The 57,126-nt window shown below is 33.1% G+C and carries 59 protein-coding genes, 1 tRNA gene and 1 pseudogene (2 of these 61 running past the window's edge); 15 read left to right on the top strand and 46 right to left on the bottom strand.

Going from position 1 to position 57,126, the window contains the following annotated elements; genetic code table 11:
* The 3 genes from ABXT06_RS11925 to tnpA all read left to right on the top strand — a co-directional run.
* On the top strand, positions 1-113 hold the end of the coding sequence (locus ABXT06_RS11925; RefSeq protein WP_354590963.1) for a YybH family protein. The gene continues 319 nt to the left of window position 1, outside the view; the window shows 113 of its 432 coding nt (coding positions 320-432); its start codon lies off the left edge, out of view; the stop codon is at positions 111-113.
* 118 nt (positions 114-231) lie between these two features.
* A complete protein-coding gene (locus ABXT06_RS11920; protein ID WP_354590962.1) occupies positions 232-615 on the top strand; it encodes a helix-turn-helix domain-containing protein in 384 nt (127 codons plus the stop codon).
* 118 nt (positions 616-733) lie between these two features.
* On the top strand, positions 734-1,276 hold the full coding sequence (tnpA, locus tag ABXT06_RS11915; protein WP_354590961.1) for an IS200/IS605 family transposase: 543 nt from the start codon (positions 734-736) through the stop codon (positions 1,274-1,276).
* 184 nt (positions 1,277-1,460) lie between these two features.
* On the opposite strand, the gene ABXT06_RS11910 is transcribed toward tnpA, so the two are convergent.
* Genes ABXT06_RS11910 through ABXT06_RS11900 form a run of 3 tightly spaced genes read right to left on the bottom strand, consistent with a single transcriptional unit; the run spans position 1,461 to position 4,310 of the window.
* A complete protein-coding gene (locus ABXT06_RS11910) occupies positions 1,461-2,432 on the bottom strand; it encodes a lipid A deacylase LpxR family protein (RefSeq protein WP_354590960.1) in 972 nt (323 codons plus the stop codon).
* Complete coding sequence (gene mtgA / locus ABXT06_RS11905; protein WP_354590959.1) at positions 2,407-3,198, bottom strand: monofunctional biosynthetic peptidoglycan transglycosylase; 792 nt, start codon at positions 3,196-3,198, stop codon at positions 2,407-2,409. The genes ABXT06_RS11910 and mtgA overlap by 26 nt, the downstream gene beginning before the upstream one ends.
* A complete protein-coding gene (locus ABXT06_RS11900) occupies positions 3,198-4,310 on the bottom strand; it encodes an NAD(P)/FAD-dependent oxidoreductase (RefSeq protein ID WP_354591058.1) in 1,113 nt (370 codons plus the stop codon). Before ABXT06_RS11900 ends, mtgA begins: the two co-directional genes overlap by 1 nt.
* Before the next feature lie 273 nt (positions 4,311-4,583).
* Here ABXT06_RS11900 and ABXT06_RS11895 point away from each other — a divergent pair, with 273 nt between their 5' ends.
* A complete protein-coding gene (locus ABXT06_RS11895) occupies positions 4,584-6,485 on the top strand; it encodes a S9 family peptidase (RefSeq protein WP_354590958.1) in 1,902 nt (633 codons plus the stop codon).
* A gap of 175 nt (positions 6,486-6,660) precedes the next feature.
* Entirely contained in the window at positions 6,661-9,102 is a 2,442-nt protein-coding gene (locus ABXT06_RS11890; protein WP_354590957.1) for a hybrid sensor histidine kinase/response regulator, read from the top strand.
* Positions 9,103-9,127: 25 nt separating this feature from the next.
* Here the strand turns inward: ABXT06_RS11890 and ABXT06_RS11885 are convergent, their stop codons facing one another.
* From ABXT06_RS11885 to pdxA, 13 genes and pseudogenes are all read right to left on the bottom strand, one after another.
* Positions 9,128-10,486 (bottom strand): sigma-54-dependent transcriptional regulator, encoded by a 1,359-nt coding sequence (locus ABXT06_RS11885; protein WP_354590956.1) that lies wholly within the window; start codon positions 10,484-10,486, stop codon positions 9,128-9,130.
* A 136-nt stretch (positions 10,487-10,622) separates the two neighbouring features.
* A complete protein-coding gene (locus tag ABXT06_RS11880; protein WP_354590955.1) occupies positions 10,623-10,919 on the bottom strand; it encodes a PepSY-like domain-containing protein in 297 nt (98 codons plus the stop codon).
* A gap of 16 nt (positions 10,920-10,935) precedes the next feature.
* Positions 10,936-11,229, bottom strand: a complete 294-nt coding sequence (locus ABXT06_RS11875) for a PepSY-like domain-containing protein (protein ID WP_354590954.1) — start codon at positions 11,227-11,229, stop codon at positions 10,936-10,938.
* Between the two features lie 17 nt (positions 11,230-11,246).
* On the bottom strand, positions 11,247-11,537 hold the full coding sequence (locus ABXT06_RS11870) for a hypothetical protein (RefSeq protein ID WP_354590953.1): 291 nt from the start codon (positions 11,535-11,537) through the stop codon (positions 11,247-11,249).
* Between the two features lie 28 nt (positions 11,538-11,565).
* Positions 11,566-11,862 carry a hypothetical protein gene (locus tag ABXT06_RS11865; protein WP_111365738.1) on the bottom strand — a complete coding sequence of 99 codons (297 nt, stop codon included), beginning with the start codon at positions 11,860-11,862 and terminating at the stop codon, positions 11,566-11,568.
* A 75-nt stretch (positions 11,863-11,937) separates the two neighbouring features.
* Complete coding sequence (locus tag ABXT06_RS11860) at positions 11,938-12,234, bottom strand: hypothetical protein (RefSeq protein WP_354590952.1); 297 nt, start codon at positions 12,232-12,234, stop codon at positions 11,938-11,940.
* Positions 12,235-12,718: 484 nt separating this feature from the next.
* Positions 12,719-13,896, bottom strand: a pseudogene (locus tag ABXT06_RS22755) (IS3 family transposase); the annotation flags it as partial.
* Positions 13,897-13,979: 83 nt separating this feature from the next.
* Positions 13,980-15,326 (bottom strand): acetyl-CoA carboxylase biotin carboxylase subunit, encoded by a 1,347-nt coding sequence (gene accC, locus ABXT06_RS11845; protein ID WP_274254562.1) that lies wholly within the window; start codon positions 15,324-15,326, stop codon positions 13,980-13,982.
* A 108-nt stretch (positions 15,327-15,434) separates the two neighbouring features.
* The gene (gene accB, locus ABXT06_RS11840; RefSeq protein WP_095928350.1) at positions 15,435-15,920 is read right to left on the bottom strand and encodes an acetyl-CoA carboxylase biotin carboxyl carrier protein; all 486 of its coding nucleotides are present in this window, start codon (positions 15,918-15,920) and stop codon (positions 15,435-15,437) included.
* 23 nt (positions 15,921-15,943) lie between these two features.
* Positions 15,944-16,942: a beta-ketoacyl-ACP synthase III gene (locus ABXT06_RS11835; protein ID WP_177211833.1), complete on the bottom strand. Its 999-nt coding sequence runs from the start codon at positions 16,940-16,942 to the stop codon at positions 15,944-15,946.
* 175 nt (positions 16,943-17,117) lie between these two features.
* Positions 17,118-17,312 (bottom strand): 50S ribosomal protein L32, encoded by a 195-nt coding sequence (gene rpmF, locus ABXT06_RS11830; RefSeq protein WP_008465217.1) that lies wholly within the window; start codon positions 17,310-17,312, stop codon positions 17,118-17,120.
* 9 nt (positions 17,313-17,321) lie between these two features.
* Positions 17,322-17,864 carry a YceD family protein gene (locus ABXT06_RS11825; protein ID WP_354590949.1) on the bottom strand — a complete coding sequence of 181 codons (543 nt, stop codon included), beginning with the start codon at positions 17,862-17,864 and terminating at the stop codon, positions 17,322-17,324.
* Between the two features lie 105 nt (positions 17,865-17,969).
* Positions 17,970-19,019, bottom strand: coding sequence for a 4-hydroxythreonine-4-phosphate dehydrogenase PdxA (pdxA, locus tag ABXT06_RS11820; protein WP_354590948.1), 1,050 nt, complete (start codon positions 19,017-19,019; stop codon positions 17,970-17,972).
* Between the two features lie 57 nt (positions 19,020-19,076).
* Here pdxA and ABXT06_RS11815 point away from each other — a divergent pair, with 57 nt between their 5' ends.
* Complete coding sequence (locus ABXT06_RS11815; RefSeq protein ID WP_354590947.1) at positions 19,077-19,667, top strand: riboflavin synthase; 591 nt, start codon at positions 19,077-19,079, stop codon at positions 19,665-19,667.
* A 32-nt stretch (positions 19,668-19,699) separates the two neighbouring features.
* Here the strand turns inward: ABXT06_RS11815 and ABXT06_RS11810 are convergent, their stop codons facing one another.
* Positions 19,700-19,960 (bottom strand): Fjoh_0651 family PID-CTERM protein, encoded by a 261-nt coding sequence (locus ABXT06_RS11810; RefSeq protein ID WP_354590946.1) that lies wholly within the window; start codon positions 19,958-19,960, stop codon positions 19,700-19,702.
* 416 nt (positions 19,961-20,376) lie between these two features.
* On the opposite strand from ABXT06_RS11810, the gene ABXT06_RS11805 reads away from it, so the two are divergent.
* Positions 20,377-21,369, top strand: coding sequence for a DNA cytosine methyltransferase (locus tag ABXT06_RS11805; RefSeq protein WP_354590945.1), 993 nt, complete (start codon positions 20,377-20,379; stop codon positions 21,367-21,369).
* Here ABXT06_RS11805 and ABXT06_RS11800 read toward each other — a convergent pair.
* The 6 genes from ABXT06_RS11800 to ABXT06_RS11775 form a co-directional block, all read right to left on the bottom strand.
* Complete coding sequence (locus ABXT06_RS11800) at positions 21,366-21,785, bottom strand: very short patch repair endonuclease (protein WP_354590944.1); 420 nt, start codon at positions 21,783-21,785, stop codon at positions 21,366-21,368. The genes ABXT06_RS11805 and ABXT06_RS11800 overlap by 4 nt on opposite strands.
* 167 nt (positions 21,786-21,952) lie before the next feature.
* Positions 21,953-22,357, bottom strand: a complete 405-nt coding sequence (locus ABXT06_RS11795) for a helix-turn-helix domain-containing protein (protein ID WP_354590943.1) — start codon at positions 22,355-22,357, stop codon at positions 21,953-21,955.
* 203 nt (positions 22,358-22,560) lie between these two features.
* Positions 22,561-22,634: transfer RNA gene (locus tag ABXT06_RS11790), tRNA-Ile, on the bottom strand.
* 147 nt (positions 22,635-22,781) lie between these two features.
* The gene (gene mce / locus ABXT06_RS11785) at positions 22,782-23,186 is read right to left on the bottom strand and encodes a methylmalonyl-CoA epimerase (protein WP_354590942.1); all 405 of its coding nucleotides are present in this window, start codon (positions 23,184-23,186) and stop codon (positions 22,782-22,784) included.
* Between the two features lie 10 nt (positions 23,187-23,196).
* Positions 23,197-25,557 carry a hypothetical protein gene (locus ABXT06_RS11780; RefSeq protein ID WP_354590941.1) on the bottom strand — a complete coding sequence of 787 codons (2,361 nt, stop codon included), beginning with the start codon at positions 25,555-25,557 and terminating at the stop codon, positions 23,197-23,199.
* A complete protein-coding gene (locus tag ABXT06_RS11775; RefSeq protein ID WP_354590940.1) occupies positions 25,517-26,392 on the bottom strand; it encodes a hypothetical protein in 876 nt (291 codons plus the stop codon). Before ABXT06_RS11775 ends, ABXT06_RS11780 begins: the two co-directional genes overlap by 41 nt.
* A 294-nt stretch (positions 26,393-26,686) precedes the next feature.
* Here ABXT06_RS11775 and ABXT06_RS11770 point away from each other — a divergent pair, with 294 nt between their 5' ends.
* A complete protein-coding gene (locus tag ABXT06_RS11770) occupies positions 26,687-28,375 on the top strand; it encodes an Ig-like domain-containing domain (protein ID WP_354590939.1) in 1,689 nt (562 codons plus the stop codon).
* Here the strand turns inward: ABXT06_RS11770 and ABXT06_RS11765 are convergent.
* From ABXT06_RS11765 to ABXT06_RS11740, 6 genes are all read right to left on the bottom strand, one after another.
* Positions 28,372-29,139, bottom strand: coding sequence for an amidohydrolase (locus ABXT06_RS11765; protein WP_354590938.1), 768 nt, complete (start codon positions 29,137-29,139; stop codon positions 28,372-28,374). The two genes, ABXT06_RS11770 and ABXT06_RS11765, sit on opposite strands and share 4 nt — an antisense overlap.
* Positions 29,140-29,172: 33 nt before the next feature.
* Positions 29,173-29,949 (bottom strand): DeoR/GlpR family DNA-binding transcription regulator, encoded by a 777-nt coding sequence (locus ABXT06_RS11760; RefSeq protein ID WP_354590937.1) that lies wholly within the window; start codon positions 29,947-29,949, stop codon positions 29,173-29,175.
* 261 nt (positions 29,950-30,210) lie between these two features.
* Positions 30,211-30,957 (bottom strand): succinate dehydrogenase/fumarate reductase iron-sulfur subunit, encoded by a 747-nt coding sequence (locus ABXT06_RS11755; RefSeq protein WP_111365707.1) that lies wholly within the window; start codon positions 30,955-30,957, stop codon positions 30,211-30,213.
* A gap of 46 nt (positions 30,958-31,003) precedes the next feature.
* Complete coding sequence (locus ABXT06_RS11750) at positions 31,004-31,378, bottom strand: four helix bundle protein (RefSeq protein WP_354590936.1); 375 nt, start codon at positions 31,376-31,378, stop codon at positions 31,004-31,006.
* Positions 31,379-31,401: 23 nt separating this feature from the next.
* Positions 31,402-33,402, bottom strand: a complete 2,001-nt coding sequence (locus tag ABXT06_RS11745) for a fumarate reductase/succinate dehydrogenase flavoprotein subunit (RefSeq protein WP_354590935.1) — start codon at positions 33,400-33,402, stop codon at positions 31,402-31,404.
* Between the two features lie 11 nt (positions 33,403-33,413).
* Positions 33,414-34,079: a succinate dehydrogenase cytochrome b subunit gene (locus ABXT06_RS11740; protein ID WP_354590934.1), complete on the bottom strand. Its 666-nt coding sequence runs from the start codon at positions 34,077-34,079 to the stop codon at positions 33,414-33,416.
* A 354-nt stretch (positions 34,080-34,433) separates the two neighbouring features.
* Between ABXT06_RS11740 and ABXT06_RS11735 the strand changes: the two genes are divergently transcribed.
* The gene (locus ABXT06_RS11735) at positions 34,434-35,795 is read left to right on the top strand and encodes a hydroxymethylglutaryl-CoA synthase family protein (RefSeq protein ID WP_354590933.1); all 1,362 of its coding nucleotides are present in this window, start codon (positions 34,434-34,436) and stop codon (positions 35,793-35,795) included.
* A 62-nt stretch (positions 35,796-35,857) separates the two neighbouring features.
* Here the strand turns inward: ABXT06_RS11735 and ABXT06_RS11730 are convergent, their stop codons facing one another.
* From ABXT06_RS11730 to ABXT06_RS11690, 9 genes are all read right to left on the bottom strand, one after another.
* Positions 35,858-37,216: a hypothetical protein gene (locus ABXT06_RS11730; protein ID WP_354590932.1), complete on the bottom strand. Its 1,359-nt coding sequence runs from the start codon at positions 37,214-37,216 to the stop codon at positions 35,858-35,860.
* A gap of 14 nt (positions 37,217-37,230) precedes the next feature.
* On the bottom strand, positions 37,231-38,544 hold the full coding sequence (locus ABXT06_RS11725; protein ID WP_354590931.1) for a hypothetical protein: 1,314 nt from the start codon (positions 38,542-38,544) through the stop codon (positions 37,231-37,233).
* A 431-nt stretch (positions 38,545-38,975) separates the two neighbouring features.
* Positions 38,976-39,347: a hypothetical protein gene (locus ABXT06_RS11720; RefSeq protein WP_354590930.1), complete on the bottom strand. Its 372-nt coding sequence runs from the start codon at positions 39,345-39,347 to the stop codon at positions 38,976-38,978.
* 38 nt (positions 39,348-39,385) lie between these two features.
* Positions 39,386-39,946 carry a hypothetical protein gene (locus tag ABXT06_RS11715; RefSeq protein ID WP_354590929.1) on the bottom strand — a complete coding sequence of 187 codons (561 nt, stop codon included), beginning with the start codon at positions 39,944-39,946 and terminating at the stop codon, positions 39,386-39,388.
* Between the two features lie 100 nt (positions 39,947-40,046).
* Positions 40,047-40,787: a LytTR family transcriptional regulator DNA-binding domain-containing protein gene (locus tag ABXT06_RS11710; protein ID WP_354590928.1), complete on the bottom strand. Its 741-nt coding sequence runs from the start codon at positions 40,785-40,787 to the stop codon at positions 40,047-40,049.
* A gap of 13 nt (positions 40,788-40,800) precedes the next feature.
* Positions 40,801-41,250, bottom strand: a complete 450-nt coding sequence (locus ABXT06_RS11705; RefSeq protein WP_354590927.1) for a GNAT family N-acetyltransferase — start codon at positions 41,248-41,250, stop codon at positions 40,801-40,803.
* A 47-nt stretch (positions 41,251-41,297) separates the two neighbouring features.
* On the bottom strand, positions 41,298-41,735 hold the full coding sequence (locus ABXT06_RS11700) for a GNAT family N-acetyltransferase (RefSeq protein ID WP_354590926.1): 438 nt from the start codon (positions 41,733-41,735) through the stop codon (positions 41,298-41,300).
* Positions 41,736-41,741: 6 nt separating this feature from the next.
* On the bottom strand, positions 41,742-42,350 hold the full coding sequence (locus ABXT06_RS11695) for a hypothetical protein (RefSeq protein WP_354590925.1): 609 nt from the start codon (positions 42,348-42,350) through the stop codon (positions 41,742-41,744).
* Positions 42,351-42,356: 6 nt separating this feature from the next.
* A complete protein-coding gene (locus ABXT06_RS11690) occupies positions 42,357-43,739 on the bottom strand; it encodes a bactofilin family protein (protein ID WP_354590924.1) in 1,383 nt (460 codons plus the stop codon).
* Positions 43,740-43,878: 139 nt separating this feature from the next.
* Here ABXT06_RS11690 and ABXT06_RS11685 point away from each other — a divergent pair, with 139 nt between their 5' ends.
* The 3 genes from ABXT06_RS11685 (at position 43,879) to ABXT06_RS11675 (ending at position 46,931) form a co-directional block, all read left to right on the top strand.
* The gene (locus tag ABXT06_RS11685) at positions 43,879-44,283 is read left to right on the top strand and encodes a helix-turn-helix domain-containing protein (protein WP_177211798.1); all 405 of its coding nucleotides are present in this window, start codon (positions 43,879-43,881) and stop codon (positions 44,281-44,283) included.
* A 448-nt stretch (positions 44,284-44,731) separates the two neighbouring features.
* Positions 44,732-46,024 carry an aminopeptidase P family protein gene (locus ABXT06_RS11680; protein ID WP_354590923.1) on the top strand — a complete coding sequence of 431 codons (1,293 nt, stop codon included), beginning with the start codon at positions 44,732-44,734 and terminating at the stop codon, positions 46,022-46,024.
* A 7-nt stretch (positions 46,025-46,031) separates the two neighbouring features.
* Complete coding sequence (locus tag ABXT06_RS11675) at positions 46,032-46,931, top strand: alpha/beta fold hydrolase (protein WP_354590922.1); 900 nt, start codon at positions 46,032-46,034, stop codon at positions 46,929-46,931.
* 55 nt (positions 46,932-46,986) lie between these two features.
* Here ABXT06_RS11675 and ABXT06_RS11670 read toward each other — a convergent pair whose 3' ends face one another.
* Positions 46,987-47,505, bottom strand: a complete 519-nt coding sequence (locus tag ABXT06_RS11670) for a ferritin (protein ID WP_177211794.1) — start codon at positions 47,503-47,505, stop codon at positions 46,987-46,989.
* Between the two features lie 89 nt (positions 47,506-47,594).
* Complete coding sequence (locus ABXT06_RS11665) at positions 47,595-47,951, bottom strand: hypothetical protein (protein WP_354590921.1); 357 nt, start codon at positions 47,949-47,951, stop codon at positions 47,595-47,597.
* Between the two features lie 181 nt (positions 47,952-48,132).
* Here ABXT06_RS11665 and ABXT06_RS11660 point away from each other — a divergent pair, with 181 nt between their 5' ends.
* Both ABXT06_RS11660 and ABXT06_RS11655 read left to right on the top strand, forming a co-directional pair.
* The gene (locus tag ABXT06_RS11660) at positions 48,133-48,936 is read left to right on the top strand and encodes a TIGR00266 family protein (protein WP_111365683.1); all 804 of its coding nucleotides are present in this window, start codon (positions 48,133-48,135) and stop codon (positions 48,934-48,936) included.
* Positions 48,937-49,101: 165 nt separating this feature from the next.
* Entirely contained in the window at positions 49,102-49,878 is a 777-nt protein-coding gene (locus ABXT06_RS11655) for an alpha/beta fold hydrolase (protein WP_354590920.1), read from the top strand.
* Between the two features lie 85 nt (positions 49,879-49,963).
* On the opposite strand, the gene ABXT06_RS11650 is transcribed toward ABXT06_RS11655, so the two are convergent.
* Positions 49,964-50,338 (bottom strand): hypothetical protein, encoded by a 375-nt coding sequence (locus ABXT06_RS11650; RefSeq protein WP_177211786.1) that lies wholly within the window; start codon positions 50,336-50,338, stop codon positions 49,964-49,966.
* A gap of 25 nt (positions 50,339-50,363) precedes the next feature.
* Positions 50,364-50,699: a roadblock/LC7 domain-containing protein gene (locus tag ABXT06_RS11645; protein ID WP_354590919.1), complete on the bottom strand. Its 336-nt coding sequence runs from the start codon at positions 50,697-50,699 to the stop codon at positions 50,364-50,366.
* 272 nt (positions 50,700-50,971) lie between these two features.
* Here ABXT06_RS11645 and ABXT06_RS11640 point away from each other — a divergent pair, with 272 nt between their 5' ends.
* Complete coding sequence (locus ABXT06_RS11640; protein ID WP_354590918.1) at positions 50,972-51,115, top strand: hypothetical protein; 144 nt, start codon at positions 50,972-50,974, stop codon at positions 51,113-51,115.
* Here ABXT06_RS11640 and ABXT06_RS11635 read toward each other — a convergent pair.
* The 4 genes from ABXT06_RS11635 to kbl all read right to left on the bottom strand — a co-directional run.
* Positions 51,112-51,795 (bottom strand): ATP-binding cassette domain-containing protein, encoded by a 684-nt coding sequence (locus ABXT06_RS11635; RefSeq protein ID WP_354590917.1) that lies wholly within the window; start codon positions 51,793-51,795, stop codon positions 51,112-51,114. The two genes, ABXT06_RS11640 and ABXT06_RS11635, sit on opposite strands and share 4 nt — an antisense overlap.
* A 297-nt stretch (positions 51,796-52,092) precedes the next feature.
* Positions 52,093-54,855 (bottom strand): PD-(D/E)XK nuclease family protein, encoded by a 2,763-nt coding sequence (locus ABXT06_RS11630; RefSeq protein WP_354590916.1) that lies wholly within the window; start codon positions 54,853-54,855, stop codon positions 52,093-52,095.
* A gap of 63 nt (positions 54,856-54,918) precedes the next feature.
* Positions 54,919-56,382 carry an OmpA family protein gene (locus ABXT06_RS11625; protein WP_354590915.1) on the bottom strand — a complete coding sequence of 488 codons (1,464 nt, stop codon included), beginning with the start codon at positions 56,380-56,382 and terminating at the stop codon, positions 54,919-54,921.
* Between the two features lie 113 nt (positions 56,383-56,495).
* Positions 56,496-57,126 carry the 3' portion of a glycine C-acetyltransferase gene (gene kbl / locus ABXT06_RS11620; RefSeq protein ID WP_286965179.1) on the bottom strand. It continues 563 nt past the right edge of the window, so the window shows 631 of its 1,194 coding nt (coding positions 564-1,194); the start codon falls outside the window, past its right edge — the gene reads right to left on this strand; its stop codon occupies positions 56,496-56,498.

The raw sequence follows: 57,126 nt of genomic DNA, 5'->3' as shown, positions 1-57,126 counted from the left end.
GCGCAAAATTTAGCGTCGAAGCTCCAAATGGCAAAAATAGTTCTGGTAACTTTTCTGGAATAATGCGAAAGATAAATGGTGTTTGGTATTTGTATGTTGATCATTCGGGATAATTAATAACCAATAAACTATTTATTTACCTCTTTAAACCTTAAAACATATTTTACAGAAACAAATCTGTTTTTTACTCAAAAACAATTTTGTAAATGATTTTTAAATACCTTTGATGTTATGAGCACAGCAACAAAACCAAATCATATAGGGCGAAAAATAAGCCGCATTCGTGAACTTCGTGATATGAAACAGGAAGCTTTGGCACAAGCTTTAGGAATAAGTCAGCAAACAATATCTAATATTGAAAACAGCGAAACTATAGACGAAGATAAACTTGCCGAAATAGCAAAAGCTCTTGGTGTAACTCCAGAAGCTATAAAAAGTTTTTCGGAAGAGAATGTGTTTAATTATTTTAATACTTTTAATGATAGTCAAGGAAACTTCAATAGTAATCATTGCAGTTTCAATCCTCTTGATAAAGTAGTTGAACTTTATGAGCGTTTGGTTCAAGCCGAAAAAGATAAAGTTGAATATTTGGAGAAATTATTGAAGGAGAAATAAGTCTTTCAATTTATTATAACAAAAAAGCCATTTCTGGAAATAGAAATGGCTTTTTTTATTTATATACTATGTCTTATTGTACCATAAATAAAACTTTTGGGGTGCAAATTCTGCATTTATGTATCCAATATTTGTATTTGAAATCATTATCATCTACTATAACTTTCAGCTTAAAAATTCATCAAATGCAACTAAAAAAGAGAAAAATATGCCCCAATCATTATACAAAGTATATGTGCATCTAGTGTTTAGCACAAAAAAACGTTATCCATTTATTGACGATAATATAAAAGAAAAATTATGGGCTTATCTCGGAGGAATTTGCAAAGGGTTAGAATGCAATCCTATTCAAGTAGGAGGACATGACGATCATGTTCACATTTTATGCCTTTTGTCAAAAAAAATAACGCAAATGAAATTGGTTGAAGAAGTAAAAAAGCAATCATCAAAATGGATAAAAACAGTAGATTCTCGCTATGCAAACTTTTACTGGCAGGACGGTTATGGTATTTTTTCTGTTAATCCCTCTCAATTGGATATCGTTATAAAGTACATTAAGAACCAAGAAGAGCATCATAGAAAAAAGACATTCAAAAAAGAACTTTTAGCTTTTCTAAACAAATATAATGTTGAATATGATGAACGTTATCTTTGGGATTAGGCTTTCGCCCTTTCAGGGCTGGGTTAACTGAATTCATTCATATTCATAGCGCGATCCGCTATTCTAGTGGTTGCGCTCTTTCAGAGCTTTTTTAGTATAGGCTGAAAGCCTAAAAGCATCAAGATAGTGCAACGCACTATATAGCACTATGTAGTACTAGATGCGGTATAGAATATAACTTAGCTTATCTTAGCAAAAACCCCACCCTTATCGATCCATAAAAATATCCAGAATTAGTATCAATTCCAGGATCATTCAATTCACGTCCTCGATAAAGAAAAGAATACGAAACATTAAAGTTGTTGTGTCGGTATTTCAAACCAGCTTCGGCGTTGAAGCGAAGCGGTTCCAAATTGAAAGTAACGGGACTTGTATCATTAAACATACTTCCTTCAATTGTAGCATCATAAAACTGATAATTGACACTTGGCGCCGCGTAGAAATAAAACTCTTTAATATTTGGCTGTGCCTGTGCATTTACTGAAGCATTATGCATATTAGAGTCATAAATTGGAAGCAGCTTTTTAAAACCAAATCTCGCCATAAATCCTGTAGAAATTCCTGAAAAAATAGTTCCAAGATTTCCTTCTGAATGCCAATGAAAATCTACAAAATCGTTGTGTTTTGGCGGAAACATTTTTTTTGAATACACAGCGTGAACCTGTACTCCTAAAGCATTATGAATTTGGTTTTCCCAACCATATACTTTTTTGTAGCCAATTATTTTATGAAAACCTTCCTGCAATTCTTCGCCTAAGGCATTTGGACCAAGAAAACCTATTTGGAAATCTGTCTTTAAAACCGATTCGCTTTCGTAAAAAAAACTTCTACCAACTTCTGCAAAAAGATAAGCTGTAAAAGGACGGTCATTTACTGTGACTGCTTCTTTGTTTATAAATCGCGGATTGTAAATATATTGCCCGACACGAAATTCGGTAATTTTTTTATTGATTTTTGGATTATTGTTTTTTGATAAAAACCTGTAAAAAAGCTCCAGACCATTAGTATAATACATATCGTATTTAGACGATGTGTATAAATCGTTATCCGATATAAAACCAATTTCTGTTGTTTTTCCTTGCCCAAAAGTTAACGTTACAGTCAAAATCAGAAAAGCAAAAAGCGTTTTTTTACTTCTTCTTCTCCTCTTTTCCATTATAATTAATTTTTCCGACGTAACGCATCTCGCGCACAATTCGTTCTTTTCTTCTATTAATGTAACTCGAAGAGCCTGTCGCTTTAAATTTTCTCGGATTTGGCAATATCGCCGCAATTCCTGCTGCTTGCATTGGAGTTAGGCTCGAAGCATCTCTGCGATACCAATGTTCGGTTGCGGCATAAGCGCCGTAAACTCCGTCACCCATTTCGATACTGTTTAAGTATACTTCCATGATACGCTCTTTACCCCAGATAATTTCAATTAAAACGGTAAAATACGCTTCAAGCCCTTTACGGAAATAACTTTTTCCCTGCCATAAAAAGACATTTTTGGCTGTTTGCTGCGAAATGGTGCTTCCACCACGGATTCTACGTCCTCGTTCGTTACTTTTATAAGCTTTTTGAAGTGCTTTAAAATCGAACCCATTATGTGTAAGGAAAGTTCCGTCTTCGCTGGCAATAACGGCTTTTTGCAAATTCATTGAGATTTTATCAATCGGTTCCCAATCGTGGTCAAAATAAACTTCTTTTCCAGCCATCTTATTTTCGATGGCACGAATGAGCATTAGTGGCGTAAATGGCACAGGAACATATTTAAAAAATATAACCGACCCGATAGAGATTCCAAAAAACCATAAAGCCGCTTTAATAAAAAACCATTTTACTTTTTCTCCAAAAGAACGATTCGATTTTTTTGAAGACGAAGTCTTCGGTTTTGGTTTGTTTGTAGTAGTTTTTGGTGCCGGTTTTTTGGTTGCTGCCATTATATTAAATCTGCTAATTCTGTTCCTATTAAACTTCCTATCGCGACTCCCATTCCGCCCAAACGCACTCCGCAGAACACATTTTCAGAAAGTCGGGTTACGACAGGATTCTTACTATTTCCTATTCCCATGATACCGCTCCATCGGTGCGCAATCTGAAAATCCTGATTTGGTAAAATTACATTTTTCAATAAATCTTCCAATCTATTTTGAATAATTTTCGTCTGTCCAAATTCGGTTGTTGTTTCTCCTTCAAAATCAAGGTTTCGGCCTCCGCCTAACAAAATACGGTCACCAATGTTTCTAAAATAATAATAACCACGATCTAAATGAAACGTTCCTTTGATATCTAAATTATGAATGGGTTCTGTAATAAGCACTTGCGCTCTTGCTGGTTTTACGGCACCTTTGGTCAATTCACTTGCAAAACCATTTGTTGCAAAAAGTATTTTTTGGGTTTTAAAGCTAAAATCGTTTACCTCAACTTCAACATGATTTCCTGTATCGAGGTACGATTTTACTGTTTGCTGATTTAAGATTAAAATATCTGCCGAAACTGCCTGCTTCAACAATTCCTGCATCATATTTCCAGTATCAATTTGCGCTTCAAATGGATTAAAAATTAAATAATCTTGAATATTCTGAAATCCAAAACGGTCTACTTCTTTCGAAAAAACATCGGCTTTAAAAAGCGGTTTCAGAATTTCATTGATAAACGGAATTTTAGAAATGCATTCATTAAACCCTAGTTCGTCTTCTTTCAAAAACAATTCATATCCACCATGAGGCTTAAAATCAATTGCTTGATCACCCAATCTTTTTCGAAGTAATTGAAGACCTTTCCATCGTTTTTCTATAAGTGCCACAACATCGTCTTCTGAATGTGTTTTTAAGTCGTCCATAATTTCAGAAAGACTTCCAAAACAAGCAAAACCAGCATTTTTTGTGCTTGCTCCTTGTGGTAACATGCCGCGTTCTAAAACCAGAATTTTAGTTGCAGGAAATCTTTCGCGCAAGCGTAATGCTGTATGCAGGCCAACAATCCCACTGCCTACAATCGTATAATCAACATTTGTAAACCAATTTTTGAGTTCCCAATAACTTAGTTCCATAACTTTATTAAATTCCAAAATTTTAAAAAATCCAAATTACAATCTTGGGTTAAATTACAATTTTTTTTAACCATATAAGAAATGTAAGTTGATTTAAATACTTTGTCTGGCTGAGCGGAGTCGAAGCCTCTCTACTGTACGCCCTTCGACTTCGCTCAGGGTGACAATCGTACAATATCATTCAAAACTTTAACAATAATTGAGATTCCGGATTTAACAATTTGGGATTTAAAAGTTGTATTTTTAGCGCACAAAAAATAGAATAATTTGATTATGAAAAAAGTAGTATTAACAACCTTAATAATGATGAGTTTAAATGCTATCGGACAGAATGTAATGTCACCAGAATTGTTATGGAAATTAGGAAGAGTGACACCTCTTGGCATTTCTAAAGATGCGAAAAATGTCGTTTTTAAAGTTTCAACGCCTTCTGTGGCCGACAACAAATCGACTTCTAAAATCTACACGATTCCTGTAAACGGAGGAAATGCAACCGAAATTAAAGACACTAAAGAAATCTTGGCTGATAAAAACATTTCGCCTGACGGAAAATTTGTCGTTTACAATGACGAAGTAAAAATTGATAAAGTTTTAGGTAAAGATTTCTACCCAAGCCTTGGCAAGTCTGATGCTCAAATTTATGATGGTTTAGATTACCGTCACTGGGATACTTGGAACGAAGGGAAATTTAATCATGTTTTTTATAAAGAAAACAAAGACGGAGCAAAAGGAATCGACATTATGAAAGGTGAAACTTTCGATTCTCCGCAAAAACCTTTTGGAGGTGACGAAGATTATATCTGGTCGCCAGACAGCAAAAGCATTTTTTATGTTTGCAAGAAAAAAGCAGGAACTGCTTATGCAATTTCTACCAACACAGATATTTATGAGTACAACTTAGAAACTCAAAAAACAACTAATAAAACCGAGGGCAATTTAGGTTACGATACGGCACCACAATTTTCTCCATCAGGAAATTTATCTTGGCTGCAAATGAAACGTGACGGTTATGAATCTGATAAAAATGATATTATTGTTGAGTTTAAAGGAATCAAAACCAACTTAACGGCAAACTGGGACGGAACTGTAGATAATTTTATCTGGAGCAAAGACGGAAGAACCATATTTTTTGTGGCTCCAATTGACGGAACAAAACAACTTTTTTCTGTTAATTTCCCTGGTTTAACTAAAATCGCAATCAGCGTTCGTCAATTGACAAATGGAGATTTTGATGTGAATGATTTAATTGGTTTCTCTGGAGATGATATTATCGTTACTAGAACAGACATGAATCACGCAGGTGAAATTTATTCTTTCAATTTGAAGAAAAACACTTGGAAGCAAATCTCAAATGTAAATACAGAAACGTACAAAACTTTGGCTTTAAGCAAAACAGAAAAGCGTTATGTTACTACAACTGATGGTAAAAAAATGTTGGTTTGGGTAATTCTTCCTCCAAATTTTGACGCTTCAAAAAAATATCCAACTTTATTGTTCTGCCAAGGCGGACCTCAAAGTGCATTGACACAATCGTATTCTTTCCGTTGGAATTTCTCTTTAATGGCTGCTAAAGGTTATGTAGTTGTAGCTCCAAACCGTCGTGGAATGCCTGGACATGGAGTTGAGTGGAACGAACAAATCAGTAAAGATTGGGGCGGACAAGTTATGGACGATTATCTTTCTGCGATTGATGATGTGGCAAAAGAAAGCTATGTTGACAAAAGCCGTTTAGGATGTGTTGGTGCTAGTTACGGTGGGTATTCTGTATTTTATTTAGCTGGAATCCACAAAAACCGTTTCAAAACTTTCATTGCTCACGATGGCGTTTTCAATACTGTTTCTATGCTAGGAACAACTGAAGAAGTTTTCTTTAACAATTGGGATTTCGGTGGACCTTATTGGGAAAAAGATAACGCAGTAGCGCAAAAAGCATATACAACTTTTAACCCTGCAACTTTGGTTCAGAACTGGAATAAGCCAATTTTGATTTTCCAAGGAGGAAAAGATTACCGTGTGCCAATCGGACAAGGACAAGAAGCTTTTCAAGCTGCTCAATTAAGAGGAATCAAAAGTAGATTTGTTTATTTCCCAGACGAAAATCACTGGGTTTTAAAACCACAAAATGCACAGGTTTGGCAAGGTGAATTCTTCAAATGGTTAGATGAGACTTTGTAACACATAAAAACACTATTTTACAGCCGTAGATTTATATAATCTACGGCTGTTTTTCTTTAAACATCTTACAATTATGTAACATATTCGGTAGATTTGCTCTTCGTAAAACAGATTTTTTTAAATAAATTGCAATGTTTTAATAATCCCGGATTCCCTCAAATCTTTCAAGCAAAATATGGAAACAAAAAGAAGCTACACCGCAATCAAAGTTTTATTCAGCTATGTTGCATTATTGGCTTTGGTTGTAACAGTTGGATGGTTTCTATATTCTGAAAATGTCGTTTACAACAAACTGGAAGATAAAATTGCATTAGAAAAAACCAAAATCCTTAGAGTCAGCCGACTTTATTCTAATGTTTATAAAACAGAAAGTTTAGCCAGGCAAACAATTCAAAATAATTCTGAAAAAGATTTTAAAAATTATCTGATTGAAACCGATTCTCTTCGTAAACGCATTGATACTTTAAAACAGATTGTAACTACAGAATATCAAAAAACACTTTTGGATAGTGTTACTTATTTCTTGGCTGAAAAGACAGAAAACATCAAACAATTAAGAGAAATAAAAAACAAAGCAGACGACGAAACTTCTGTAAATACGGCTATTGATGAAATCACGAAAATGGAGTTTAATCTTAGAAAACTCGAACTTCAGGATTTCACCAAAAACCCAAACCAATTGGGCAGTTATCAAAGAAGCGTTTTACAGCAATATGTCGATTATTTAAATTCGAATATTCCAGATGACAGCACCAATACTTTAAGTAAAAAAGCTTCTGATTCTATTTTGGCTAATTCTAAAAAGCTTTTGAGTTCTGTAAAACTAAAAGCAGAAAAGAAGAAAGAGTCTCTAAATTTTGAAGAAAACAAACTGCTTCAGAATGAAATCGCCATTTCGGATCAGCTTAGAAAAATACTTCGAATTATTGAGCGAGAAATTATCATCAATTCGATCAAAAACAATTCATTAAAAGAAAAATCATTAAAAAGAGTCAACGAGATTGTCACAGCTTCTGCGGTTATTGGTTTATTATTGACTGTATTCTTTTCGATTCTAATTGTAAGCGATTATTCAAAATCTCAATTGTATAAAAAACAATTGGAAATTGCGAATTTCAAAACAAAGAATCTACTGAAAAGCCGTGAACAATTAATTTCAACCGTAAGTCACGATTTAAAAACTCCTTTAAGTACGATAGTTGGTTATTCTGAACTTTTAGGCAATTCAGATGTCAATACTAAGCAATCGTATTTCATTAAAAACATTAAAAACTCTTCTGAATATATTACGCAGCTGGTTCAGGATCTATTAGATTTCTCACAGATTGAAGCTGGAAAAATTTCGATAGAAAAAGTTCCGTTCTCATTACCCGAGATTATTGAAGATGTTGCCAGAAACATTCAGACAGTTTATAAACAGAAAGATATTGACCTTATTATTAATGTAGACGAAAAGTTTCAGCAGCGCATTGTTGGAGATCCATTTCGTTTGAAACAGATTCTGACTAACATTATTGGAAATGCTTATAAGTTTACGGAAGAAGGCCATATTCGAATTGCCGCTTACGCGAATGACGATCAGTTTTTTACCATTTCGATTCAAGACACTGGAATCGGGATTGAAAAAGCCAATCAGAAATTAGTTTTTGAAGAATTTGCTCAAGCCAATGAAAACATTGAAAAGAAATATGGCGGAACTGGTTTAGGTTTGTCAATTTGCCAGAAGATTATTTCTATTTTGGGCGGAAGCTTAAGCTTAGACAGCATATTCGGAAAAGGAAGCACATTTACGATTCAATTGCCTTTAATATTTGATAGCAGTCAAGGAAATATTGCTTTAAACGAAATCAAAAGCAAACCGTCAAAAAACATCAAAAAACAAACTTTTATTGTTGTAGACGACGACATAAATCTGTTGAATTTAACGAGCGGTGTTTTAAAGCAAGAACAGCATCAGGTATTTTCTTTTACCAATCCAGCGAAAGCTTTAGAAACAATCAAAAGCACGCCTTTCGATTTTGTTATTACCGATATTCAAATGCCAGAAATCGATGGTTTTATGTTTTTAGAAAAACTTCGTGAACATTCAGAAAACATCTTCAAAAACCAGCCTGTAATTGCGCTTACTGGACGCACAGACCTTGATCTTTCAGTTTATAAAAATGCTGGTTTTACAGCCGTTGTAAAGAAACCTTATTCGCCAAAAATCTTATTGGAAACTATTCAGCATATTTTAGATCATGAGGAAGTTCCTATAGCTGAATCTACAGAAAGTGTAAACAAAAATAGTTCTCAACTGTATTCTTTAGATACTTTGAAAGATTTTTTAGGGCAAGATGAATCTGCCTTGAAAGAGGTATTAAAATCTTTCATAGAAACTACTTTAGAAAATATCGAGCTTTTGAAAATTGCTATTAAAGAGCAAAATCACGACGAAATAAAATCTATCGCGCATCGTATTGCTCCAATGTTCAAACAAATTCAGGCCAATAAAATTGGTGAACTTCTCAAAGATTTAGAAAAAGAAGACCTAAACACAATCGATGTGAATGCTACATATACAGATTTAGACGAAAAAATAAGAGTACTTTTTGAAGATTTAAAACAAGAAATTTAAACCCAACTCTTTCCAAAAGTAGTTTTTACTCAATATTGTATTGTTTCAATTTATTGTAAAGTGTTTTTCTGGTAATTTTCAGCAATTTGGCTGCTTCAGATTTATTATTCTGCGTTTTTGATAAAGCACTAATAATCGTTTCTTTTTCGTTCTCAGACAATGAGAAAACTTCATTTGCGCCCCACTGCTGTTTTTGAATCTGAAAAAATTCTGCAGGAAGCACATCGCTTTCTATAAAATCGCCTCGAGTTAAAAGAGTGGCGCGTTTTACGCAATTTTGCAATTCTCGTAAATTCCCTGGCCAATTGTAATTCTGAAAAATAGAAACCACTTCTGGAGAAAATCCGATAACATCTTTATCCAATTGCTCATTGGCTTTTTCTAAGAAATAATCAGCAAAAACCATTAAATCTTCTCCTCGGTCTTTTAAAGATGGCGACTGGATTGAAAACTCGTTGATTCTATGGTATAAATCTTCTCTAAAATCGCCGTTTTTTACTGCCTCGCGCAAATCTTCATTGGTAGCCGTAATAATGCGTATATCAACGTTTATTTCTTTATTGCTTCCAACAGGTTTTATTTTTCTTTCTTGAAGCGCTCTCAATAATTGAATTTGGTTTTCGTACGAAAGGTTTCCAATTTCATCTAAAAATAAAGTTCCGCCATTTGCAGCTTCAAAATATCCTTTTTTGTCGCTGATTGCTCCAGTAAAAGAGCCTTTCAAGTGACCGAAAAATTCGCTTGCCGCCAATTCTTTCGGAATCGCTCCGCAATCAACTGCAATAAAATTATTGTCTTTTCTTCTACTCTGCTGATGAATGCTCTTTGCAATGATTTCTTTTCCTGTTCCGCTTTCGCCAATAATAAGAACAGACATATCAGTTGGACTAACTAATTGAATATGATCTAGAAGCTTTTTCGAAGCAACAGAGATTCCTCTAACAAATTCATTTTCGGCCGTAACTGACTTTTTAGCTGTTTTTTTCTTTTTTTCCGGAATTTCAGATTGTTCTTCTTCAGCTTTTGGAGCCTGCAATGCATTGGTAATAACCAGAAGAACCTCATCTGGATTAAAAGGTTTCGAGATATAATCTGCAGCTCCATTTTTAATGGCTTTAACAGCAGTGTTTACATCTGAGTAGCCCGTCATTAAAATAACAGGAATATGAGGGTGCGAATTTTTAAATTCAGACATAAGTCCAATACCATCAGAATCAGGTAAGCGAAGATCTGTCAAAATCAAATCGAATGACTCATTTTTAACTGCTTCACGTGCTTCTGCTGCAGAGAAAGCTATCGTTACATCGTACGTTTTTTTGATTAGAAATTTTTCTAATAATTTACAAAACGCAATATCATCTTCTATTACTAATATCTTCGGCATCTGCTTTTAGGGACTTTTTGCTAAAATAATATTATTAAACTTGTTATTTCACAAAATTATGTAAAATATGTAAAAAAAAAGAGATTGCACAACGCAATCTCTTTTTCACCAAAAACATAAATCTAAATTCACCTAATTATATTTTCAACCAGTTTCCATTGACATCTGAATATACAGTAGCCTTTTGGTCTCCAACTGATATTTCGAGTTTATACTCTTTTTTTTCGTTTACAAATGCTTTGTCCAGTTTTGCTCCCGGATAAGCGGTCTGCAAGGCTGTTTTTACAGCTGCAGGTACAGCATCTGCAGTAACTTCTGTGTATTCTGATTGAATAGCCACAGTTACATTACTATTTTGAGAAACAGGCAATACATTTGCTTGAATTGACATGACTCCTAAAGCAACTACTGCCGATAAGATTAACTTTTTCATAATGCTGATTTTTTAATTATTTCTTGATGATGTTACCAGAAGCATCTGTGAAAATTGTATACTTCTTGTCTCCACTTGAAATTTCAAGCTTGTACTCGTTTTTATCGTTTTTATAAGCTTTTTCTAACTTAGTGTTTGGAAACGATTTTTCAACTGTAGATTTCACCGCTGCTGGTACTTGGTCTGCAGCTACTTCAGTAAATGCATCTTGAAAAATTGCTGATTGAGTAATTGAGATTGCTGGAAGAACTGCAGCATTTACTGAAAAACTTCCTAAAACAATCGCTGCTGATAAAACTAACTTTTTCATAATATTTGTGGTTTAAATTATTTTTTAAGAATATTACCAGAAGCATCTGTATAAACGATCGATTTTTCACCTCGAACGGTTATCTCAATTTTGTACTCCTTTTTATCATTTACCCATGCTTTTTCAAGCACTACACCAGGATAAGCTTCATCTAAGCCTTTCTTCACAGCTGCCGGAACTCCGTCTACTTCTTTATATCCATCCTGATCATTAACTGTCTGTACCATTGGGCTGGTCACAGCAGTGGTTTCTGCATGCATCGACAAACTGCCTAAGACAATTGCCACCGATAAGATTAACTTTTTCATAGTTATAGTTTTAAGGGTTAGACTTTAATTATTTTTTAATCCAAGTTCCGTCTGCGTTAGCAAAAAGATTACCTGTTTTATCTCCAACAGTTACTTCAAGCTTGTACTCAGATTTTGTGTTTTTAAATGCTTTAGAAAGCACAGCATCTGGATATGCTTTTTTCAAAGCGTCTGTTACAGCTGTCGGAAGTTCTTCCAATTTAATTTCTGTGTAATCATCTTGAATAGAGATTGTTTTTACGATTGTATTTGAAATTGGAGAAGTTGAAGCAAATGATGTTAAACCTCCCAAAACGATTGCGGCTGATAAAAATAAATTTTTCATGATAGTTGTTTTTTAATATAGTTAATTTGATCTTAGTATTCTTGATCCGGATTTTCACAAGACATTAGTTTAAGATTATTGTTTGATCCAAGTTCCATCTGCATTTGCGAAAAGATTTCCAACTTTGTCGCCAACAGTTACATCAAGTTTATACTGAGCTTTTTCGTTTTTATATGCTTTAGTAATTACTGCTTCTGGGTATGCTTTTTTCAAAGATTCTGTAATAGCAGCAGGTAATTCTTCTAATTTGATTTCAGTGTATTCGTCTTCGATCGAAATCGTTTTTACGATTGTGTTTCTTACTTGATTAGTTGAAGCGAATGAAGTTAAACCTCCTAAAACAATTGCGGCTGATAAAAATAATTTTTTCATAACGTATATATTTAAATTAATAGTTGTTTACGCTTTAGGTAATGAAATTATTATGCCGTAAAAGAAAAGAACCGTGCCAAAGACTGTAAAAACCTATATTTAAACACTTTACATCAAATATAGTAAAAAAATAAAAAATCGAAAAGGTGTGTAAAAGAGAAAAAAGGTGTGTAATAAGTAAACACTAATAGTGTAACCTTGGAAGAAATTCCAATTTTTGTAAATTCCAAATTCCAAAGTTTATGGTAAAGTTAAGCTCCTCATTTAAAGTTTAGGTTTCCAATATTGGAATTTGGAATTTGAATATTGGAATTTATAAAGCCTGACTAGTCCTAGAATAACGATACAGGATTAATAATAGTAAAAATATATTTTTTCAGACAGAAGTAGCTTTCAAGTTACTTCTGTTTTTTGTTTTATAGGTTTTCATTTTAATAGTACTTTGCAGATGCATTTGATTGGGAGTCAGCATATAGTTTGACCAATGCGGTCTAATTTGATTGTATTTGTCAATAGTCTCAGCTACTAGCTTTTTCATTAAATATAGATCAAGATGATAAGCGTCAATCATAAATTCCTGTTTTAATATTCCATTTATTCTTTCAGCTACGGCATTTTCATAAGGATCTGAGTTTTGTGTCATACTGCATTTTAGGCTGTATTTCTTTAAAAAATACTGATATTCATCTGAGCAGTATTGTATTCCCCTGTCTGAATGATGTATCAAGGGTTCAGTTCTAAACACCCTATTCTTATATGCCATTTTTAAAGCATTGATGCATCCTTGCGTATTAAGAGAATCAGATACTTCATAGCCCACAATCTTTTTTGAATAAGCATCTGTTATTAAACTTAAATAACAAGGCTTCTCACGTTTGCCGATATAGGTAATATCCGATACCCATACTTGTTCAGGTCTTTTTATATCTAACTCTTCTATGAGATTAGGATGTTTTCTAAAACGATGATGTGACCATGTGGTAACATGATAACTCCTTTTTGGCTTTATCAGCAAGTGATTTGCTTTTAAAATACCGAAGAACTTATCCCTGCCCACCTTTAAGGTTTTTAGCTTTAGATTGAGAATATGGTATAGTTTGCGCGTGCCAAGCCGAGGCTGTACCGCACGCTGTTCATTGACAAGTTCTACAACCTGTTCTGCCAGGTCTCTCCTGAGCTTGGTACGTTTGATAATCCGATAATAAACCTGTCTGCTTATCCCGAACAAACCACAGATGAAGCTTATGCTTTCCTGCCTTTCTTCTCTGAAAGATTGGATTGTTCGGGTGGCGAGTTTTTTCGAATATCAATATTATATTCCTTTTCAGCCAGATCTATCATCATATCAAAAATAATAGCTTTAGAGTCAGAGATATGGTTTTGTTTTTCAAGATGGGCTTTTTGTTTTTCCAAAAGTTTTACCTTGGCTTCAAGCTCCATAATTCTTTGTTCGGGTGTCTTTGGCATATTTGATGGTGTTTGATTCTCCCAATCAAAGTTACCATATTTTCTGAGCCAGTTTACAACCGTGGAACGGCCTTGGATTCCATAGTGCCTTTGAGCAGAGGTTACTGAAAAAATCCCAGATTCAACCTCTTTAACAACACCAAGTTTAAAACTAAGTGTGTAATCTTTCTGTGTGCGTTTTGAGTAATTATCCATGCGATACTTTTTTGTGTATCGCTATTTCAGGACGAGACAGCCTTATAAAAGAAAAAGGCTTCCAAATCTGGAAGCCTTTTTAATTATTCTGGACTATTCATTTTAAATGTATCCATAAATGCAGTTGTATAATCTCCTGCAATATATTTTGGATCATCCATTAATTGTCTGTGGAAAGGGATTGTAGTTTTCACACCTTCGATTACGAACTCATCTAAAGCTCTTCGCATTTTGCTGATAGCTTCTTCACGAGACTGCGCAGTTGTAATTAACTTAGCAATCATAGAGTCGTAATTTGGCGGAATGCTATATCCTGAGTAAACGTGAGTATCTAAACGAACTCCGTGTCCTCCTGGCATATGAAGCGTAGTAATTTTTCCTGGTGAAGGACGAAAATCGTTATAAGGATCTTCGGCATTAATACGAACTTCAATAGCGTGTAATTGTGGTAAATAATTTTTTCCTGAAATTGGAATACCTGCAGCAACCATAATCTGCTCACGGATCAAATCATAATCAATAACTTGTTCTGTGATTGGGTGCTCCACCTGAATACGAGTATTCATTTCCATGAAGTAGAAGTTTCTGTGTTTATCAACCAAAAATTCTACAGTTCCAGCTCCTTCATATTTAATGAATTCGGCAGCTTTTACAGCAGCTTCTCCCATTCTTGTACGAAGTTCGTCTGTCATGAAAGGTGAAGGTGTTTCCTCAGTTAGTTTTTGGTGACGACGCTGAACTGAACAATCTCTTTCAGAAAGGTGACATGCTTTTCCATAAGAATCTCCAACAACTTGAATTTCGATATGACGTGGCTCTTCAATAAGTTTCTCCATGTACATTCCGTCATTTCCAAATGCCGCAGCAGCTTCTTGACGTGCACTTTCCCAAGCTTTTTGAAGCTCTTCTTCTTTCCAGATAGCACGCATTCCTTTTCCACCACCACCAGCAGTAGCTTTCATCATAACTGGATAACCAATTTCTTTAGCTACTTTTTGTGCATGTTCGTAAGATTCTAACAATCCATCTGAACCTGGCACACATGGTACTCCTGCCGCTTTCATTGTAGCTTTTGCAGAAGCTTTATCTCCCATACGGTCGATCATTTCTGGAGCAGCACCGATAAATTTAATTCCGTGCTCTTGACAGATTTTAGAGAATTTTGCATTCTCAGAAAGAAATCCATAACCTGGATGAATTGCATCTGCATTTGTAATTTCTGCAGCTGCAATAATATTTGACATTTTCAAATACGATAAGTTACTCGGAGGAGGACCTATACAAACCGCTTCGTCAGCAAATTTAACATGTAAACTTTCTGCATCGGCTGTAGAGTAAACTGCAACAGTTTTGATTCCCATTTCCTTACATGTACGAATTACACGTAGTGCAATTTCTCCTCTATTCGCAATTAATATTTTTTTAAACATCTTATTTTAATTAGATAATTAGACAATTTGATAATTAGATAATTTTAGATGATTAACAAAACTTACTGTGAACCATTCTAAAATCTAAAATCTAAAATCTAAATTTATTTATGATGGATCTACTAAGAATAAAGGTTGGTCAAATTCTACTGGAGACATATCGTCTACAAGAATTTTTACAATTTTACCAGAAACTTCAGATTCGATTTCGTTGAATAATTTCATTGCTTCAATTACGCAAAGAACATCACCTTTAGATACAGTGCTTCCAACTTCAGTGAAAACTGGTTTATCTGGAGATGGTTTTCTATAGAATGTACCAATGATTGGAGATTTTATAGTAATATATTTAGAATCGTTAGCAGCTGGTGCTTCTGGAGTTACACTTACAACTGTTGGAGCTGTAACTTGTGGAACTGCCGCTTGAGGTAAAGCTGCCTGAGCAGGTAATTGCTGTACGTAAGTTGCTTCAGTTACATTTGTTTCTAAAGTTGTTCTGATCGTGATTTTTACATCATCCATTTCTAACTTCACTTCTGCAACGCCCGAATTTGCAACAAATTTGATTAGGTTTTGAATTTCTTTTAAATCCATAATGATTCGTTTTTAGTTTTAATTTATTTCTTATCGTAAGCCCATTTTAAGTAGATAGATCCCCAAGTGAATCCACCACCAAAAGCAGCAAAGATAATGTTATCTCCTTTTTTAAGCTTATCTTCAAAATCAGCCAACACTAATGGTAAAGTTCCAGAAGTAGTATTACCATATCTTTCGATATTTACCAGCACTTTAGACTCATCTAATTCTAATCTTCCTGCAGTAGCATCGATAATACGTTTGTTAGCTTGGTGTGGCACTAACCAGTCAACATCTTGATTTGTCAAATTATTTCTTTGTAAAATCAATTCGCTGGCATCAGCCATGTTAGTTACAGCATATTTGAAAACAGTTTTACCGTCTTGCATAATATTGTGCTGTCTGTTTTTTATAGTTTCTTCTGAAGGTGGAATCAAAGAACCTCCTGCTGGGATTTTAAGGAAATCACGCCCTACACCATCACTTCTTAAATACTCATCCTGCAATCCTAAACCTTCATAATTTGGTTCGAAAAGAACTGCACCAGCTCCATCACCAAAAATAATACAAGTTGCTCTATCTGTATAATCTACAATTGATGACATTTTGTCGGCACCAATTAAAAGTACTTTTTTGTAACGTCCTGACTGAACATACGCTGCTGCGGTTGACATTCCGTATAAGAAACTTGAACATGCAGCCTGCAAATCGTATGAAAATGCATTTGTAGCTCCAATTTCTGTAGCAACATAGACTCCTGTAGAAGCCACCATCATATCTGGTGTTGCAGTTGCCATTATAATCATATCAATCTCAAGCGGATCAATATTTGCTTTTGCAATCAAATCCTTTGCTGCTTGTATAGCAAGGTACGATGTACCTTTATCAGCATCTTTAAGAATTCTTCTTTCTTTAATTCCTGTTCGAGCGGTAATCCACTCATCATTGGTATCAACCATTGTTTCTAGTACTTGGTTCGAAAGAACAAAGTCAGGAACATAAGCTCCAACAGCGGTAATTGCGGCTGTGATTGTATTCATTATATTCTATTATTTTCCTTTCAAATTATTGATAATTTGAAAAATTTTTAAAAGACTTGAAAATTACAAAAAAAAACGTAACGAATTTGTCTATATTTTCCTAAAAATCGAAAATTATAACCAACAAAAAAAACTCTCACTATGTGAGAGTTCTAGTATAATTTACAAAAACGTATTAAGCAACCGCTTCAGATTTATCGATAACAACTTGCCCTCTGTAGTACATTTTACCTTCATGCCAGTAAGCTCTGTGGTATAAATGCGCCTCACCTGTAATAGGACATGTAGCGATTTGAGCTACAGTAGCTTTGTAATGTGTTCTTCTCTTATCTCTTCTTGTTTTCGAGGTTTTTCTCTTAGGATGTGCCATTTTACTATATTATTTATCCGTTAATAGTTTTTTTAATTTTTCCCAACGCGGGTCAATATCTTCTTCTTTGTTACTCTCTTCCTTTTGTTCTTTTACACTTAATTCATTCAGTTTTGTCAAAGCTTCTGTTTGCAGACTTCCATCTTTAACACCTGGATGAATTCTCTTCTGCGGAACAGAAAGTGCGATCATTTCATAAATATATTGTGCTATATCTATTTCATGTTCACCATGTGGCAAAATCAACAACTCTTCATTATCATCATTAAATTCTTCTCCAAAGCGAACAATCAGTTTCATTTTCCCTTTTATAGGTAAATCAAAATCTTCGCCCGTCAGATCACAAGGTACATTTACCGTTCCTTTGTGTTTGAATTCTAACTCTAACATATTACTTTTCTTATCGAAAAGCAAATTGACTTTAATATCTGAACTTTGAAACTCATCGTACTCAAAGTTCTTAAAGAACGTGTTATTTATTTGATACTCAAAATGGTGTTTTCCTAGTTTTAACCCTACGAAAGGAATTAAAAATTCTTTTGTTTTGCTCATTTCAACATCAATTTGATCAATTCGATTCTAAAACTAGATATCCGAATTGGGGTGCAAAGATATAAAATTATTACAAATCTAATAATCTTATTCACCTTTTTTTGTTTATAACTGTTTTTCTTTTATTTTAAGAGGTTTTTGGCTAATCTCCTCATACTGATTACGCGAGCGAAAAATATCGATCGCAAGATATACTGCTTCTTTAAACGAATTGTAATCTGCCATATCTTTTCCTGCTATATCGTAAGCTGTACCGTGATCTGGAGAGGTTCTCACTTTATTTAAACCTGCTGTATAATTCACTCCTTTTCCAAAAGAAAGTGTTTTAAACGGTATTAATCCTTGATCGTGATACATTGCTACAATCGCATCATATTTTTCATATTGAGAGCTTCCAAAAAAACCATCTGCAGGAAATGGACCAAAAACCATTGTTCCTGAATCGAATAATTTTTTAAGAACTGGTTTTAAAATCAAATCATCTTCTTTCCCTATTACACCGCCATCGCCAGCATGCGGATTCAATCCCAAAACTGCAATTTTTGGTTTAACTATACTAAAATCCTGAACGAGCGATTTTCTAATAGTTTCTATTTTTTTAGTAATCAATTCTTCTGTTAAATGAGAAGCCACTTCATTTAAAGGCACATGATCTGTAATCAAGCCTACTCGCAAATTATCTTGAACCATCATCATAAGCGCATCGCCTTCTAATTCCTGATTCAAATAATCTGTGTGCCCAGGAAATTTAAAATCTTCAGACTGTATATTGTATTTATTAATCGGAGCTGTGACCAAAACATCAATTTCACCATCTTTTAACGCTTTTGTTGCTGCTGTAAAAGATTTTATAGCATACTCTCCAATTTTAGAATCATTAACTCCAAAGTTTATATCAACTCCTTCTCTCCATAGATTCAAAACATTTACTTTTCCTGGAATAATCTGATCCAACTTATCAACCCCGTGAAATTGAACTGTCGATGTAAAGCTCTTTCTAACGAATGAAAGAATTTTAGCATTTGCAAAAATAACCGGCGTACACAATTCCAACATACGAGAATCTTCGAATGTTTTCAGTATAACTTCGCTTCCAATACCGTTTAAATCTCCAATTGAAATTCCAACAATTATATTTTCTGCTTTTTTATTCATGAGCTCAGTTTATTTATTACTAATTTTGATGTGCAAATTTAGTAAAATAAAACCACAATGTTCACAGGAATTATAGAAACACTCGGCAAGGTTCACGAAATCAAAAAAGACCAAAACAATCTTCACATAACAGTTGACTCATCAATAACCCACGAATTGAAAATAGACCAAAGTGTTTCGCACAACGGAATATGCCTTACGGTTGTGGCAATTAAAGACTCTCTTTACACTGTAACAGCTATTGACGAAACTATTTTAAAAACCAATATTGGCGATTGGAAAGCTGGCGATGTTGTAAATCTTGAAAGAGGAATGAAACTAGGAGACCGCTTAGACGGGCATATTGTGCAAGGCCATGTAGACCAAACAGGAACTTGCATTAAAATTGAAGAAGCAAACGGAAGCTGGAATTACACTTTTGAATATGATAAAAACCAAAACAATATCACAATCGAAAAAGGTTCAATTACAGTAAACGGAGTTAGCCTTACTGTTGTAAACTCTAAAACGAATGAGTTTAGCGTCTCAATTATCCCATACACTTACGAGCACACCAATTTTAAAGATTTTAAAGTAGGAACAAAAATTAACCTGGAGTTTGATGTAGTTGGAAAATATATTTCAAGGCTTTATTCAATCAACAAATAGTTCTGTTGTCTATCTATAAAAAAGGCTTCAATTTAAATTGAAGCCTTTTTTATTTGATTTTTATATATCGCAGTAGCCCCTAAAGCCAAACCACCAATTACCAAAAAAACAATATGTTGATTTATTGGAATATCACCTTGGTCATTACAAGGAATACCGTCTGGATCGTCACAGTCGGCCATGCTTTTGGCACTTACGTTTGGCGTTGGAGGGCCGCTTTTAGTTCCAGCTGTAACTAATAAAACATTTAATAATAAGGCGATTACTAAAAATGGGGCTTTTAGATTTTTCATAAATTCAAGCTATTGCAAAATGCAAGTCTAGATAATTATTGATAAATATTCTTCAATAGAAATTTCGCACAAATGCTTTTCTACTTCCAAAATCTTGGACAAAAGTATAAGTTTTTTGCAGAAAAGCAACTTTTAAATCAAAAAAGCCAAAACAAATTTTAACATTTCATTTTTAAAACTTCATCAATCCTTTTCGGAAAACGTTCTAGAAGAGAATCTCTTTTTTTCCATCATTATTTCCAAAGGCTATAATATCATAAGAAATTACCGACTTAATAAAAAATCCCTTTCTTCAAAAAAACCATATAACTTTACTTCAAAAAAGAAGCTTTAGTTCATTTTTCAATCGCACAAGAGAATACTCTCAAATTAATATATTTGTAGAATTCAAACCTATCTCAACCATAATCAAGAAAATGAAAAACAAATATACAGTCGGGAGTTTATATGCAGGCGTAGGCGGTATTTGTTTAGGTTTTAAAAATGCAGGTTTTAAATTAGAATGGGCAAATGAGTTTGACAAAAAAGCGTGTGTTACTTATAGAAATAATTTTGAGCACAAACTAATTGAAGGCGATGTAATGCAGCTTGATGTAAAAAAACTCAATAAAATAGACATTCTTACCGCTGGATTTCCATGCCAGCCTTTTTCTCTTGCTGGCCATCGAAAAGGCTTTAATGACAGCAGGGGAAATCATTTCTTCAAAATATTAGATTTTATTGACGCAATGAGACCGAAAGTAGTATTTCTTGAAAATGTCAAAAACCTTAAAGGACATGACAAAGGAAATACTATGAAAGTAATTCAGCGCGAAATCAAAAAGCGCAATTATACTTTTGACAGCGCTATACTTAACACAAAAAATTTCGGAAACATTCCACACAATAGGGAACGAATCTTCATGATTGCATTTGACAAGGATTTCGTCAAAAGAGGATTTAAATTTAATTTTCCTGAGAAAGAAGAATTAACCAAAAAAGTTACTGATTTAATCACAAAAGAAAAAGTCGATAAAAAATTCTATTACACAGAAGACAAATACATGTTTAACACGCTGAAAGAAGCGGTTGTGAGAGAAGACAGAATTTATCAGTTCAGGAGACACTACGTACGAGAAAATAAAAAAGAAGTCTGCCCTACTTTAACTGCCAATATGGGAACCGGCGGACACAATGTACCCATCATAACAACAGAATTTGGTTTCAGAAAACTAACTCCACGAGAATGTTTTCGTTTTCAAGGTTTTCCTGACAGTTATAAATTACCCAAAATCTCTAATTCCAGTCTTTACAAACAGGCAGGAAACTCAGTAAGCATGCCAGTTATCCAGAGACTTGCTTCAGAAATATTTAAATGCATTGAAAAAATCGAATCTAAACAATTAAAAGTAGAAGCAGAAAAGGTTTAAATGCTCAAGAGCATAATTGTCCCTTCAATTTTCGCCAAACAAACCTCTAGATTCTTCTCAATCTCTTTACTCCAGAATCTCAAAATAGTCCAATTTTCAGAAATCAGAAAAGCATTAACTTCTTCATCACGCTGAATATTTCTTTCAATTTTTGGAATCCAATATTCCCGATTCGTTTTAATTCTTAGCTGTTCGGTTTCCCAATCTTTTCCATGAAAGAATTCGCTATCAACAAAAATGGCAATTTTATATTTGGCAAAAGTAAGATCTGGTCTTCCAAATACTTTCTTATTGTTTTTTCGGTATCTGTGACCCAATTTCCATAAAGCCTTTGCAAGCCTTATTTCGCCCTTTGTAGCAGTACTTTTTATCGCCTGCATAGTTTTTCTCCTCTGTTCGGGAGTCAATCTATCCATCTGAAGATTAAATTTGTTTTGGATGGATAAAGTTACGGGATTTTACAGAAACAGGAATTTAATTATTAAGTGTCAAAAATTTCAATTTTCACATTTCATAAAGTACTGAAAACAAAAAAGCCTTCTACATTTCTGTAAAGGCTTTACAAATAAAATTATTCCTAAATTTATTTATTGATTAGCTTCTCAAGCTTTTGCATCATTTCGTCTTTCTCTTTTAGCATACGTTCGTACAAAGCAATTTTTTCTTCGTGAAGTTTTAAAATTTCTTGTAACGGATTAACATTATAAGTGCCACCAGAATTACCGATGAATGCTTCATCGTGAAAAGTATTAGAAATAATATTTATCGCTTGCTCTTCATCAAAATTCTGAAAAACTTCAACAGGAATCTTTAATATAGTAGAGATTTGTTTCAACAGGCTTTCTTCAATTACATCTTTCTGCTCAAGCATAGAAATTTTCTTTTGACTCCAGTCTTCGCCCAAATCATAAGCCAACGCCTCTTGCTTTATATTAAGCATTTCTCTGAAACGTTTTACGTTTCTTCCCTGATGTATTTTTTGTTCCATAATGAATATTAATTTTTCTAAAGCCCTAAATATAAAGCCGACGCGAATTAAAAATCTGATTTTCAAAGATAGAAAAATATCCTGCAAAACATTATTTCATCAGATATTATTTACATTACAAAATCTGCTCTTTTAAAGAACTAGCTATATGCAAAACAAAAAAGCCTTTACATTTCTGTAAAGGCTTTGTGTTTCTAAAAGAGTGGTCCCACCTGGGCTCGAACCAGGGACCACCTGATTATGAGTCAGGTGCTCTAACCAGCTGAGCTATAGGACCGGTTTAGAGGATGCAATATTACTACTATTTTTGATTCACTCCAAATATTTTAAGACATCATTTTAATTTAATTTTAAAACTTTTGTTTAATATCAAAGAACAAAATTGATTTTCAACATCTTATTCAAAAATTAAAATGACATTTTTTTATTTAATTTCTTGGCAAAGTTCCACCAAAACGCCGTTTGTGTTCTTCGGATGTAGAAAAACAACCAATTTATTATCGGCACCTTTCTTCGGAACTTCATTAATCAAGACAAAACCTTCATTTTTTAAACGTGCGATTTCAGTTTCGATATCGTCAACATCAAAAGCGATATGATGAATCCCTTCTCCTTTTTTCTCTAAAAACTTCGCAATCGGACTTTCTGGGTTTGTTGCCACCAGAAGCTCGATTTTGTTATTTCCTGTCTTAAAGAAAGAAGTCAATACGCCTTCGCTTTCTACGGCTTCCATTTTATAAGACGAAACGCCAAGCATTTTTTCGAACAAAACATTGGCATCGTCCATGTTTTTTACTGCAATTCCGATATGTTCTATTTTATTTACCATTGTTTCAAATTTATTGATTCGTGTAAGTTCTAAAATAACCGCATTCTGCAATTACATCTTGATAATATTTGGTGTCCGAATAGTCTTTTCTTAAAACTTTAAATGAATTCCAAGCAATAAAATTAACTTTATCATCTTGAATTTCCCAATAGCTGTTTATATTAGTGTATTTTTTATTGTAATAATCATTTCGTTCACATTTCGAAATCAGATACAAACATTTTGCTTTTTGTTCTTTGTTTGAAGCTGCTTCAAAAGCTTTCTGATAATACATTTTAGAAACAGAATTGTTCGTAATCATATCTTTCATCGAATCTCTAAATGAATACGGGCCTGATCCGTAACCCACAATGCTCATTTCGTAAAAAGTTCTTCCGTTTCCAAAATGAGAAATATTATAAAACGCATTTCCTAACAAAAGACTATTTGTATAAACATCTTCTTTCTGAGCTAGTTTATCCTGCATTTCTTTTATTGTAGTCAAGAAATCAATGTAAGTATATTTTCTTTTTTGATATGCTGCATGCTCACAATCGTGGCAATCTTTTATATTTCCGTTAAACGGATTTCCTAAGAATTTAACATACTGGACAGAATCTGTCTGTTGCATAAAAGCAATCGCTTCTGGAATTTTGTTTTTGAAAGTGGACTGAATTGCTTGGAAATTATTAATGTCTTTTAGTTTTAAACTATAAATTCCCGCACCAATTTTCTCGATTTCACTTTTATTAGATTTCTCCAAAAAACTTTTTATTGCCAGCAAATTTTTTTCATTGTCATAATATGCATTTCCATCATTCCAATAACTATAGCGTGATTCTCCATAAATCTCGGCCATAACCTGATCTCCTTTTTCTTTATACAAATGCGACAAATAGCTTCTGCTCCACGAAGAAGCATTTTGGTAACGAAATGTGTCTCCTTTATAATTTTTAGGAAGTTCAGTGAATAGCCAATTTAAATCAGCCAGAATAGTTTTTTCATTTTTATCTGTCAGCTTATCAATCTTGCTTAAATTATTTACAAAACGTAATAAACGAAGCTGCATTCCCGCCAATTCTGTTTTCGGAAGTGTTTTTTCAGCTTTCGTATAATTCTTATCCGCATTAGAATAATCGCCTTTTAGCGTTTGAAGATATCCAAGTGCAATATCCCATAAATAAGGCTTATCGGTATTTCCTGCAGCAGAAATTTTTGCAATTAAATCGACAGCGCTATTATCAACTTTCGTCTTATTTTCTGTTTTATTTTCGGCAACAGTTTGCGGTTTTGGTTTCTGATTTTCTCCTTGCCCATCCGTCTGAAACGAATTGTTTATTTTTTGCTCTAGCGAATTAACCAATCTTGTTCCGAGATAATTTAAATGTTCGCTTTTAGGATCTAATTCATAAATTTTTTCAATCGCCTGTTTTTCGTCTTTATAATATCCGTGAATTGCCCAAAGCGCTGCTTTTTCTTTATTGTTTTTTGCCAAAGCCAAAGCCCTAGTCCAATCTGACTCGTTTTTTGGTTTAAAACTATAAGCTGTGACCACTCTTAATTCTGGACATTTATCAAAAACTTGAGCGTATAAATAGTTTGAAGTCGCATATTTTTTCTGCTTATAATTAATTCCAGCAACATACGCCAAAGCACGATAATACAAAGTATTCTTTGCAACAGAACTTTCGGTTTTATTAAAAAAGTCAATTGCTTTTTGTTTGTCGTTACTATAAAAACGCGCTTTCATGGTCAAGAACCAATATCTGTTTTTCAAAAACGGATCAGATAAAGTATTGTATACATTTTCTATCGACTGAATCATCTTGGCATCATTGAAAGTTTTTGCCACAACAGGATCGTAACTCCAATAATCATCGCCAATTGAAACCGTTTCTATTTTTTGAGCCAAATACAGAAACTCGACAAAGTTTTTAACTTTCTCATCTTTCAAATTCAGCTTTTTGCCCCATTTTTGCGTGCTTTTATTTTCTTTTTTCGTTTTATAATAAACATGTAATCCTTCTATTTCTTCTTTATTTTTGATGGTATTTTTGTCATCAGAATAATATCTTGGCTTTTCATCACCAATCAAAAAATAATTGACTGTTGTTGTATCGGCTTTTCCTTTAAGATATTCTGCCCAATCTGATTTTATATTTTTATTAAAACGAGAATTGTGCTGAGTATCAAAACCAATTCCGTAAAAAATTCCACCCGATAAAAACAAAGGCGAATACGATTTGTCAGCAAAAGTTTCCGGAGTAAAATTTGAATTATAGGCACCAAAATAATCCCAATCTCCATCTGCGCAGGCATATATAATTCCGAATGCAGAAAGCAAAACGGCACTAGAAGCAAGAAATAATCTGCTTAAAAATATTTTTTTCATAATTATTTAAATTGAATTCGTCTAAATCGTAAAATATAATTTCGTTTGGCTTTTCGACAAGATGATCTTGCAAATCTTCTGCCATTTCTTTTAAATCTTCTGGTTTTATTTCTTCTATTTTCAAGAGATCATTTTCTTCATAAAAAATACCATTTTTATAATTGGAATGTTTTACCCTGAAAAAAATCGGACTTGTTTTTTCAAAATTGGAATCTTTCTCTAGTGCTGCACTATTCATTTTAGAACGAAGTCCAATCACTTTATTATTTCTAATATGAACTCCCCAAGAATAAATTGGAAAAGCAAAATCTAAATGAAGCGGATATCTTTTTACACTTTTAAGATATCTTTCTGCCACTTTCTGATCGTAAATAGAATTAAGCGAATCGGGAGCAATCGATCCCATATTGTAATACATCAGAACTCCAGAATCAACATTTGGGATTTTTGTTTTTTTGAAGTATTTCACCTGATGTAATCGAATTGTTGCTGAAAGTTTCTTTTTCGAGAGTTTTTTAAAAGTCTCTATAAACTTCAAATAATTATCCTTGCTTTTTAATGTCCAATCGCAGTCAATTTGAATTTCCTGACAAGAAATTTCATTTTTAGAATTGATCTGCTCTATAAAATCAAAAGTTTTTTGAGCCAGATTATTTACATCGAGATTGGGTTGCAGCATGACTTTGTTCTGAATAAAAACAACTGGAACAATTGTATATTCTTTTGGGCTTTCTTCAAAACGAATAGGACTAATAGGAATTGGAAAATTGGTTTCTGGATGAAGTCCAACATCAAAATACCTTACATAGAGTTTTTGAACATTGTTTTCTTTCAATATTTCTTTTTCTGTTTCAGAAAATTTGAATATTGTTTTCCAGTAATAAAATGAGATGACGGGTTTTTCGTTTTTAGCGCATGCCAACATTAAAAAGAGAAACAAAACTGGGAGAAATCGCTTGAACAAAACTTTAGGAAAATTACATTTTAATTCAAAAGTAAGAAATTATGACATTTTAAACACTAATTTTTTTGAAGATTTCCAAAAGTTCCAAATCCTAATAAATGGATAAAAAATTTCAATTAAAGCAAATATAATCGTTATTTTGTGCAATCAAATTGAAAAACTGTTATGTTGAAAGACACTCTAAAATACATTGCATTTATAATTCTAATATCAATGATAAGCTGCGCTAAAAGGGGCAGTATTACCGGCGGTTTAAAAGATACTTTACCTCCTGTTTTAACATCTAGTTTTCCAAAAAATTTTACAACAGATTTTAAAGGAAACACGATCACTTTAAATTTTGACGAATATGTCAAACTTAAAAACACAAATAAGCAGTTGATTATTTCTCCGCCTTTAAAAAATGAGCCGTTAATCACGCCTTCAAATGTCAGCAAATTTATAAAAATCGAACTTCGAGATACTTTACAGCCAAATACTACTTATAGTTTAAATTTTGGCCAAGCAATTCAGGATAACAACGAAGGAAATGCTTTAAATCAGTTTAAGTATATTTTCTCTACAGGATCGCACATTGATTCGCTTAAATTGAACGGAAGAATTAAAGATTCTTACGGAAAATATGTCGACAATTTTGTTTCTGTAATGCTGTATGAAGTAAATGATAAATTTAAAGATTCTACCATTTACAAAGAATTTCCACGCTACATTACCAATACTTTGGACAGTATGCGAACATTTCAGTTTGAAAATTTAAAAGAAGGAAAATATCTTTTAGTCGCTTTAAAAGACAAAGGATCAAACAATAAATTTAATCCGAAAGACGATAAAATCGGTTTTTTAAAAAACTATATCACAGTTCCTTCGGACACCGTTTATGAGTTAGAATTATTTAAAGAAACGCTTCCGCTAAAAGCTTTCAAACCTATTCAAGCTTCTGGAAACCGTTTGTATCTTCCGTATGAAGGAAAACAGAATTTCAAGAATTCTAAACCAAAAATTACACTAAAAAATGGCAATGAAGTTCTAGAAACTATCATAACTCAATTTCCTAAAAAAGATTCGCTTCAAGTTTGGTACAAACCAGTAAAAGCGGATTCGTTATCAATGGAAGTCGAAAAAGGAGATTACAAAAAACGATTTTCTTTTAAAATTAAAGCTTTAAAAAAAGACACTCTAAATATTAAAGCCGTACAAAATGGCCAGATTAATTTCAGAGAGCGCTTTACACTTGAAACTGAAACGCCATTGGTAAAATTTGACAATTCTAAAATTAGATTGGTAAATAAAGATTCTGTTGCTGTTCCTTATACTACGGAATATAACGAGTTTGACCAAAAATTATATATTGATTTTAAAAAAGAACCTTTAGACAAATACAGTTTCACTTTCTTACCAGGTGCCTTAACCGATTTTTATGAGAAGACAAACGATACTTTATCGTACAAACTCAACACTAAAGAATATGCCGATTACGGAAATATTATATTGACTTTAAAAAATGTAAAACGTTTCCCTATAATTGTTGAACTGACCAACAAAAAAGGAGATGTTGTTCTAGCCGAAGGATATTCTGAAGGTGCAACAACTTTAGAGTTTAACTTGTTACAGCCCGATGTTTTTACCGTACGTATTATTTATGATGACAATAAAAATAAAATATACGATACTGGAAATTTCTTAGAAAAGAAATATGCCGAAGAAGTGTTCTACAATCAAGAAGAATTTGATGTCCGCGCCAATTGGGATCGGAACGAAACTATTGACCTGAGTATTCCGTTTAATCCAGAAGTCGAGAAAAAACAAGATGACAAGAAGAAAAAAGAGGCAGAAAAGAAACGGAAGGCATTCTAAAGCTTGATTTCGAACTGATCTTTATCACTTAGAAAATCTAATTTTTTACGCGTTTCATACATGGTGTTTTTGTCTAATTCTACGACAAAGACACCATTTTTTTCTTGTGGCTCTAAAATATAATTGCCTAAGAAATCTATTGCCTGAGAATGGCCCACATGTTCATAACCGTGAACATCGTTCCCTATTCTGTTTACTCCAATTACATAAGAAAGATTTTCTATGGCTCTAGCTTTCAATAAAGCATCCCAAGCATTGGTACGCACTTTGGGCCAATTGGCAACATACAAAATAAGATCGTAATTTTCTGTATTACGCACAAAAACCGGGAATCTCAAATCGTAACAAATCTGCAGGCATATTTTCCAATCCTGATAGTCTACAATAACTTTTTGATTTCCGCGCGTATACACTTTGTCTTCGCCGGCCAAAGAAAAGGAATGACGTTTATCATAATATTGAATTTCACCTGACGGAAAAACAAAAATCATACGATTATAATATTTCCCATTTTCTGCAATGACAACACTTCCTGTGATTGCTGTATTTTTTTGTTTTGCTTTAAACTTCATCCATTCAACCGTTTCCCCTTGCATGGTTTCGGCAACTTCACGAGCATTCATTGTAAATCCGGTCGAAAACATTTCTGGGAGTACAATCAAATCTACTTCCGAATCAATTTCATTAATTTTTGAATCGAAATTTTCTCGGTTTTTACTGGCGTCTTGCCAAAAAAGATCGGTTTGGATTAAAGCAATTTTCATCTTGTTTTGTATAAAAGCAAAAAAAGTTTTAAATTAAATCACGGTCAAGTCAGGAAAATTCCCCTTGTATGATTTTAGTTTTGCATGAGTTGGCTCTTCTTCAGTAATTACATAATTTATCTCAGACAAACTGGCAATTTTCATTTTAAGAACTGTATTTAATTTTTCCGTAATGGTTAAAACCGCAGTTTTTTTAGAAGCTTGAATCATAGCCTTTTTTACCTGAACCGTTTCCCAGTCAGAATCAGAATAACCGCCGTCTACGTCTAAAGCATTTGTTCCTAAAACCAACAAATCGGCTTTTATATTGGCTAATTGATGAAAAGCTTCTCCACTAACACACATTTGACTGTAAGAAGAAATACTTCCGCCAATCATGATTGTTTTGATATTCGGTTTATCTAAAAGCTGAACTGCTGTTAAAGCTGTAATAGTAAAAACAGTCAAATTAAGATCGTTTGGTATTAATCGGATAAACTCACGAATAGTTGTTCCTCCATCCACAATTAAAACCATTCCGTCATGAAGAAGTCCAACGGCTTTCTGCGCGATAACTTGTTTCGCTTCGACAGCATAAGTCTGGTTAGACGAAGAATAGTGATATCCTTTGGTCATGGCCCCACCTTTCACTTTAATTAAAAGCGAATCAGCATCAAGTTCATTAATATCGCGGCGAACAGTATCTTCAGAAACTCCTAGTTTTGCCGAAAGAGTTTCAAAACTTACACGCGTATGTAAGTTAATCTCTTTTAGAATATGATTTTTACGCTCTTCTTTACTGTAATTTAAAACTTCATTTTCAGTGCTCATGCCTATTATTTTTTTCTTCTTACAAAAATAAACATTTCATTAAACAATTCATCTAAACAAAAAATCAAATTAGCACATTACATCAATTTAAAACCCAACAGAAACACTTTTACTCCAAAAAACAAAAACCACACATTTTAAGCCCTTTTATACGATAATTTGACTCTTTATAGAAATAAATCTAATTGCTGATAAAAGATAAAAACAAAAAACGCTTCCGTCGTAACGGAAGCGTTTTTCTAAAATATACTAAATTGTGTATTATCCTTTTAAGCTTGCTGCTAAATACTCACGGTTCATACGTGCGATATTTTCAAGCGAAATACCTTTTGGACATTCGATTTCACAAGCTCCTGTATTGGTACAGTTACCGAAACCTTCTAAATCCATTTGGTGAACCATGTGTAAAACACGATCTGTTGCCTCAACTTTACCTTGTGGCAATAGTGCATATTGAGAAACTTTTGCAGCAACGAATAACATTGCTGAAGAGTTTTTACAAGTTGCAACACAAGCTCCACAACCAATACAAGCAGCAGCATCAAATGATTTGTCTGCATCGTCTTTTGGAACTGGAATAGTATTCGCGTCGATTGTATTTCCTGAAGTATTTACAGAGATAAATCCTCCAGCGTGTTGAATTCTGTCAAAAGAACTTCTATCAACAACTAAGTCTTTAATTACTGGGAAAGCTTTTGCTCTAAATGGCTCGATAAAAATTGTATCGCCATCTTTAAACATACGCATGTGTAACTGACAAGTTGTAACACCTCTGTCTGGTCCGTGCGCTTCACCGTTGATGAATAAAGAACACATTCCGCAGATTCCTTCACGACAATCGTGGTCAAATGCTACTGGCTCTTCTCCTTTATTGATTAAACCTTCGTTAAGAACGTCTAACATTTCAAGGAAAGACATATCTGGTTCGATTCCATCGATAGGATATTCTACAATCCCTCCTTTATCTTGAGCGTTTTTTTGACGCCATATTTTTAATGTAAGTTTCATATTTATGTTATGTGTTATAAGTTAAGAGTTAAACGTCATAGGGTTACTACTCCATTTTAGTCCTAGCTAAATAATTTATATATCCATTTAATATTGCTCTGGTTCTTTCGAACCTTTCTCTAAATTTTTGCAACAAATCTTCTTCAATATAATTTTCATCTAAAGCAGTGATTACTTGATTTAAGGCTTCTGTTAAAGAACCTCTTGCAATTCTGCAAAATTGAATATTTTCTTGATAATGATATCTTCCAAAACCTTCGGCAATATTATCACTAACAGATCTAGAAGATCGTTTAAGCTGACTTGTTAAGGCATATTTTTCGTCAATTGGAAATTTCGAAAGAATATTTTGAGAAACAAAGATTCTTAATTCACGTGCTGCTTTCCAACACTCTAAATCTTCGAATGACTTTAAACTCATAACCCTTAACTCTTAACTTTTTTTTATTTATAACTTCTTTGAACTAATTTAATGTTTTCGTAATTAAGAGGTTCTTTGTGTAATACTGCATCACTTGGTTTCCCTTTGTATTCCCAAGCTGCAACGTATGCAAAGTTTTCGTCGTCACGAAGTGCTTCTCCTTCTTCTGTTTGGTATTCCTCACGGAAGTGACCTCCACAAGATTCGTTACGGTGTAAAGCATCTTTTGCGAACAATTCTCCTAATTCTAAGAAATCGGCAACACGAGTTGCTTTTTCTAATTCCTGATTAAATTCGTTAGCGTTTCCAGGAACTTTTACATCTTTATAAAACTCTTCACGTAAAGCAGCAATTTCTTCGATAGCTTCAGTTAAACCTTTAGCGTTACGAGCCATACCTACTTTATTCCACATAATTTTTCCAAGTTTTTTATGGAAATAATCTACAGAATGTTTACCGTTGTTGTTGATGAAGTTATTGATTTGATCTACAACTGCTTTTTCAGCTTCAACGAATTCTGGCAAGTCTGTAGAAATTGGTCCCATTTTAATATCTGGAGCTAAATAATCTCCGATAGTATATGGCAATACGAAATATCCATCAGCTAAACCTTGCATTAAAGCAGAAGCTCCAAGTCTGTTTGCTCCGTGATCAGAGAAGTTAGACTCTCCAATTGAGAAACATCCAGGAATTGTTGTCATTAAGTTATAATCAACCCAAGTCCCACCCATTGTGTAGTGAACCGCTGGATAAATCATCATTGGTGTAGTATAAGGATCTTCGTCAACGATTTTGTAATACATTTGGAATAAGTTTCCGTATTTACTTTTCACGATTGCAGCTCCCAATTTAGTTACCAACGCAGCATCTTTATCATCTAAACCTTTTACATAAGCATCTTCAGTTCCGTAACGTTTGATAGCTGCTGCGAAATCTAAGTAAACTGCTTCTCCAGTTTTGTTAACACCAAAACCAGCATCACATCTTTCTTTAGCTGCACGAGATGCAACGTCACGAGGCACTAAGTTACCAAAAGCAGGATATCTTCTTTCTAAGAAATAATCTCTTTCGTCTTCAGATAAATCAGTTGCTTTTTTCTTTCCTTCACGGATAGCCTGAGCATCTTCTAATTTTTTAGGAACCCAAATACGACCGTCATTACGTAAAGACTCAGACATCAAAGTCAATTTAGACTGGTGATCTCCTGAAACTGGGATACATGTTGGGTGAATTTGCGTGTAACAAGGATTTGCGAAAAATGCTCCTTTTTTATGAATTTTCCAAGCTGCTGTTGCGTTACTTCCCATAGCATTTGTTGAAAGGAAAAACACGTTTCCGTATCCTCCAGAACCAACTACTACCGCGTGAGCAGAATGTCTTTCTATTTCTCCAGTGATTAAGTTACGAGCGATAATACCTCTCGCTTTTCCGTTCACGATTACAATGTCAAGCATTTCGTGACGGTTGTACATTTTAATTTTTCCACGACCAATTTGACGGTTCATTGCAGAATAAGCTCCTAACAATAATTGCTGTCCAGTTTGTCCTTGTGCGTAGAATGTACGAGAAACCAAAGTTCCTCCAAAAGAACGGTTATCTAAAAGTCCACCGTATTCACGAGCCAATGGCACCCCTTGAGCCACACATTGGTCAATAATATTACCTGAAACCTCAGCCAAACGATAAACATTTGCCTCACGAGCACGGTAATCCCCACCTTTTACAGTATCGTAAAATAATCTGTAAATAGAGTCACCGTCACCTTTATAGTTTTTTGCCGCGTTGATACCTCCTTGTGCAGCGATAGAGTGTGCACGACGTGGAGAATCTTGGAAGCAGAATGCTTTTACGTTATATCCTAACTCAGCCAAAGTAGCCGCAGCCGAACCTCCAGCCAAACCTGTACCAACAACGATAATATCAAGATTACGTTTGTTAGCAGGGTTTACTAAATTAATATGATCTTTATAATTTGTCCATTTGTCCGCTATAGGACCATTTGGAATTTTTGAATCTAATGCCATTATAATTGATATTAATTATTGAAATGATGAAATAAAGCGATAATTACAAAAAGCGCTGGAACTAAAACTGCAAACCAGTAACCTACTTTTGATAAAAATCTAGAGTATTTGTTGTGCATCCCTACAGATTGAAGAGAAGATGCAAACCCATGCCATAAGTGGAATCCTAAAAGGATGAAAGACACACAGTATAAAGCTGTACGAATTGGGTCGTGAAATTTGTGAACTAACTCACCATAATACCTTGTAGCATCTGGTGCTGTACCTGCAATATATTTGTAGGTAACTTCAGGAAACCAGAAATCATAAAAGTGCAATCCCAAGAAAGCTAAAATAACCAATCCAGAAATAATCATATTTCTAGAACTCCAAGAAGCGTTTGCAGCTCCGTTGTATTTAGCGTATGCGATTGGTCGTGCTGCGCTGTTTTGAGCCGTAAGTACAAATCCCATTACGAAATGGAAAATTACTCCGAATGCCAAAATTGGCTGCATTACGTACTGAATCAGCGGATTGTATCCCATAAAGTGAGAAGCTTCGTTGAAAACGTCTTCACTAATAATAGAAATAAAATTTAAGGAAACATGCAGCGCTAAAAACGTGATTAAGAATATTCCCGAAAGAGCCATAGCTACTTTCTTTAAGATGGAAGCATTCAATAGTGCAGATTGTGCCATAAGTGTTAAGTAGTTTGTTTTAAAAAATTACACAAAAATAATTCAATTACAAAAGAACTACAACCATTTCGCTGTTATTTATAATGATTTTAAAATAGCTTTATTCTACGTATTTTTACGTACAAAAACAAAGCTGCTAAAAAATAATTCACTATGGAAAATTAAAATACTGCTTTTTAAGTGATAGCAAGGAAATTCGATTCTAAGTAGATTACCAAAAATTTATCATATTGTTATTTTATTCAAACATTTGATTTATTTTCTTCAAAAGTGCTGTCGAGCAGAAATTTTGTCTAAGTAAAAAATTGTCATTCCGTAACATAGTTTTACCTTTAGCCGCTCAAAAAAATAAGAATGAAAACAGGAATTGATGCTATTTCGTTTGATGTAGCAAACATACATTTACCCATAAAAACTTTGGCTGTTGCCAGAAATATTGAACCCGAAAAACTAGAAAAAGGTCTTGGTTTATTGAAAATGACTTTTCCAGATGTACATCAGGATGCAGTTGTTTTTGGAGCAAATGCTTTAACCAAACTTATCATTGATAATAAAATTGACTTAAAAGAAATCAGCCGAATCTATGTTGGTACCGAAAGTGGTGTTGACAGTTCTAAACCAATTGCTTCGTACTTAATCAGTTTAATGGAGCAGAAATTTGGCGAAGATGCTTTAGCAGAATGCGATGTTGTAGATTTTACCTTTGCTTGTATTGGTGGAGTCGATGCGATGCAAAACTGTCTTGATTTTGTAAAATTAAATCCAACTAAAAAAGCAATTGTAGTTGCAACCGATTTTGCAAAATACGACTTAAATTCGGGCGGAGAATATACGCAAGGTGCTGGAGCTGTTGCTATGTTAATTACCGCAAATCCGAAAATCATTGCTTTTGATGACAATTGGGCAACAAGTACAAAAGGTGTTTTCGATTTCTTTAAACCGTACAGAACAATTTCTAAAGAAGAAATCACAAAAAATACCAACAACGATTCTTGGTTTGACAATCTAGAAGCTGAAATCGAAATCCATAAAGATCAGCCGGTCTTTGACGGTCAATATTCAAACCAATGTTATATGGATCGTACGCGTAATGCTTACTTTTCATTCAAAAAATTAAAAAACACTACCGAAACTTTATATAACACTTGGCACAGTATCGTGATGCACTTGCCATATTCTTTCCAAGGTCGCAGAATGTTATCTGAAATCTACGCTTTAGACAGTGCCGAGAAAATTATTGCCGATGATATTGCTCCAGCCGATTATCAGACAAAAATTAAAGAAGTTGCAAAATCTGAAGATTACAGAAATTTTGTAACCGAGAAATTACAGCCTGCAGAATTGGCTTCTTCTTTAATAGGAAACCTTTATACAGGCTCTATTTTCATGGGATTGCTATCTACCTTGGCGCATTTTTATGATACAAACAAAGAAGTTGCCGGAACTAAATTCGGTTTCTTAGCGTACGGAAGCGGATCGAAATCGAAAGTTTTTGAAGGAACGATTCAGCCAGAATGGAAATCGGCTTTAGAAAATGTAAAACTTTTTGAAAATTTAGCCGAAAGCGTAGAAATTGATTTCAATACTTACGAAAGTCTTCATAAAAAAGAACAAAAACAAAGCATAAAAACTCCAAAAAACGAATGGGTTCTTGACCGAATCGAGAAAGAAATTCCTGTTTTGATTGGGGCGAGGTATTATAAATGGGTGGATTAATCAAATTTTTGAAATCCCAAATTCCAAATACAAACCGAAGTTTAAATAGCTTCGGTTTTTTTTTAATCGTTTTCTTTTACGTCGTAATGTTCTTTTATTTCAAGCAAGATTCTATATGTAGCCCACATATTTCTTTCCTTCTTTCTTCTTGCCCAAAAACCATAAATCCATACTGTAGTTAATTGAGTACTATATAAGCTTTCTCCATTTCTATCAGCATTTTTCTTAATTAGCTGTAAAACTGCTGGTGAAACATAAGGCTGAATCTTTCTATAGTAAACCATAGGATGTTTCCCAGAAGAAATCATACTATCGTAAATATTCTCTAGAGCATTCATGTCTGGATCTAATTGATCAATATCATAGCAACTTTTAATAAGAGCATCTACTAATAGATTTAAATTGGAGTCGTAATAAACTTTATTGGATATAAAAGCATAAATTAAAGGACGGTAATTTTGAAATGTGTCTTCAAGATCTTTTGAATTATGCCTAACCATTTTAATTATATCAAGAATTCCATAAGAATTATTTGAATGAAGTCCCATCTGAATTGATCTTCTAATTTCCATAAAAGACTGATCTTTTTTCAGCTTCAAAAAATCCGATAAGAAACCCCTAAGAAAACCTTGTGTTTCATGCCAATTGTAATTCTCAAGTATCCCTTTAAAATAAACTTCCTTCTCTATTTCGGGATAACTAAAATCTTTAATTCCATAATAATCATCTTCATAATCTCTGACTTTATCAAGTTCTTGACGAATAGTCAAACTATCTATTGCAAAACTATCTATAACAGCATAGGCAGTATCAGTCCTCATTACAGTCGACTCATCTACTTCAGGAATTGTTTCTAAATTGTCTACTATTTCATTTTTAGAATACTGAAGTGTCAATAGATTATCGAATCCGATAAATAATAAACCTCCAAAAACAAGCACCGAAAGAAAAATCATTAAAACGGAAAGGATTGGGCTCACCTCGTTTACAGAATTTTTTATTTTAAGAAAAATAGCAACAAAGAGACTTGCAATAAATACAATTCCTAAAAAAACAGAAAAACGTATTCCGAAATCCCCATAACTTTTTATACCGATTTTTAAACTGAAAACTATGCTAGCGAGAAAACAAAGAAGTACAATTGAACTGAAAACTACATTTACCAAAAAAGAATTACGCCAGAATTTATCTTCGTCGTTTTGAGTGTTTTCATCAGAATCGGAATTAATAACCGCCACTATTACGCGTTGAATTGCTATTGAAAATCCCAACACGAAAAAAAGAGAAAAACCAATGAGTAGTAAAGCAATTTTTGAAATTACCGCAAAATCAATTTGATCCTGAATAGTATAGAATAAAAAAGCAACTGCAATTAATACGAAAAACTGAACTATTAAAATTATTTTGTAAGATTTTATCATTTTCTCTTAGACATTTATTTGTAATGCGCTTTAATTTCCTTTAATATTTGTGCAGCTTCTTTTACGCTTCCGTCTTTATTTCTTCTTGCCCAAAAACTATAAAACCAAACAATATCAGAACTGTTAGAGCAATAAATTTTATTTCGCTTAAGTTCTCTAAGTGCATAAGACGAACAATATTTCTTTAATCCAGGCAAGTATCCTCCAATGTTTGTTTCACTAGAATCTGCTGGATCAATTTCCATAACTCTATAAATTTCATTCAGTTTTTCAGTATCTGTACCTACATCATCATAAGCCATTAATAATCCATCTACAATTTCATCAAAATGTTTGCTATGGTAAGTTTCCTCAGAAAGGACATCATAAAAAATTGATTTATAATTTTCAAATACTGAATAAAGTTCTTTAGGACGATCTTTTAAATTTTCGATATAATTAAGCAGATAAAAGTAAGTGTCTGGCAGATCTGTATCTGGATCCATTTCATTAGACACGAAACTCCTTACGCTTGAAAATTCATCGCCCCAACCTGTTTTGCCTCCAAATAAGTTTTCTGCTATTGCGTTCCATGAATCTTCAAGTCTAGTTTTATCTATTTCTATAGGCTCCTCAAGTTCTTTGCTTTCTTCATGATTTTCTTCGCCTTCTTCTCTTTCTTCATAATTATCATATCCATCATAATCTCCAACTTCCTCTTCACCTTTTCTTGGTGCTTTTCTTTCGTTCTTAGCTATTTTATAACTTTCAGATGCTTCATGAAATTTCCCCATAAAAAGAACGTCGCCAAAAACCGAAGCGCCAATAATAAAAAAGCTAAAAATTAAACAAATTACAGCAAGTGCTTTATTTGTTTTCCAATTGATTCCGGCCATTAAAAAAAACGAAGCAGTTACCAAACTTATCACAACAACAAGCAAAGCTCTTAAAACTATAGAACCGTAAAAGAACACAGGCTGATCTATAATAATTGAATCTTCACGAGAAATTATGGCAGAAAAAACAGTAATTGCAGCAACAAAAAAAACATTACTATAAAATGCAAACTTCCAAAAATTCTGCTTTCGCTTTATTTTCAAAATCTCTGCTTCATCATCCTGCAGAATATCTTCTTGTTTTGAAAACAAACTAAAAAGCGCAAGAACCAAACCAATACCAAAAATTAGCAACGGAACCGCATATCCATAATTAAATTCATACGGATGTAGCTGTCTAATTCTGAGTATTTTTTGCTCTCTGAAATTGGAAACAACCAAAAAACCAAGTAAAAGAAGGGGAATAAATTGTAGTATTACGGCGTTTTTAAAAAATCTGGTTTTACGATCCATATTAAACTTTCATGTAAGAATTTGCCCAAAATTATTAAAAAAATTTTAACTCGAAAAATATTGCTAAAAATGATTTTTGATTTTCAGCATTTTATTCAAAACCTTTGTCAAAGTTTAAAACTTTGACAAAGGCCTCTGACAAGAAAAGCATTCTCTAATTATCTCATTGACTAATTTTCTAATTAGAAAAAATCAATCCTTCTTATGCTGTTCAGTATAATTTCGATTTCCTTTAATTCGGGTATCTTCAGTATGCATTCCGTTTGCCATGCCTAGCATAAAGGCTGTAATTACTATTATAAGTTTTCTTTTTATCCAATGAAGAAGTCGCTCAGATTGCTCCAAGCGAGAATTTTTATTTTGTTTATACATTTTGAAAATGATAAATGATTAGACATTATTATTTCATCTGTGCTTAGAAATAAATTTCCTTAAGCGTTGTATAAACTTTTACCGAAGTGTTTTGCAGTGATTATTTCATTTATAAAAACAGATTGATTTATAAATGACATTAGATTTTGATGAAGCAGATTTTGCAATTTCAGCAATTTCTTTATTTGAAAAGTAAAGACATTTTCAGTTTTAAGAAAATTCAAAACAATTGAAAATCTTATTCCATTCCAAGAAACAGCTTGTCCGAATTTATATAAACGAGAATTCTTAAGATTTAATTCTCTTCTTAAAACTACACATGAAGACTGATAATATTCTGCCGATTTAGATTGAGAATATAAAGCACCATCGCCCACAATCACGACAAAAGTCAGAAAGAGTGCAATTAAGTATTTTATATGTTTTTTCAATCTTTTAAGTTTTAGATTATAGAACGAAAATACGATTTTTATTCGTTCAACACTTTTTTGGTTTCATTTTTATAGAGCAACAATCCCAATCCCAAAACAAAAATCAAACAACTCAACAACATATAAACTCCGTTTTTTAAAACAAAAAACGAAAATCCAACAGCGACCGAACCAAAAACTACCATTAAAGATTTTACGGTTTCTGTTTTTATAAAAGTAAATGCGTGCAAAGCCAAACCAAAAAAAAGCAAAGACGGACCAACAGCCACGAATGGATAAAAAATTAATGGAGAATTACTAATTTGGCGATTTAATGCCTCTTTTGCGATTTCGTTGTTTCCGTAACTTGACATGATAAAATCGATTGCACAAAGTCCGATGTGAGCAATAACACCTAAAGTTGTCAGCGCAGAAGCAACAGTACTTATTTTGCTTTTAGTAAATGCATCATTAAATGACAATAAAAAGCAAGCTCCAATTAAATTGAACCAATGCGCAAAATCTATCGAGGTATTGAAACTCGGAAAAATGTTAGAAAATAATAAATAACTGGCTAAGAAAAATAGCAATCCGATCGTGCAAAAATGTTTTGTTTTCATAATTTGTTTTAAAATTGATGAAGCAAAACTAGAACGAAAATTTACCTAAAAACCCTATTTTATTGACTTAGGTACGAAATGCATTGTTTTAGGTACAAAATTACAATGCCAATAAAACATCTTTATAATTTCTAGAAACTGGAAGTTCTATTTGAGTTAAAATAATTGTGTTTGCATTTCGCCAAGATTTAAAATGCGACGGATTTATTAAATGTGAACGATGAATTTGCACTAAAAAATGGAAATCTTCCTGAACTTTTTTGAGAGAAGATCGAATAAGTTTCGAATGGAGTTTATCATTTTCGAGATAAAAAATCTCAACATAATTTTGTGCATTCGAAATACAAACCAAATCGGATTTGTTGATTCTTAGGATATCTAATCTGTTTTCTCCTTTAAATAGTAAAAAATCGTCTTTTGCAGGAATTAGTTTAATTAAATATCTTCGTGCGAGAATAATCACAGGAGTTATGATTAGAGCCACTTTTATAAATATTATCGAAAAGAATTCTAAAAAAGTATATCCGCCATTTAAAATTGGACTTTTATAAAAAGTAAAAACACCAATTAAATAGAGTAAATGAAACAGAAAAATGGCTGTTATTTCTAAACCGATATTCCACTTCCTTATTCTTTTGTAAAAGCTTTTTTGAATAAAAGCTAAAAGACCATAACACAAAAATGCCATTACACTAAAACCAAAACTGATTAAAAACCACGCTCTGAAATTTATAGTTCCGTCATCAAAAGGTTTTATAATGAATGCAAAAATGAAAAGCCACAAACCAATTAGCAAACCGATTACAAGATTATGTTTTATGGAGGCATTTAACTGTTTCACTTTTGGTTAGATTTTAAAGTTTCATTTCCATAATAGGCATAAAACGGTTTTTTATAGAAGTTTCGAATTCTCCAATTTTTACAAATCCCATTTTGGCATAAAAATTCTCGGCGTTTGGTTCTGAATCCAATGTTATTTTTTCTATTCCAGTTTTTTTAATTCGGTTTAAGAAATCGAGAAGCAAATATTTCCCAAATCCTCTGCCAATATGTTCCGGTAAGATAAACAAATTATCGAGTTCGATTATTTTTTCGTCTTTTAAAACATAAGAATAGTAACCAATAATTAAATCACTATCGACCAGCTTAAAAACGCTATTATTTCTAATATAATCTTGAGAAATGGTTAATTTTTTATCCCATTTCTGAATTTGCTCTGCCGAATATCCCCAATAAGCTTTTGCCTTTTTGGTTATTGAAGTTAGGATTTCGTTATCAGTTATTTTTGCTTTTTCTATTTTCATTGGTTTTTAAAATTAGAACCGACTGATCTTTGTCATTCTGAGGAACGCTACCTATAAATCGTAAACTTATTATGACTCAAAGTAAAACCCAAATTCTCATAAATTGCAACATTTTCTACTCGCTTTTTATTTGTGGTTACTTCGATGCTTTTTAAACCATTTTGTTCAGCAAAATCTAAAATCTCATTTATCAATACTCTTCCAACGCCTTGACCGCGATATTTTTGATTAATAAAAAATTCCTGAATCTCACCAACCAACCCACAATGATGCAGCAGATTCTGAGTATGAAAACTAATAAATCCTACGCCTTCATTTTCGTTTTCGGCAATTAGATACAGATTTTTTGGGTTTGAAATGTTTTCATTGAATATAATTTGGAAAACTTCAAAATTCAAAACTTCATTTTCGAGTTCGCATATTGATTTATAGACGAAGTCTAGATCTTGATTTTCAATTTTTCTAATTTTAATCTTTGGCTTCATATTAATTTACAAATTCCCATAAACCACAATATAATCTGCATAAGACAACTTATCATTTAGCCAATTAATAAGTTTTTTTAAAAACAATTTGACTTTTTCATCATTAGTCTCAATCTGATTTATTTTTTTGACGATTTCTTTACATGTTTTGTTGTCAAAAAAATTATCCCCTAAAACATCAAATTCATCTTCAATTAGATTATTCCAAGGATTTTGTATTGGATAAACTGACTTAAAAGCTTCTATAACGATATTAAAATCTTCTGTTTGAATAAAAACATCATTCCTTTTCAATGTTTTGTAAAATTCTCCTTTAGCATTTTCTGGCCATAAAATAAAACCGATTTTTGAAACAGGATTATTCCCTGTTGCCATAATAACTGGCTTTTGATTGATTCCTTCAATCGTTTTTATTACATCGCAATTACAAATATGATATTCTTTTCTTGCAGTTTCTTCTTCACATTCAGTTTTCTCACAAATCTCCTTAATGTTTTCATTATGAAAATCTAGTTCAGAAAGTACAACATCACCATTATTCTTCTTTAAAAGCCGAATTGCTTCGTTTAAAGGAATTGAGATTTTAGTTCTTAATATTTTTACACTTTCATTCATACTTCGTTACAGATATTCATTCAGCCCAAGTCGTTCAAATTTCTGTTTATATTTTTGAACATATCCATTCCATTTCTTTTGATTTTTATAAACCGAAAAAGCATAATCAACAGTTTCTTTGCTAAAATGATTCCCAAAAATATTATCCAAATATTCAATTTCTGAAACTATTACTTGTTTTAAAACCTGCACTTTATCAATTCCAGTTGCTTTGCAAGCTTTATCCAGCCATAATCCTTTTCCAATTTTTACGTATTCTACAAGAAGATTTTCTGTTATAAATGGAGAAGGAACATCGTTGATATCTGGTTCATGTCTTCCGTTTTTAAAAACCAATAGTATCAATTCTTCCGAATAATATGCTGACGGAATTAATCTCAACATTGTTCCACTTTCAGCTGCTTTAAAAGAAAGTTCTTTTGTAATAAATTCATCAGGAATTACCTGAATTGCAAAACCATCTTTACTGACTAATTTTTCGCAGAGTTCAAAAGTTATTAAATCCTGATCGACAAACGGCAAAGCATGAAAGGTAATATTCAATGCCAGATTACAAAGTTCTCCGGTTTTAAATTCTTTTGGAACCAATTTTAAATCTCTGTAATTTGCCAAAACACGATTACGCCAATATTGGTAAGTTTTCGTTGGTGGATTATTTTGTTTTAAAACCAAGTCGCCTCTTGCCAAATCCCGTTCCAATTCTTCAAAAGTTTCAATTAACTGATTATCGAGTAGTTTTCGGAGTTCGTTTGAGATAATTTCGTCGTCAGTTTCATCATCATATTCGCATTCATTTCTTGGATCAATTTCATCTCTATCATTATAATAAAACAAGTCTATTTTCTTTTCTCCAAATGCTGTATTATGATCAGTTACAATAAAAACTGGAGAATTTATAGAACCCGAACAATTAAAACTTCCATGATTGTAATACGTCATCACGACTTCTTTTGCTGTAACATTTCCTTTTACTTCAACATTTGCACCGCCAAGCAAAAGACTTTGACAATTTACGCTTCCGCTAATGAAAACATACGGACCATAATCTCCTTCGGCATTAATAATTGAACCACTAACAGAAAGATTTCCATTTATAAAAATACCTTCAATTCTTATTTCTTCTATTTTTTTAGCTGGAAGATTTAGCAATTTGGCCAGCCATTTCTTTTCTTTTTCTTCATAAAGATCTAAATAAAAACTTCCTTCAAAATTGACATCTTCTTCTGCGGTAAGAAAAAAATCTTCGTCATTCCAATCTTCATATAAATCGAAATTTTCATCTTCAACTAAAAAAAGATATTTGGATTTAATTTCGGCTATTGTAATTAATTTGAAATTGAAAGTCTGCATTTTATTAATATTAATCGAAGTTGATTTTTTGAATATCAAGATTACACAATTCTAAATTCAAAACCTATTCAATAGTCAGAAAAATTGTATTTTTACTCCGCAAAAAAGAACTTTGCAACTGCAAACTTGTTTTCTGCATAAACCAAAAAGGTAAAAGAATTTTAAATATCTTTGAATCATGAGCACAGCAATAAAACCAAAACATATCGGCAGAAACATTAGCCGAATTAGAGAACTGAGAGATATGAAGCAGGAAGCGCTTGCTATTGCACTTGGCGTTAGTCAGCAATCTATTTCTAATCTCGAAGGAAGTGAAAACGTTGATGACGAAAAACTAAGCAGAGTTGCAGAAGCTTTGGGAGTACCAGCAGAAGTAATCAAGAATTTCTCTGAAGAAGCTGTTTTTAATATTATCGGAAACACCGCAGAAAATAGTTCTTCAGTTGTTAGTTTCGGATGTACTTTTAATCCGTTGGACAAACTTCTTGAAACTTTTGAAGAAAATAAAAAACTTTACCAACAGTTAATTCAAGCTGAAAAAGAGAAAGTGGCGCTTTTGGAAAAGTTACTTGATAAGAAATAGAAATTGATTTTTATAAAAGAAAAAACCGAAGTTTAGTAAACTTCGGTTTTTTTATGCTCATAGTTTTGTCATTCTGAGGAACGAAGAATCGCACTAGAAGCTCTACAAAGATTGACAAATTTTGTGTTTATCAATCTTTGTAGAGTTACTTGCGAAGATTTCTCCTTCGTCGAAATGACAAGATTGTGGTTATCTACTACTTCGAAAAGAAAAAATCGGCCAAATCTGCTAAATCTGCGTGAGATAAAATTGTCAATCTTTGTAGAGTTACGAGTGTGATCTCTCCTTCGTCGAGATGACAAAAATGAGAAAAAATCCATTTAATCCGTAAAATCTGTGGCTAAAAAATTAGAACCAAAACAAATAAGAAAACTTTAATAAATCAGCTATACGCCACTAATTCAAAAATCATTAATTTTGAAATTCGAAGTTCAAAAACGAAATAATTATGAAATATCATCAAATAAACAGCGCTCTTTTTGTAAAAAACCGCAAAAAATTCATGGCAGAAATGAAACCAAATTCAGTTGCCGTGTTCAATTCAAATGACATTTACCCAGTTAGTGCTGATAGTACTTTACCTTTTGCTCAACACAGAGATATTTTTTATCTGAGCGGGGTTGATCAGGAAGAAAGCGTTTTACTTTTGTTTCCAGATGCTCCTTACGAGCACCAAAGAGAAATGCTTTTCTTGAGAGAAACCAATGAACATATTGCAGTTTGGGAAGGTGAAAAACTAACTAAAGAACGTGCTTTTCAGGTTTCTGGAATTAGAACAGTTTATTGGTTACAAGATTTTCATAAAGTTTTGAACGAAATGATGACGTATGCCGATACGATGTACATCAACACAAACGAACATTACCGTGCAACTGTTGAAACAGAAACTCGTGAAGCTCGTTTTGTAAAATGGTGGAAAGAGCGTTATCCTGCTCACAATGTTGCAAAAAGCAACCCGATTTTACAAAGATTGCGTTCTGTAAAAGAAAGCGAAGAAATCGATTTGATTCAGCACGCTTGTGATATTACAGAAAAAGGTTTCCGCAGATTATTAGGATTCGTAAAACCAAATGTTACAGAATATGAAATTGAAGCTGAATTGGCTCACGAATTCATCAGAAATCGTTCTAAAGGTTTTGCTTATATGCCAATTATCGCTTCTGGAAACAATGCGAATGTTTTGCATTATATCGAAAACAATCAGCAATGTAAAGATGGAGATTTGATTTTGTTAGACGTTGCTGCAGAATATGCAAATTATTCAAGTGATATGTCTAGAACAATTCCAGTTTCTGGACGTTTTACAGATCGTCAAAAAGCAGTTTATAACGCAGTTTTAAGAGTAAAAAACGAAGCTACAAAAATGTTAACTCCAGGAACGCTTTGGAAACAATATCATGTTGAAGTGGGTAAAATCATGACTTCAGAATTGCTTGGTTTAGGTTTAATTGACAAAGCCGATGTTCAGAACGAAAATCCAGAATGGCCAGCTTACAAAAAATATTTCATGCACGGAACTTCTCACCACATGGGACTTGACACGCACGATTACGGATTGCTTCACGAACCAATGAAAGCGAATATGGTTTTCACGGTTGAACCGGGAATTTATATTCCAGCAGAAAAATTCGGAATCCGTTTAGAAGACAATGTTGTCGTTCAGGAAAAAGGAGAGCCTTTTAACTTGATGAGAAACATTCCTCTTGAAGCAGACGAGATTGAAACGTTGATGAATGAATAACTTCCTGATGAAAAAGATTTTTCTTCTTGGCTTTTTATTAGTTGCTGCAAATATTTTTGCTCAGACTGAAGGTTTTGCCGTAAATAATGACGGAAGCAAAACGTATTATAAAACATTCGGAAAAGGCGAACCGCTTTTAATTATAAACGGAGGTCCAGGAATGAATAGTAATGGTTTTGAAGATATGGCGAAAGTTCTGGGTGAAAGCCAACTCGCTATTATTTACGATCAAAGAGGAACTGGAAAATCGAAACTTTCAGAATTGGATTCTAAGACGATTTCGCTGAAATTAATGGTTGATGATATCGAATCATTAAGAAAACATCTTAAAATCAAAAAATGGAATATTCTCGGGCATTCTTTTGGCGGAATGTTGGGTTCTTATTATGCAACAATTTATCCGAATAGCATCAACAAATTGGTTTTATCTTCTTCTGGAGGTGTCGATTTATCTTTATTGAAAGGTCCAAATTTAATTGAATCTAATCTTTCTCAAATCGAAAAAGATTCTATGAATTACTGGAACGATAAAATAGAGAAAGGCGACACTTCGCATAAAGCAAGACTTGGACGCGGACGCGCAATGGCTCCAGCGTATGTTTACGATCAGAAATTTATTCCGATTATTGCCGAAAGATTAACGCAGGGAAATTCGACAATCAATAGTTTGTTGTGGGCAGATATGCAGAAAATGAATTTTGACTGTAAGGCCAAATTGAAAAACTTCAAAAATCCTGTTTTAATTATTCAGGGAAAAGAAGATATTATTAGCAATGAAATTGGAGAATTAGCACATCAGACTTTTCCAAACTCAAAACTAATTTTATTAGAACACTCAAAACATTACGGATGGCTTGATGCGAGAGAAAAGTATTTCTCGGATATCAATTCATTTTTAAAATCATAAAAATCAAAAAGCCCTTAATAGTATTAAGGGCTTTTTAAATTATATAAATCGTTTACTATCCGATTTTTGAAATCTGAACATCCAATTGGAATTTGCCGTCAGCTTCATTTCCGTTGATTAGATCAAAAAGCTCTAAAGCTCTTCTTGCGTTTTTCTCTTCTTCTCTTTGCTCAGCTACGTACCACATCATAAAATCTTCTGTAGCATAATCATTTTCAGCTCTACATTTTGCAATCACTTTATTGATTGCCTGAGTAACTGCAATTTCGTTTTGCAAAGCAATTTCGAATACTTCTCTAAAAGAAGCAAATTCTTGCTGCACCTCTGGAACAGATGGCGTAATGGCAATCCCTCCCATATCTGTAATGAATTTGAAAATTTTTAGAAAATGCTCTCTTTCTTCTTCAGCTTGCTTATACAAATAAGATGCTGTATTAGCATATCCGTTTCTATCTAACCATGCTGCCATAGCTAAATATTTGTTAGAAGCATCACTTTCTAATTTTGCCTGTAAATTCAATATATTTTCTACACCTTCAGTTAATGAAGTACGTGTTCTTAGTAAATCTTTCATAACCTTAAATTTTTATACGTGTAAAATTACAAAAATTAAAGAAGGCATCTGTAACTGCTTGAAAATTTGGATTTAATCTAAGTAAGAATCTAAATAAGCTCGACGTCGACAATATTACAAAGCATAGAATGCAATGTAAGGGTAAATTTAGTTCCGTTTAATAAATCTCTCAACTGCACTATTTCGCAGATAGTAAGATTTCTAGAAAAATTTCTTTTGGTAGTTTCAATCAACTGAGCATCTGACTGGTCAGACAAGTCATAAAGCATGTTAAGAATGTCAACGCTATTAACCTTTCTTTGAAAAATCAAAAAATCCTGAATTTTATAACTTGACACTGTATCAACAAAATTGATAATTATACTATTGGTCAAATCACATTGATAACTGTATCCTTTTTCGGTTTCAAATAATACTTTGGTGGTCAAATCACTAACTAATGCCATTCTGATAAAATATAATAACGGTGCAAAAATATAGAATTTAATGGAATAAAAAACATAATTAAGACTAATTTAAAATAACAAAATCATATAATGTTCTTAAAAACAGCCTAAGTAAACTAAAAGCTGTAACATTCCACACCATTTTTAGTCTAATTTTAAAAACAAAAAAACTTAAGAAATCATGCAGGCACACGAAATAGATTATCAGATTTTTGGAGAAGAAATGCAATATGTAGAAATAGAACTCGATCCGCAGGAAATTGTAATTGCCGAAGCTGGCAGTTTCATGATGATGGAAAACAATATCCAGATGGAAACGATATTTGGAGATGGTTCTCAACAACAAGGATCTGGTTTGTTTGGCAAACTTTTAAATGCAGGTAAAAGAGTTCTTACTGGCGAAAGTTTATTTATGACAGCATTTTTAAACCAAGGAAATACTAAAAGCAAAGTATCATTTGCATCGCCTTATCCAGGAAAAATCCTTCCAATTGATTTAACTGAATTTCAGGGCAAATTTATCTGTCAAAAAAGTTCGTTTTTATGCGCTGCCAAAGGCGTGTCTGTCGGAATAGAATTCTCTCAGAAATTAGGACGCGGTTTATTTGGCGGTGAAGGTTTTATTATGCAAAAAATCGAAGGAGACGGAATGGCATTTGTGCATTCAGGCGGAACAATGGCTAAAAAAGTATTAGGTCACGGCGAAGTCCTAAAAGTAGATACGGGATGCATTATTGGTTTTACCAAAGATGTAGATTACGATATTGAATTTATTGGCGGAATCAAGAATTCTATTTTTGGTGGCGAAGGATTATTTTACGCTACTTTAAAAGGTCCTGGAACGGTTTACATTCAGTCACTTCCTTTCTCAAGATTGGCTGACAGAATTATTGCATCGGCACCAAGATCTGGCGGAAACAGTCGCGACGAAGGCAGTCTTCTTGGCGGACTAGGAAACCTTTTAGATGGCGATAATCGATTTTAATTAAAATGACTTTCAAGAACGAAAGCCATTTTAATTTTATTGCAAACACTATTTTGCTATAAATAAATTTATTTCTGTTTTAAAGATTTCTCAATTAAATCAATACGTCACGATATTTTACTTCAGCTTTCTTAACTTTGTTCTTCACAACAAAAAAAGTTCATTTTGAAAACGCTTTTATATAAAAACACTAAAATATCATACTCAGATTCTGGAACTGGAAACACAATAGTTTTACTTCACGGCTTTCTGGAAAACAAAAAAATGTGGAAAGATTATGTTGATTTTTTCTCAGAAAAATATCGTGTGGTTACAATCGATTTATTAGGTCACGGCGAATCTGAACCATTAGGTTACGTTCACGAAATGGAAGATAATGCAAATGCAGTAAACGAGGTTTTGGAGCATTTAAAAATTGAGAAAACTATTATTCTGGGACATTCAATGGGTGGTTATGTTGGTTTGGCTTTCGCCGAATTGTATCCGCAGAAAATACAGAAATTAGTTTTACTAAATTCAACTTCTAGAGAAGACAGCGCCGAAAAGAAAGTAAACAGGACACGCGCCATAAAAGCAGTAAAACAGAATTATATAAGCTTTGTTAGTTTAGCTATTGCAAATTTATTTAGCGAAAACAACAGAACACGATTAGCAGAAGAAATTGAAAAAGTAAAAGAACAAGCGCTTAAAACGCCATTGCAAGGAATTGTTGCTTCTTTGGAAGGAATGAAAATACGAAAAGACAGAGAATGGCTTTTAAAAGAAAACCGTTTTCCTGTCTTACTAATTTTAGGAAAAAAAGATCCTGTTTTAAATTACGAAGAAAGTCTTTCTCAAATTGAAGATACAACAGCAGAATTAGTTTCTTTTGAAGATGGACACATGAGCCAGATAGAGAACAAAGAAGCGTTAAAAACAGCTTTAAAGCATTTCTTTGAATAAAAAAGCTAAATAATAAAATCGAAAAAGGCCATTTCTAACCTAGGGTTGAAACAGCCTTTTTCTCATTCTTGGGGGCAAAATATCGTTATAACTTTGAAGTAATATCTTTTTTGTATTTAGATAAAGTCGCTCTTGTTAAACCAAGATTTGCTTTAGTCGAATCTACCGCTAAGTAGATAAAGTATCTTCCGTCTTCAGAAACATCAATAATATGAATCTGATCTGTCAGGGTAATTAAAATATCATTTATTTTTTGATCTAATCCTAAAGCTTTAATGGCATTTAATTTAGCTTTTACAACTTCTAAATTATAAGCCGAAGCCAATTCTGGATCAAAATCTGATTTTACTGTTAACGAACAATAAGACATTCCTGTTTCAACTTCTGTAACAGAAACAGCAATAAATCCGTTAATATTTTCTTTTAAATCGTTTTGAAAGTTTTGTAAAAAATCTGACATGTTTATTAAAATATTTGGTTTTAAATTAGTTGTTAAAAATAGAATCCATTTTTCTCAGCAATAATCCCATTTTACTTAAATCTTTAGAAAGCAACGCGATGCAATTATCATCTTGATTTTTGCTTGCTACAACAATTCCGTCGTTATTCTTGATCATTACTTGTTTAAGATCTCCGTTATTAACGTCTTCTGACATTTCAAGGCACATCTTTAAAATCATTCCGATCATTGCAGCAACGTTACCGTCGTATTCTAAATTAACAGACTCGTTTAAAATTCCATCAATATTAAAACTTAGTCCAGACTCTGCGCCAGTCTCTTCTACTAGTGTTTGTAAATCAATCATATTCTTTATTGTCATGTTTTTGGAGCGTCAAAGATATTTTAATAATAGTAATTGTGCGATAAACACTTGTTAAAAAAAGCTGCAGTATAACGCATTGAGTCACTTTTATTTATCATTTAATTAATCCTATTTTTTTGCAAAAAAAACGCAAAAAAAATTAACATAAAAAGCAAATAACATTAAAAACATAACATTTTGCTTGATAAAATTCATTTCTAAAATTAACATTTGCAGATTGTTGCATTTCGCAAAAGTTTTTCTATAGCTTTGCAAAAAATTTTATACAAATGAAAACTGTTGACGAATTACGCTTTGACTTAAATGTAAAATTGGAGAAGTTTAGAAGATTTCGCATTGAAAACGGACACATTAACACGACGACTTCTGGAGAAAAATCTAAAAAAGGTTTTTTCAAAAAAATGTTCAGCTAAAAGCGCTTATAGATTGCCGGATTTATCAAATAACCCTCTTGGACAAGTTCGGCTTCATTGTTGATTATCTGCAACTTACCATTTTTCAATAATTGTAAATCTGTGGCAATTTCTATTACTTTTCTATAATTATGATCTGTAATAATTATTCCCTTTTCTCGAGAATTTTCTTTAATTAACTGAAACACAGCTTCAATCATTCTTGGGGACAATCCACTAAATGGTTCGTCTAATAATACAAATTTTGAGTCGTTAGAAAGAATCAATTTTATTTGAAGATATCTTAATTCTCCAAAAGACAAATTTCTAATTTTTTGCTTTAAAAGGGACTTTAGAAAATCATCATCATACAAAATGTTCACTTTTTGTTTATCGACTGCTAACCGAATGGCTTGAAAAACCGACAAATTATTTGGAATAATCTGGTTTTGACATAAATAACTAATTTCATTTAACAATACAGATAAATTATTCTTAGAAATTCCATCAATAAAAACACTTTTATCCGAAACAGGTATTATTCCGACTATGATTTTAAACAAAGTAGATTTTCCAGAACCATTTCTGCCAAACAAACCAATTATTTGTCCTCTTTCTAATTTTAAATAAATATCTGAAAGCAATAATCTATTATTAAAGCTTTTTTGAATACCGCTTATTTCGAGAATATGCTTTTTCAAAATATTTCCCGAAATAAGATTAGACCTACCAAAAATAGGAGCACAAAAAAAAGGTTCAATAAAAAACTACAAAACAAAAGCCTCTTCTTTGAAATCCCGTTATTCATATAAAACAAGTATTCATTTTGACGGTAAACCTCTTTAAATCCAATACTTAATAGAAAACCTAGCGTGGCTATCACAACTAAAAATTGATTAAATCCTCCAAAAAAAGCTGTAACGGTGGAGAACGCCAAATTTACTATCAAAGTCGTCTTATAAAACTCAAATATGTTTCGAAATATTCTGATAAGGCATCTAAATTTTTTCCTCAAAAGGAATATTAACATCAAAAATCTCTCCTAGCAAATTAGCAATTTCTTCTAAGTAAGAATTTAATATCTGTGGCGTCACTATAACATCCAATTCTTTTTCTGCTTTAAAACCAAAAGGCAAAAATCCAGATTTTAAGTTCTTGAATGAAATAATACCAACTTCTATCGGAAGTCCGTCTGCTTCTTTTTCAAACATATAGGCATATGCCAGAACTTGAATTATTTTATCATTTTTAAGCTCTTGAGTCAATCCGTTCCATGTTTTCAAGACTACATTAGCCTTCTCTACCTTTCCGGTCTTATAATCAATAATTCTAATTTTTCCGTCTCGACGTTCAATACGATCGACATTTCCTTTAATTAAAACAGGAAATGGCAGTTTTGGATGAATAAACTCGCGCTCAAAAGTCTGCTCTAAAGCAACAATCTGAATCGCTTCATTATTTTTCACAGACTCTAACTCCATTTTCAGAAAATTAGAAACATTTCGTTTTGCGACTTCAAAAGCCAGAAGATTTCGTCCTTTTTTGATTTCTCCTTCTTTATAAACCAGTTTAAACTGCTTCAAAACTTCGTCATCTAATAATTTGAAACAATTGAGAAGATCTGTCTCCGAAATAAATTTCCCTATAAAAGGTTCATAAAGCGCTTTTAAGGTCTCGTGAATGATCGTCCCCAAAGTATTCAAAGCGATATTTTCTTCTACTTCTTCTACTTCACGAATTCTCAATATTTTCTGGAAATAAAACTCAATCGGATTCCTGATATAACTGGTCAATGCTGATGGCGAAAAACCATTAACAGCAATCTCTTTCAGCCTTTCCATCACCAATTCAGATTTAGGCACAGAAATAGGCTCATAAGCCGTATTTGGCAACTCAGGATTATAAATATCGAAAGTTATATTATGCTTAGACTTCTTTTCGACTTCTAATTGCGTAATAAAACGACTTCTTTCACCAGCGTCCAATCCGTCATTTTCAGTATTATAAATTAAATAAATATTTTTCGCCCTCTGAAGCAAATGATAAAAGTGATACGTATAAATCGCATCTTTTTCTTTAAATGTTGGAAGCCCTAGCTCTCTTTTGACATCATAGGGAATAAATGAATTCTGGGATTTTCCAGCAGGAAATTTCCCTTCGTTCATAGAAGTTATAATTACCGTTTCAAAATCCAAAACACGGCTTTCCAAAACCCCCATAATCTGCAAACCGCGCAATGGTTCACCTTCAAAAGACACTTCTGCCAAATCTATAATTTGCTTATAAATCGAATGAAGCGTATCAATATTGTCAATATGATGATGTTTCGAATAGTAATTAATAAGTTTATTAATCACTTTAAACACTCCATAAACAAAAGCTTTCGCTATTTTTTCTTCCTCATTATCATTACTAAAATGTTCTTTTATCGCAATTAATAAAGCCGAAATATTCTTTAAAACCGCAATAGATCCGCCCTCCCATTTTTCAAACATCAAATTAAAAAAAACTGAAGGTTCCGGATGAAGTTCCACAATTTTATGATGCGTTATAAACGTATAATTATTCTCTTTAATAATTCTTACCAGCCTTTGCGCATTTGCATAAGGCTCAACTAAAGGATGCGTTAAAATATCAAGTACATCTTTGTAGTAAAAGACATAACTTCCGCCCTTTCGAGAAAGCGCATTAGTGTGCATTTTAAATAATTTGGCAACAAAAATCTGCGACGGATTATTCTTTCCTGAATATCCCATCGTAATATTTAGCGCCCCAACTGATGCAGGAAGCGAATACAAAACCGGAACTAATAAATTTTCCTCACCAAGCACAACCGCAACTTTATCTAGTGAAGCATCTGGGTTCTGATCGATTAAATTTTCAATAATGCTTCCGGCCAATTTGGCTTGTCCAATTGTTTTCGGAGTCCCGATAACTTGAATATTTTTTGATTGCGAAAAATCATCAACAATCCATTCAAAAACATTTGATTTATAATATTTCCAACTTTCTTTAAATCGTCTTAAAAAGAGCCCCGCATCATGATACGGGTCATTTAGAAATGCTTGATCTGCATCCCAATAAATTTTTGCTTGATCTAGCGCCAATAAATGCTGTACAATTTTTTCTTCAGCAGCATTCAAAGCGTTGAATCCAGCAAAAATAAAAGTGCGATTTCCGATTGTATTTGAAAAATGATTCAGATTATTTACGGCTTCTCTATAAATCAACCCTTGATAACCAATCGATTTAAACAGTAAATGATTATATAATGATTCGTAATAAATGGGAAGTAATTTCCAGAAATCAATATAATTTTCTAAAAGTTTTGTTTTTTGATCAACTTCAAGTCCCCATCTCTTAATATCTTCAATATCTTTTAGATAAGACAATACATGTGAAGGGTCTAAAAGATATCTATCAATTTCATTAAAATCCTGCAAAAGAGTTTTAGCCCAATTTGCAAACAATTCAAATGACTGCTGGTTATTTTTTTCTGTAATAGATAGATATACCTCATAAAACTCAAAGAGAAGTTCAATCGAATCTATAGAACGAATTGACGCAACATCTTGAACAAAATCTTCTATACTTGTAATCTGCGGTGCAATTATAGTTTTTGAAGTTGCATTTTTAAGTGCTTCAATCAAGAAAACTTTTGCTCTTTTATTAGGAAGAATTATAGTTATCTCGGAAAGTTTCCCTACATAATCCTGAATTACAACAGAGGCAATTTTTTGAAGAAAAGAATCATTTATCATAGTATAAAAATAAAAAAAGCCATTCAATTAAGAATGGCTTTTCATTTTTATTTAGAAAACTAATTATAGTTTACCTTGGTATTTAGAACCAATGTGTCTAATTTCAGTTCTTCTGTTTTGTGCTTTACCTGCAGCAGTTTTGTTACTTGCAACTGGTTTAGAAGATCCAAATCCTTTAGCTTCTAAGTTGTCAGGACTAACTCCTCTTTCGATTAACGCGTTCATTACAGCGTTTGCTCTGTCTTGAGAAAGTTTATCGTTGATTTTAGCAGAACCTGTACTATCTGTGTGTCCTTCGATAGAGAATTTCGCGTTTGGATAGTTTTTAAGGATTTCTTTAATAGCATCTAATCTAGCTGGAGTTTCTTTGTCACCAGTTTTGAAAGTAGCTTTACCAGAGTTGAAGTATACCGCTCTAGCTTGAACTTTAAGATCTTCTAATGCCTCAGAAGTTACTTCTGGACATCCTCTGTTACTAGCAGGACCTGCAACTGTAGGACAGTCGTCATCTTTATCAGCAACACCATCTTTATCAGCATCTAAGAATGGGCAACCACCATTTTCTTTAGGACCAGCAACTGTAGGACATTTATCGTCTTTATCAGCGATTCCGTCACCGTCAGTATCAGGACAACCTTTTAAAGCAGCTAAACCAGCAACATCTGGACAAGCGTCATCTTTATCAGCAATTCCGTCTCCGTCTGTGTCAGGACATCCGTTTAATGCAGCTAAACCAAATACATCTGGACAAGCGTCAGAAGCATCAACGATTCCGTCACCGTCAGTATCAGGACATCCGTTGAATTGTTTTAAACCAGCAACATCTGGACAAGCATCATCTTTGTCATAGATTCCGTCTCCGTCAGTATCTTTACCTCCGAATTTGAAAACTAAACCTGCAGTGTGTTGGAAATGAGATGGAGCGTCTGGAGTTCCATTTACATCTTCTCTATTTCCACTAACTGACCATTTGTATCTTGTAGCAAGCTCAAGACCAATAGCATCTGTAAACCAGAAAGTAACACCAGCACCTGGATTAACAGTTCCATAGCTACTATCTCCAAAGAAAGTATAACCTCCACCAACTGATAACGAAGGATCAACTACTTTAGATTTAATCAACTCTTGGAAGCTATATTTGATACTAGCATCGATTCCGTAGTACATTAAGTCACCAGGATTAGTTACAACATTACCTCTACTATCATGCCCTGGAGCAGTTGGATTGAAGGTAACATATTTATCAATTTTGTTTACAGATCCTTGTAAACCAACTGAGAAACCATGCCCTACATATCTATTTACTCCAATGTAAGATAGAGATGGAAGAATATTCCAGTTGTCTTTTACAGCGAATGGCTGAGAGAAGTGCTGATCGAAAAATCCACTACCAGCACCTGAACTTGTTCTTGTATCCACAGCATTAACCCCGAAAGAGATCGCCCATGGATTGTTACTGTCTTGCGCGTGAGAACTTAAACCCATCGCCATCAATACAGCAACTAAAAGTTTGTTAAGATGTTTCATACTTAATTTTTTTAATTACAATTTAGTTAATTACAAGCAAAAGTAACACCAAATTTTTTAAATACAAAATGAAATGTTAAAAAAAACCTACAAAAATTTAACCAAAGTGGTAATTATATAACTTTTAACATTTTACCGACAACTGTAAAGGCATTTATAGCTTTATCTAAGTGCTCTTTTTCGTGCGCCGCAGATAGTTGTACGCGTATTCTAGCTTTATCTTTTGGAACAACTGGGAAGAAAAATCCAATAACATAGATTCCTTGCTTCAAAAGCTCGTTTGCCATTGTCTGAGATAGTTTTGCATCATACAACATAACTGGAACAATTGCAGAATCTCCATCAATAATGTCAAAACCTGCTTTTTTCATTCCTTCTTTAAAATAATTAGTATTCCATTCTAATTTATCACGAAGCGTTGTATCTTTTTCCAATAACTCAAACACTTTAATAGAAGCCCCAACAATTGCTGGTGCCAATGAATTTGAAAACAAATAAGGTCTTGATCTTTGGCGCAACAATTCGATTATTTCTTTTTTCGCAGTAGTATATCCACCCATAGCCCCGCCTAAAGCTTTTCCCAAGGTTCCTGTAATGATATCCACTCTTCCCATTACCCCTTTTGCTTCAAGAGTTCCTTTTCCTGTAGCTCCTATAAAACCAGCCGCATGACATTCGTCTACCATCACCATAGCGTCATATTTATCGGCTAAGTCACAAATCTTGTCTAAAGGCGCTACCAAA

Source organism: Flavobacterium sp. UW10123 (genome assembly GCF_040538975.1).
Taxonomy (GTDB): domain Bacteria; phylum Bacteroidota; class Bacteroidia; order Flavobacteriales; family Flavobacteriaceae; genus Flavobacterium.
Note: the sequence above shows the minus strand (reverse complement) of the source record. Positions and strands in the feature narration are given on the sequence as shown.

What these genes read in the sequence shown, in the direction of transcription:
- mtgA (WP_354590959.1), bottom strand. Translation starts at nt 3,198, where the DNA reads ATGGCAGCAACCAAAAAACCGGCACCAAAAACTACTACAAACAAACCA.
- ABXT06_RS11890 (WP_354590957.1), top strand. Translation starts at nt 6,661, where the DNA reads ATGGAAACAAAAAGAAGCTACACCGCAATCAAAGTTTTATTCAGCTAT.
- ABXT06_RS11920 (WP_354590962.1), top strand. Translation starts at nt 232, where the DNA reads ATGAGCACAGCAACAAAACCAAATCATATAGGGCGAAAAATAAGCCGC.
- ABXT06_RS11825 (WP_354590949.1), bottom strand. Translation starts at nt 17,864, where the DNA reads ATGAGCAAAACAAAAGAATTTTTAATTCCTTTCGTAGGGTTAAAACTA.
- ABXT06_RS11705 (WP_354590927.1), bottom strand. Translation starts at nt 41,250, where the DNA reads ATGAAAATAGAAAAAGCAAAAATAACTGATAACGAAATCCTAACTTCA.
- rpmF (WP_008465217.1), bottom strand. Translation starts at nt 17,312, where the DNA reads ATGGCACATCCTAAGAGAAAAACCTCGAAAACAAGAAGAGATAAGAGA.
- ABXT06_RS11795 (WP_354590943.1), bottom strand. Translation starts at nt 22,357, where the DNA reads ATGGAACAAAAAATACATCAGGGAAGAAACGTAAAACGTTTCAGAGAA.
- ABXT06_RS11650 (WP_177211786.1), bottom strand. Translation starts at nt 50,338, where the DNA reads ATGTCAGATTTTTTACAAAACTTTCAAAACGATTTAAAAGAAAATATT.
- ABXT06_RS11870 (WP_354590953.1), bottom strand. Translation starts at nt 11,537, where the DNA reads ATGAAAAAGTTAATCTTATCGGTGGCAATTGTCTTAGGCAGTTTGTCG.
- ABXT06_RS11765 (WP_354590938.1), bottom strand. Translation starts at nt 29,139, where the DNA reads ATGAAAATTGCTTTAATCCAAACCGATCTTTTTTGGCAAGACGCCAGT.
- ABXT06_RS11750 (WP_354590936.1), bottom strand. Translation starts at nt 31,378, where the DNA reads ATGAGTTTAAAGTCATTCGAAGATTTAGAGTGTTGGAAAGCAGCACGT.
- ABXT06_RS11700 (WP_354590926.1), bottom strand. Translation starts at nt 41,735, where the DNA reads ATGAAGCCAAAGATTAAAATTAGAAAAATTGAAAATCAAGATCTAGAC.
- ABXT06_RS11860 (WP_354590952.1), bottom strand. Translation starts at nt 12,234, where the DNA reads ATGAAAAAATTATTTTTATCAGCCGCAATTGTTTTAGGAGGTTTAACT.
- ABXT06_RS11835 (WP_177211833.1), bottom strand. Translation starts at nt 16,942, where the DNA reads ATGAATACAATCACAGCCGCAATTACCGCTGTTGGAGCTTATGTTCCT.
- mce (WP_354590942.1), bottom strand. Translation starts at nt 23,186, where the DNA reads ATGGTAAATAAAATAGAACATATCGGAATTGCAGTAAAAAACATGGAC.
- accB (WP_095928350.1), bottom strand. Translation starts at nt 15,920, where the DNA reads ATGGATTTAAAAGAAATTCAAAACCTAATCAAATTTGTTGCAAATTCG.
- ABXT06_RS11675 (WP_354590922.1), top strand. Translation starts at nt 46,032, where the DNA reads ATGAAAAAGATTTTTCTTCTTGGCTTTTTATTAGTTGCTGCAAATATT.
- ABXT06_RS11670 (WP_177211794.1), bottom strand. Translation starts at nt 47,505, where the DNA reads ATGAAAGATTTACTAAGAACACGTACTTCATTAACTGAAGGTGTAGAA.
- accC (WP_274254562.1), bottom strand. Translation starts at nt 15,326, where the DNA reads ATGTTTAAAAAAATATTAATTGCGAATAGAGGAGAAATTGCACTACGT.
- ABXT06_RS11625 (WP_354590915.1), bottom strand. Translation starts at nt 56,382, where the DNA reads ATGAAACATCTTAACAAACTTTTAGTTGCTGTATTGATGGCGATGGGT.
- ABXT06_RS11800 (WP_354590944.1), bottom strand. Translation starts at nt 21,785, where the DNA reads ATGGATAGATTGACTCCCGAACAGAGGAGAAAAACTATGCAGGCGATA.
- ABXT06_RS11685 (WP_177211798.1), top strand. Translation starts at nt 43,879, where the DNA reads ATGAGCACAGCAATAAAACCAAAACATATCGGCAGAAACATTAGCCGA.
- ABXT06_RS11895 (WP_354590958.1), top strand. Translation starts at nt 4,584, where the DNA reads ATGAAAAAAGTAGTATTAACAACCTTAATAATGATGAGTTTAAATGCT.
- ABXT06_RS11630 (WP_354590916.1), bottom strand. Translation starts at nt 54,855, where the DNA reads ATGATAAATGATTCTTTTCTTCAAAAAATTGCCTCTGTTGTAATTCAG.
- ABXT06_RS11665 (WP_354590921.1), bottom strand. Translation starts at nt 47,951, where the DNA reads ATGGCATTAGTTAGTGATTTGACCACCAAAGTATTATTTGAAACCGAA.
- ABXT06_RS11875 (WP_354590954.1), bottom strand. Translation starts at nt 11,229, where the DNA reads ATGAAAAAGTTAGTTTTATCAGCAGCGATTGTTTTAGGAAGTTTTTCA.
- ABXT06_RS11735 (WP_354590933.1), top strand. Translation starts at nt 34,434, where the DNA reads ATGAAAACAGGAATTGATGCTATTTCGTTTGATGTAGCAAACATACAT.
- ABXT06_RS11760 (WP_354590937.1), bottom strand. Translation starts at nt 29,949, where the DNA reads ATGAGCACTGAAAATGAAGTTTTAAATTACAGTAAAGAAGAGCGTAAA.
- ABXT06_RS11805 (WP_354590945.1), top strand. Translation starts at nt 20,377, where the DNA reads ATGAAAAACAAATATACAGTCGGGAGTTTATATGCAGGCGTAGGCGGT.
- ABXT06_RS11730 (WP_354590932.1), bottom strand. Translation starts at nt 37,216, where the DNA reads ATGATAAAATCTTACAAAATAATTTTAATAGTTCAGTTTTTCGTATTA.
- ABXT06_RS11815 (WP_354590947.1), top strand. Translation starts at nt 19,077, where the DNA reads ATGTTCACAGGAATTATAGAAACACTCGGCAAGGTTCACGAAATCAAA.
- ABXT06_RS11910 (WP_354590960.1), bottom strand. Translation starts at nt 2,432, where the DNA reads ATGGAAAAGAGGAGAAGAAGAAGTAAAAAAACGCTTTTTGCTTTTCTG.
- ABXT06_RS11885 (WP_354590956.1), bottom strand. Translation starts at nt 10,486, where the DNA reads ATGCCGAAGATATTAGTAATAGAAGATGATATTGCGTTTTGTAAATTA.
- ABXT06_RS11640 (WP_354590918.1), top strand. Translation starts at nt 50,972, where the DNA reads ATGAAAACTGTTGACGAATTACGCTTTGACTTAAATGTAAAATTGGAG.
- ABXT06_RS11695 (WP_354590925.1), bottom strand. Translation starts at nt 42,350, where the DNA reads ATGAATGAAAGTGTAAAAATATTAAGAACTAAAATCTCAATTCCTTTA.
- ABXT06_RS11865 (WP_111365738.1), bottom strand. Translation starts at nt 11,862, where the DNA reads ATGAAAAATTTATTTTTATCAGCCGCAATCGTTTTGGGAGGTTTAACA.
- ABXT06_RS11740 (WP_354590934.1), bottom strand. Translation starts at nt 34,079, where the DNA reads ATGGCACAATCTGCACTATTGAATGCTTCCATCTTAAAGAAAGTAGCT.
- tnpA (WP_354590961.1), top strand. Translation starts at nt 734, where the DNA reads ATGTATCCAATATTTGTATTTGAAATCATTATCATCTACTATAACTTT.
- ABXT06_RS11660 (WP_111365683.1), top strand. Translation starts at nt 48,133, where the DNA reads ATGCAGGCACACGAAATAGATTATCAGATTTTTGGAGAAGAAATGCAA.
- ABXT06_RS11770 (WP_354590939.1), top strand. Translation starts at nt 26,687, where the DNA reads ATGTTGAAAGACACTCTAAAATACATTGCATTTATAATTCTAATATCA.
- pdxA (WP_354590948.1), bottom strand. Translation starts at nt 19,019, where the DNA reads ATGAATAAAAAAGCAGAAAATATAATTGTTGGAATTTCAATTGGAGAT.
- ABXT06_RS11725 (WP_354590931.1), bottom strand. Translation starts at nt 38,544, where the DNA reads ATGGATCGTAAAACCAGATTTTTTAAAAACGCCGTAATACTACAATTT.
- ABXT06_RS11755 (WP_111365707.1), bottom strand. Translation starts at nt 30,957, where the DNA reads ATGAAACTTACATTAAAAATATGGCGTCAAAAAAACGCTCAAGATAAA.
- ABXT06_RS11900 (WP_354591058.1), bottom strand. Translation starts at nt 4,310, where the DNA reads ATGGAACTAAGTTATTGGGAACTCAAAAATTGGTTTACAAATGTTGAT.
- ABXT06_RS11780 (WP_354590941.1), bottom strand. Translation starts at nt 25,557, where the DNA reads ATGAAAAAAATATTTTTAAGCAGATTATTTCTTGCTTCTAGTGCCGTT.
- ABXT06_RS11745 (WP_354590935.1), bottom strand. Translation starts at nt 33,402, where the DNA reads ATGGCATTAGATTCAAAAATTCCAAATGGTCCTATAGCGGACAAATGG.
- ABXT06_RS11880 (WP_354590955.1), bottom strand. Translation starts at nt 10,919, where the DNA reads ATGAAAAAGTTAATCTTATCGGCAGTAGTTGCTTTAGGAGTCATGTCA.
- ABXT06_RS11715 (WP_354590929.1), bottom strand. Translation starts at nt 39,946, where the DNA reads ATGAAAACAAAACATTTTTGCACGATCGGATTGCTATTTTTCTTAGCC.
- ABXT06_RS11645 (WP_354590919.1), bottom strand. Translation starts at nt 50,699, where the DNA reads ATGACAATAAAGAATATGATTGATTTACAAACACTAGTAGAAGAGACT.
- ABXT06_RS11810 (WP_354590946.1), bottom strand. Translation starts at nt 19,960, where the DNA reads ATGAAAAATCTAAAAGCCCCATTTTTAGTAATCGCCTTATTATTAAAT.
- ABXT06_RS11680 (WP_354590923.1), top strand. Translation starts at nt 44,732, where the DNA reads ATGAAATATCATCAAATAAACAGCGCTCTTTTTGTAAAAAACCGCAAA.